The organism is Bacillus sp. ES1-5 (assembly GCF_022487605.1).
GTDB classification, from domain to species: domain Bacteria; phylum Bacillota; class Bacilli; order Bacillales; family Bacillaceae_G; genus Bacillus_A; species Bacillus_A wiedmannii.
The window spans coordinates 458,140-510,075 of sequence record NZ_JAKVPU010000002.1; the positions used below are offsets into that span (position 1 = coordinate 458,140).

Below are 51,936 nucleotides of genomic sequence, written 5' to 3' on the forward strand. Positions count from 1 at the left end.
GAATGATTTTTTAACTTTACTTTTATGCAATATTTCATATTGATGAAATATTATTTATTTTTTACTCAACAGATTATATTATATTCAATAAGTTTGATATAAAACGGAAAAAGGAGGAATAATAATGAGCAATAAGAAGTTTATTTTGAAATTATTCATATGTAGTATGATATTTATCACATCTGTATTTGCTTTACATGATAAGCAAGTCGTTGCAGCTAGCTCTGTTATTGAACTTGAAAATTGGTCAAAATGGATGCAGCCTATACCTGATAATGTCCCGTTAGCACGAATTTCAATTCCAGGAACACATGATAGTGGCACGTTCAAATTACAAAATCCAATAAAGCAAGTATGGGGAATGACGCAAGAGTATGATTTTCGTTATCAAATGGATCATGGAGCTCGCATTTTTGATATAAGAGGCCGTTTAACAGATGATAATACGATAGTTCTTCATCATGGGCCATTATATCTTTATGTAACACTGCATGAATTCATAAACGAAGCGAAACAATTTTTAAAAGATAACCCAAGTGAAACAATTATTATGTCTTTAAAAAAAGAGTATGAGGATATGAAAGGGGCAGAAGGTTCATTTAGTAATACGTTTGAAAAAAAATATTTTGTTGATCCTATCTTTTTAAAAACAGAAGGAAATATAAAACTTGGAGATGCTCGAGGGAAAATTGTACTACTAAAAAGATATAGTGGTAGTAATGAATCTGGAGGATATAATAATTTTTATTGGCCAGATAATGAGACGTTTACGACAACTGTAAATCAAAATGTAAATGTAACCGTACAAGATAAATATAAAGTGAGTTATGATGAGAAAGTAAAGTCTATTAAAGATACGATCAATGAAACGATGAACAATAGTGAGGATTTAAATCATCTATATGTTAATTTTACAAGCTTGTCTTCTGGTGGTACAGCGTGGAATAGTCCATATTATTATGCCTCTTATATAAATCCCGAAATTGCGGCATATATTAAACAAGAGGATCCAAAAAGAGTTGGTTGGGTGATCCAAGATTATGTTAGTGATAAGTGGTCACCGATTCTCTATCAAGAAGTTATAAGAACTAATAAGTCACTTTAAGTTTAACCATAACTTTATAGAAACAATGTAACGCTATAAAAGTCTTGTGGAATCCCCATAAGACTTTTTAGTATTTGATATTATAAGAATCAAAGTTCTTTGAATAGATTTATATAGTTAATTTAATAATTTAATAATTTAATGTAGTTATAAGATCGGTACGAAAAAAATGTCGATAAATGTCGATTATTATTGTAATATAAAACACATAAGTATAATATACAGATGAGGTGGATTTGTTGTTTTTTATTAAAAATAGTAAAATTGGAACGAAATTAAATGTGTTAGTCATTATATCGAGTTTGGCTTGTATTATGTTATCTTCTCTGGGGTTTTTAGGGCTTCAAAAAGGTGGAAATACATCTTCTAGTATGTATGACGAAAGGCTATTACCAATTGAATGGATAGGAACTGTAGAATCAAATTTTTACCATGTGAATATGAATTTTATGGAGATTATGATATCCAAAGATGAAAAAAGAATGAAAGAACTAATAACAGAAATGGATAAGACTAGGAAAGAAAATGATGAGTTATTAAAACAATTTGAAACTAGAATTAGTTCTCATAAAGAAAAGAGCTTGTATAATGCATTTCAAAGTCAATTCAAAGATTTAAGAATACAAATGAAGAAAGCACAGGACTTGGGACTGACTAATAATGAAGAAGCGTATAGCTATTATTTAAAAGAAATTGAGCCTAATATGGGAAAAACAATTCAGTCTATTCGTGAGCTTATTTTATATAATAATACCGCGGCTGAACAACTACAAAAAGAGAATATGAATAGTGTGAAAAATACAACAATAACATTTGTAATTATTTCATTTGTTGGAATTATAATAATCATTTTTATTGGTTTTATAATAAAAAATGCTATAAAAAAACCAATTGTATTATTACAAAAAGATATGGAACGAGTATCTGATGGAGATTTAACAATTCGAACTTCTTATAAATCCGAGAACGAATTAGGCCATATTGTACAATCCTTCAATAGTATGTTAGATAACTTGCAACAATTAGTCGGTCAGGTGAAGGTTACAGCGAAAGAAGTGATTATTTCAACTGAAAATATGCTACAAGAGACAAAAACGGCAGCACATATATCAAACGAGGTTGTTCGAACTACTTCTGAAATAAATAAAGAAATAGAGGGACAAGTGACTAGTATTCAAGAAAGTTCAACTGCGATGGAAGAAATTGCAACTGGAGTTCAAACAGTAGCTGAATCTTCAGCGATGGTTGCTGAAGTTGCTGTTGCAACAATCGACCAAGCAAATTCTGGTAGTGAAGTTATAAAACAATCTATTCGTCAAATGAATAGTGTGAATGAAGTTGTCGAAGAAACTTCTAAGGTCATTGATAGACTTGTTACACGTACACAACAAATTGAAGAAGCGCTAGATATTATTACTAATATTGCAGAACAAACGAATTTACTGGCCTTAAATGCTGCAATTGAGGCAGCACGCGCCGGAGAAAATGGAAAAGGATTTGCAGTAGTTGCAGCTGAAGTAAGAGGTCTGGCTGAGAAATCTAAAACGTCTGTAAATGATATAAATAATTTATTACGTTTTATACATAAAGATACACAGGATACAGTTCATGTAATGAAAAAAGGTCAACAACAGGCTAGTGGTGGTAAAGAAGCAGCATATAAGGCAGAACTCGCATTTTCATCTATTATGCAAGATATTAATAGAATAACGTCCCAAATTCAAGAAGTGTCTGCTGCCACAGAAGAAATGTCTGCTGGGACAGAAGAAGTGAATGCCTCTTTATCAATAGTTTCTGAAACTGCAACACAAGTCGCACAAGAAACGAATCAAACGGTACAATCAATTCAAGCACAAGCTACATTGATTCAAGAAATAACGACGAGATCTAATGAAATGAAAAAGAAAGTCGAAAATTTAGAAATGCTAATTTCACAATTCATTATTGAAGAATAAGTTTGTTAACATTTATCAGTAGTATAAACTTTAAGATACTCAATATAGTGCTGCGTTGCAAAATTTGAAAAAGGACCTTCAAATGAAACGAAAAAACTACCTACAGAAGAAGCGTTGATGAATCGATTTGAAGTAAGTTATTTTAAAAAGGATATTATTCTATATTTAAATATTCATTGAAGATTTACGATTAAATATCGGCTTTGCCGATAAAGTTATTAGTTGTGAAAAAGTAAAAAAAGAAAACGCGCAGCTGTTAGAATTAAATGAAGGTGATCCGGCGCTTATTATTGAAAATACAGTATGTCTTGTAAACGGGACAATTTTTGAGTTATCTCAATCGATGCTTCATTATGAAAAGACTAAACTTTTAAATCGAATTAATTTCAAATAAAAAAATAATTTATCGTGTGAAAAGCAACTGAGTCCAAAGTGATCAGTTGCTTTTTATTTTCAAAGTGGATGAGCAAAAAAATACAAAAGTGGTTGGTCCGTTTTTTGTAAACATCTATTATGATAAGAGAAGAAAGGTAGTATGTTATTAAAGGTTTAAAGAGGAAGTTCTTTATTAAAATAGATTGTCTTTAGAGAGGTGAAAATACAATGAGTTTTGCAATTTCACTAGTGGTTATTATTGTAATTGTATCGCTGTTTGGAACCGTGTTAGTTGCACGAAATGTGGAGGAGAATTACGGTAAGTCTACAAAGAAAAATGTGAAAAACTTATCAACTATTTATATTCTTCTTCTTTTCGTACTACTTGTTGGAGTAACGTGGTATGCGGTAGTGATTTAATAGTTTTGAAAGAAGAAGGTTAATATTGTGTATGATGGAGGAGTATGGTTTTGATAAAAAATGAACGCCACGTTTTAATTGTTTTTCCGCATCCAGATGATGAGTCATATTGCGTGGCAGGTACAATTTTAGCTTATGCGCAGCGAAATGTTCCTCTTACTTATGTTTGCTTAACGTTAGGTGAAATGGGGAGAACGATGGGAAACCCTCCTTTTGCAACACGTGAATCATTATATGTTATAAGAGAGAAGGAACTAAAGAGGGCTACAAATATTTTAGGGATTAAAGATGTACGTATGATGGGATATCGTGATAAAACCCTTGAATTTGAAACTCCCGGAGAGTTAAGACGTGTAATACAAAAATGTGTAGAAGAACTGAATCCTTCATTGGTCATTTCTTTTTATCCGGGATATGCAGTACACCCAGATCACGATGCAACAGGAGAAGCGGTGGCCGAGGCGTTGGCTAATATTCCGGAATATAAAAGGCCAACATTTTATGCGGTAGCTTTTTCGAAGAATCATGAAGCGGAAATAGGTCCTCCGCATTTTAAAAATGAAGTGAAAGAATATGTTCCAAAAAAGCTCGAGGCATTGCAAGCACATGCATCACAATTTGCGACGAAAGTAACGGAACTAAAAAGAGAGTATGAAGTAGGTGTACGGGAAACAGTAGAGTGGTTAGAAAAGGAACCATTTTGGATATATTCATTCAAAGATAAGAGTAAGTGACGTTATAGCTGAAGGTGATGAATATGTATTTTGAATATAAGAATCGAAAAATTTCTTACAATATAGAAGGGTCGGGCCCTGTTATATTGTTATTACACGGTCTTGGTGGGAACGCAAACAATTGGCTATATCAAAGACAATATTTCAAAGAGAATTGGACGGTGATTTCTCTTGATTTACCGGGGCATGGGAAATCTGAAGGGCTGGAAATTCCTTTTAAAGAATATACAAATGTTTTGTATGAGTTATGCAGTTATTTAAAGCTACAAAAAGTAGTTATGTGTGGTCTTTCAAAAGGAGCTAGAGTCGGTATCGATTTTGCTATTCAATATCCAGGCTTTGTTTCTAGCTTAATTGTTGTAAATGCATTTCCTTATTTGGAGCCTGAAGATCGAAAAGAACGAATTGAAGTATATGATTTACTTAGCTTGCACGATAACGGAAAAACATGGGCGGATACATTATTGAAGGCGATGGGAGTAGCAGATAATGAAGTAATTGTCAGGGGATTTTATCAATCTTTACAGTCTATTAATTCGGTGCATATTCAAAGCTTATTTGCTGAATTAGTGGACTATGATCAAAGACCGTTTCTTTCAAATATTTCATGTCCTACATTAATTATAAGAGGGGAAAATGATGATTTTGTCCCTGAGAAATATGTAAGAGAGTTTGAACGACATTTGAAAAATACAACTTTCATTGAGTTGAAAAGTAGTGGGCACTTACCTTATTTAGAACAGCCAACTAGCTTTAATATGACTGTAAAAATGTTTTTAAATCATGCACTTAATTAATACTATTATTACAGTCAATACTGTTATTAGGAAATCAAGTATATTTCGTTTTGAGAGGGGCAACAAGGTGGAATGGAAACCAAATCGTGCAGATAAGACGCCTGTATATAAACAAATAGCGGATTATATTGAAAGGGGCATTTCTTCAGGTGAGTTTCCTTCTGACAGCAAGTTACCTTCTGAGCGTATGTTAGCGAAAGAATTACAGGTGAACCGAAGTACGATAGTAGCTGCATATGAAGAATTAAAATCACTTGGAGTAGTAGAACGGCAAAAAGGAAGTGGGACACGGGTAAATACAGACATATGGGGTGTTTCACATAAACGAATACCGAACTGGGGTAGGTACGTTGAGGATGGATCATTCTTACCTAATGTACCACTCGTTCAACAAATTAGAACAGAAACACAAAAAGACGACTTAATTAATTTAGCGAGTGGTGAATTGTCACCAGAATTAATTCCGAGTGATAGATTCCGAACGATTTTGTCGGAAAAAACTTTTATGGAGAACCTCGGTTATGACCATCCACTTGGAAATGAAATGTTGAGAAAAACAATTGCAGCACATGTTCAGCAATATAAACAAATTGAAGCGGATTCGAATTCTATCCTTATTACATCCGGCGCACAACAGGCACTTAATCTTATCGTGCAATGCTTATTAAAACCTGGCGATGCGATTGCAATTGAGGACCCTTCGTATTGTTTTTCATTGCCGATGTTTAAATCCGCGGGGTTAAAAATATTCCATCTACCTGTTGATCAGCATGGAATGAATCCAGATGACTTAATTGATTTGCATAAAAAGCATCGTATTCGCATGGTATTTTTGAATCCAGATTATCAAAATCCAACGGGAACTGTGCTTTCATTAGCAAGACGTAAAAAGATTTTAGAACTGTCTTCTGAATTTGGGATACCGATTGTAGAAGATGATCCGTATAGCTTAACTTCATTTAATGGAGAAGTGAATCCAACATTAAAATCAATGGATCAAAACGGGAATGTTCTTTATATAAGTTCATTATCAAAAATTGTTGCATCAGGATTACGTATTGGTTGGGTAATTGGCCCAACGCGTGTAATTGAACGTTTAGCGGATGCGAAGCAGCAAGTTGATTTTGGCCATAGTGTATTTACGCAGTGGGTGGCAAATCAATTTTTAGAATCAGAAGATTTTCATGCACATATTACAATGCTTCGTGAACAATTGAAAGACAGAAGAGATGTGTTAATTAGAAAGCTTGAAGAAATATTAGGGGCCCAGGTTGAATTTTTTGTTCCAGAGGGTGGAATACATTTATGGTGCAAAGTGCAAGGAACGTTTGATGAATATCATTTACTAGGCGAATCTATACGAAATGGTGTAGCGTTTGTCCCAGGAAGTGTTTTAGGTACTAAAAGTGAATATATTCGTTTTACTTTTGGGAGAGTAAATGCCGAACAAATTCAGCTGGGAATTACGAGATTCGCGGAAACGTTAAATGAGATTTCATAATAGAGATGCGTAATATTGAAATGAGGGAAAGAAATGAAGTACGTGACGCTTTTACTTCAAGTAGGCGTGCTATATGTATTTAGTTTAGTTGGAACGTGGATTCAAGGAGTATTCCATTTATCAATGCCAGGAAGTTTAATAGGGATGTTAATGCTGTTTCTGATCCTTTCTACTCGTATTTTACCATTAAAGTGGTTTGAGGAAGGTGCGGAAAAGTTAATCTTATTTTTACCGTTATTTCTAATTCCTTCGACAACAGGGCTGATGGAATACGGGTCTTTTCTTTTCAGTAAGGGGAGTGTTACATTCCTTTTAGTAGTTGCAAGCACGGTGGTAACTTTGGTTGTTTCAGGGTATATAAGTCAATTATTAGTAACATCAAAAAAATAAAATAGACAAGGTGCACGATGCAAATGGTCTTAATTATTATTACTGTAGTAATGTATGTATTGGCGACAAAGTTATATAAAAAAATTCCGTTTCCATTTATGTTACCGGTGTTAACAGTTACAGCAAGTATGATTTGCTTATTTCTGATTTTTGGTATTTCTCATCATGAGTATAGAGCAAATGGGGGAGACATTCTTTCCGGCTTATTGAGTCCTGCAATTGTAGCGTTAGCGATACCTTTATTTAAAGAGCGAAATATACTTATGAAAAACTTTTTGTCGATACTTATCGGCGTAGCGGTAGGGATAGTGGCTTTAACGAGTATGAATGTAGTGATTGGCGGAATGTTAAATATAGATAAGGAACTCATATTAACAACAATGCCGCAATTAGCGACGATGCCTATCGCCATTTCATTAGCGGATCAAATTGGTGGTATTCCATCTATGACTTCTAGTTTTGTAGTTGTTGCAGGAATAACAGGTGCTATTATCGGACCAACAGTACTTAAGTTTTTCCGTATAACAAGTACGATTGGAAAAGGGGTGGGGATGGGCTGCGCATCACATATTATTGGTGTGAGCCGTCTCGTGAAGGAAGGCGAGAAAGAGGCGACGATTGGTTCAGTGACGATGATTGTAACCGGAATACTCATTAGTATATTTATACCTTATGGAACGAAATTTATATTTTAAAATGTAATGGAGATGATGAAAATGACAACATGGTTTATAGTGACATTATTTATTTTTGGCGCTCTTAAAGTACTAGTTTCTAGTATGCCAACTTCTGTTGTAGAATCAATTATTAGTAGATTTGAATTGCATCAAAAACTTGAAGAAGAGAATACCTCTATATCGATAGATGAAAAGAATATAGAGGGAGAAATGAAACTACAAGTTATTCATGAATTTAATGAGGCTTTATTTTTAGATAAACATTATTTCCCGCCGCACGGGGAAGGAACACCAATCGTTATTAACACGAAGAAAGGGAATAAAGAGATTAAGTTTTCTCTATATAGCCATGAGGAACATGTTGATGTAATCAAGCAATATAAGAAGAAAATCGTTGCCTACCGTTTACGTTCAAAAATTCTTCAAAATCCTGCATCATTAACAATAACCGAAGATTATGCTTAAGAAGAGATCGATTATGGTCTCTTCATTTTTGTATGAAATGATATACTTTCCAAATAAAAGAAAAGAAAATCATATAGCCAAATAAAGAATATGTATGATTCCAATCTACACTATGCATAAATAGCCCTAACTTTTCAGTAACCTGTTCAAAAATACTAGCACAAATACCGATTGAAACAATAAATAGAATTCTAGAAACTGTAGATAATGTTTTTGAAATTTGTATAAAAATCATTGTTAAAATTGGTAGTACAAACAAAGTAAAGCCAATGTTGATTGAAAATATGGATGAGAATGGTCTAACTGGAAAGGAATACATTTGTTTCGCAACAAAGAAAGCATCTAAGCAAGTTCCGATAATAGAAGAGAGTAAGGTTGTAACTGTTAATGCTAGAAAATCACTCTTCTTCTCGAAGGAGGACGTTTTTCTTTGCAAGAATTGCCAACTCAATTTTTTCGAGTGTTTTACAGTAGTCTTCTGTAATTTGTCCATTTATATTTTCCTCCTTATCTACTAAGTAATTTACAACTTGCCAGTCCGTAAACCAATCTTCACTGTCAACTTCTTCATGCCTCATATCTCGCCACGCATAGATGAGTGCAGGACTGTATATACGATAAGCGCCACTACGCAACTGGCATTTCTTTATTCGCCGCTTATAAAACTCACGGGAAAAAAATTCATTTACACTTGAAAATAAATGAGGCCAGTAATCTTTCCTTGATCCTGTATGCGGATGGTGCTGGGCCCAGCTTATTATTTGAGATAAAACATGTGTGTCTCGAAATAATAAGGAATACAACCTTTTTCCAATTAAGATTCGTTCGTGTAAGGAAGTGAAATGTTTCATTGTATCACCAAATAGTAATACTTTAAGTTTCTTATCATTTTCGTAGAATGGGAAAAGGATATGATTAAATTGAAAGAAATCAAAGAGTTTAAATCCAATACTATTAAGTACAGTCTTTTTAAATTGTATATTTTGAATCACTCTTTTTTCTAAGTAGTGTTGTTCATTAATAATAGTTGCAATGGCTAATGTTTTTTTGTTACCTGTTTTCCAAAAATCGTTCCACATCGTTTCCATAAATGTAGAAACATTTAGGTGTGGGAGAAGGTGAAATAGTTTTTGTGCTCTTTTTACGCTTTGTTCATAAAGCAGAAATTGAGGATATACATCTTGGAAAATAAGCCAATTCCCTCTTTCTAAAAAAGAAAAGAATGTAATTTGATCTTTCTCAGATAAAATTCTCGTATATAAATCGCCCTTTAAATCAGTCATATTCCAACCGCCGTTACGTGATACCATATGCCCAAGTAGTGCCCAATGTATTTCTGGATATTGAATGTAAAATTGGTAGTATGCGCGTGTTCTTGTCACATTATTTTTATTTAGCTGTTCTGTTTGTATTTTTATGTTGTTGATGATGAGTTGCTCTTCTTTCGTTAATTTATACATCGTGCCAGAATGTATGAGTTTGCTTTTTTGTTTTAATTCATTTTTTACATCAAATAGGGAGAGAGGCAGTGCTTTGGAAGGTCCGTTATATGTATGATTTGAATTGCTTCGGTACATTCCATTCCCTCCCTTTTTACATGATTATTGGATATGAATCATTCTATTTATTTTATTACGAGTATAAGAAATAAATGAGCGGTGTTTTTTACAAGGATTTAGTTATCATACAAAAAGCATAAAAAATCTTACTGTTGTGAGGTGAAATGAAAAACAGAAACTATGTTTAATAGTTTCTGTTTTTTATTTTTGTCAATTAAATGTAACAAACGACGATTATGATTTAAATCAATTGAAAATAATTCAATAAATTTTATAAATACAGTTTTAATTGAAATGTGTGGTAGGAGGAAAAGAAATGCTAAATAAAATAATTTTAATTACTGGTGGTACAGGTTCGTGGGGACATGAACTTATAAAACAACTATTAGAAAAATCACCGAAAGAAATTAGAGTTTTTTCAAGAAATGAAACGGTTCAGTTTGAAATGCAGCAACAGTTTATAAATGATGATAGATTAAAATTTATTATTGGAGATATTCGTGATAAAGGTCAACTAGCCTATGCTTGCCAAGGTGTCCATTATGTATTCCATCTTGCAGCTTTAAAACATGTTCCAGTATGTGAGTATTATCCTTATGAAGCTATAAAAACCAATATACACGGTACGCAAAATGTAATTGAAGCATCTATGCAGATGCAAGTTGAGAAAGTTATATATGTTTCAACGGATAAAGCAGCCGATCCATCAAATACGTATGGGATGACAAAAGCAATTGGTGAGAAGTTAATGGTTCATGCGAATATGCAAACGAAGAAAACAAAATTCATTTGTGTTCGTGGTGGAAATGTTTTGGGGACGAGCGGAAGTGTGGTACCACTTTTTAAAAAACAAATTAAAAAATCTTCACAAGTAGGGATTACCGATGCAAATATGACTAGATTTTTCTTAACGATTGAAGATGCTGTTGGATTGTTATTTAAAGCCGTATATCAAGGTAGAGGTGGGGAAATCTTTGTTATGAAAATGCCGGCATGTAAAATAACAGATTTAGCAGAAGTGTTAATTGAAGATTCGAAAAAGGAAAACGTGAAGGTAAAAGAAGTAGGGATAAGACCGGGTGAAAAATTAAGTGAAATGCTTTTATCTGAGGTAGAGAGTAAAACAAGTATAATTTTTGATCAAAATTATTTTGTGGTACTACCGACTATTCCTATAGAAGGGCTGCAAGAATATTATGCTAGCTATCCGCTTGTGGATGTGAAAAGTTTTAGTTCTCAACAAGACTTACTTGCAAAACACGAGGTGAAACAAATGTTATTAAAAGGAGGGTTTTTACGATGAAAAAAAATGCGAGTCTTTTAATAACTGGTGCAAATGGTTTCACAGGACGCCATGCTTGCCAATATTTTTTAGAGCAGGGCTTTCATGTATTTCCTATGTTTCAAAATCGTGCACATAGAGAAATAATTGGGAATGGTATTACTTGTAATTTAACTAATAAGAGCGAAGTAATGAAACAAATAAAGCCAGATTATGTATTGCATTTAGCAGGAAGGAATTCGGTTATAGAGTCTTGGACAGCTGCTCTTGAATATGTAGAGATTAATGTAATAGGGACATTATATTTATTAGAAGCAATTAAGCAGGAAGCACCTCACTGTAGAACGTTGGTTATAGGATCTGCTTTGCAAGCAGATAGTATGAATGAAATGAAAATTTCAAATCCATATAGTTTAAGTAAAACGATGCAAGTCATTATTGCAGAGGCGTGGAGTGAATTAATGAATTCAAATATTATCATTGCAAAGCCCTCGAATTTAATTGGTCCAGGAGTATCGAATGGTATTTGTTCTATTCTTGCAAAAAAAATGATAACTATAGAGTCGAATAAAAGTGAAGCAATTATTGAAGTAAACAGTTTGAAAGATAGTAGGGATTTTTTAGATGTACGTGATGCGGTTAAAGCGTATCATGTGTTATTACGCGATGGAACAAATGGAAAACAATATAATATTGGATCAGGGGTAAAACGGTCTTTATTAGATGTAATAGAACAATACAAAGAATTAACACAGCTGAATTTTTCCATAAAAGAAGCAGAGCATAGTGGGAGCGAATCAAATGAGAATTTAGTAATAGAGGATATAAAAAGGTTAGGTTGGGTCCCAGAAATTCAATTCCATCAATCATTAAAAGATGTACTCGAGTATGCGAAGCGTGGTGAAATCTGCATTCAATGAAAAATAAAAAGGGTGTAAGAAATATATGAATGGCTATAAAACAATAGATAATCAAAATACGCTATTTCTTTTAATTGTTGATACGTTGGACTGGAAAGATGAGGAAGAGCATGTTTTGTGTATCTATGAGGCGATAAATAAATGTCGAGCTTATGTGGAAAGTAAAAAGGATGATAGGAAAAATCCAGTAATAGGTACAGGAACTAGGCCTGTAATTCAAGTCTTTGCTCAGTATGAATGTAGTGAATATGGAAATGATTTTTATGATCTTATTAAAGATTTTTTGCAAGATATAGGATTTGAGCTAAATGTTTATATAAATAATAGTAAGTTTACTTACATTTAATAGATTAGTATAAAACAAGATTTTTAATGATAAAGGTGGATATAAATTATGAATAAAAAGATTCTCTTTACTGGGGGCGGTACAGCCGGACACGTAATGATTAATATGGTATTAATTCCTAAATTTATGGAAAAAGGATGGGGAGTTGAGTATATTGGATCTCAAAATGGAATTGAAAAACTATTAGTTCAAAATGTGAAATACAATAGTATTTCAACGGGAAAGCTTAGGAGATATTGGGATTGGGAAAACTTTAAAGATCCTTTTAAAATAATAAAAGGTTGCATACAAAGTTATAAACTGATGAAACGCATAAAACCAGATGTTATTTTTTCGGCAGGGGGATTTGTGTCCGTTCCTGTAGTAATAGGAGCGTGGATGAATAAAGTACCCGTAATAATACGTGAACCAGATAGTACGTTAGGATTAGCAAATAAAATAGCATTACCTTTTACTACAAAACTATGCACAACATTTCCTCAGACAGGAGCAAATGTAAGGAATGAGAAGAAGGTTTATGTAGGACCAATTGTAAGGGAGGAAATTGAGAGGGGCAACATATTGCGGGGAAGAAGCTATTGTAAATTTCAGCAAGATAAACCAGTATTATTAATTATGGGTGGGAGTCAAGGTGCTCAATGGATAAATGATATGGTAAGGAAAAGTTTGGAAACATTACTGCTAAATTTTAATATTGTTCATATGTGCGGTAAAGGGAAGGTAGATTCATCTATTGGTATGGAAGGTTATATGCAATTTGAGTATATAGGGGACGAGTTGCCGCATATACTAAATATGGCGAGTGTTGTAGTTTCTAGAGCGGGTTCTACTGCTATTTCTGAATTGCTATTTTTGAAGAAACCGATGTTGCTTATCCCGTTAACTAACAGTTCCAGTAGGGGAGATCAAGTTTTAAATGCTGAATATTTTTCTCGGCAAGGATATGCGGAAGTTTTACTCCAAGACAGAATAAGTACGAATGTATTCATACATGCAGTAAATAAGTTGCATACAAATAAGGAGAGATATATTCAAAACATGAATGGATATAAGAAAACAAATGATGAGGGGATTCATCAATTAATAGATATAATAAATGAAGTGGTGAAGTAATAGAAATTTAAATAAAAAACAAAAGGAAAGAAGGTATCTTCTTTCCTTTTTACTATAGTTGTTCAAATTCATTATTACTTATCCATATTAGCTATGTATTATGGTTGGATCCCACTTTCTAATAGCTGAGTAAATGCATGAGTATGGATAGGCTTACTATAATAGTAACCTTGAATAAACTGACATTTATTTTTTTGAAGGAAATTCACATGTTCTTTCGTTTCTACACCTTCAGCAATGACAGACATTTCTAATGTATGTGCTAATGTAATAATCGTTTTAATAATTTCCATTCCATCTTCACACGTTTCAGACATTGTAATAAATTCTCTTGGGATTTTTAACGTATCTATTGGATATAAAGGTAAATACGCTAGTGAAGAATAACCTGTACCAAAGTCGTCGATTGAAATGTGAACTCCTAAACCCTTTAGTGTGCGGAGCTTTATCAATGTTTCTCGCTCATCCATCATTGCAATGCGCTCTGTTAATTCAAGGTCGAGAGAACTTGCCGGTAAGCCTGCAGTTGCTAATGTAGAAGAAATAGACTTTACAAAATCTTCTTGTTCAAATTCTTTAGCAGATAAGTTTACACCAATTTTTAAATGAGAATATCCGAGTGTGTGCCAACGTTTCATTTGCTCACAAGCCTGCTGCAATGTCCATTTTCCTATTGGAATAATTTGTAGTGTTTCTTCTGCAATCGGAATAAACTCGTATGGAGAAATAATGCCTAATTCAGGATGATTCCACCTGATTAGAGCTTCTGCACCGATAATTTTATTAGATTCACTATCAACTTGAGGTTGATACAAAAGGAACAATTCTTCATTTTGTATTGCGCTGGGTAAATCTTTTTCTAATCGTAATCGTCTTTCAATTTTTTTAGCAATTACATCGTCATAAATAGAGACAGAGTTAAGTTCTTTTGCTTTTGCATCATACATGGCAACATTAGCATTTTTCAAAAGTGTAGCGGTATCGATTCCGGAATGTGGATAAATAGCGATGCCGATACTAAGTGATAAAGTTAATGTATGCTCATGTATGACAAACGGTTTTTCCATGCATTCAAATAACTGGTTGCATAAATCGAATAAGGAATCTTCGTCAGTATAGTTTTCAATTAAGATTGTAAATTCATCGCCACCGATTCTTGACAGATGAGTATGTGATGGAAGACATGATTGGAATCGCTTCGCTACTTCTTCTAATATGTGATCTCCTGCCGAATGTCCAAGTGTATCGTTAATTGCTTTAAAGCGATCTAAGTCTAAATATAATAATGCAAACTCGCTTTCTGTCGTTTTAGCATGTTTTATAACTCTTTTTAATTTCTTATGGAAAAAGGCGCGGTTCCCAATTTTTGTTACAGTATCATGGAATGCTAAATACTTTATTTCTTCTTGTTGCTTTTTTAGTGCGGTAATATCTTTTACCATAATATAGCTTCCTGAAATTTGTCCGTCTATTATAATAGGGACGATGGTAACGTATAAAAAATAAGTAAAACCATCTTTATATTTAGAACTTAGTTGTAAGTATGCCGATTCTTGTTGTTTCACTTTTTCTAATGCTGATGCTAGTTTATATTTGTCCTCATCTAAAATAATCGAAAAACAAGTTTCACCGAGTAACTCATCTGTTGGTGCTCCAAGTAGTATACTTCCGGCTTGATTTACATTTAAGAATACGCCATGTAAATCAATTGTAAAAATAGGATCAGGGTGATATTCATATAACGATTTAAACTTTTGTTGTTTTTGAGATAGAGCCTCGGATTTATGAACTAAATCAGAAGTCCGTAAAGTCACTTTTTCTTCTAGTTGCGCATTAAATGCTTGTAAACGTTTTGTTAGGGAATTGTTTTGCATACGTACAATAGAATGACGAATGAGTACGAAAATAAAAGTAATACAATTTCCTGTAATGAGAGTTGAAGATGATGTTTGTTCTTTTAATGTAAACCCGATTAGTATTGCAACAGCAAGATAGGGAAATACAACTAAAGCCTTTTTTCCTATTATAGGGTTCACAATGAAATAATTTTTATGGCTATTACGATCTGCTGAAATAGATCCAGCTATTGCAATAAATAATATAGGTATTCTATATAAAAGACGTAATAATGTTATCGTTTCAGTTGATAAATGGTTATTTAAGTAAAAATAAATATAGTTAAAAGTTGCAGAACTTATTAATACAAAAATAAAGATATAAATCTTCCGTTTAGAATTAAAAATTGTCGGACGGAAAAAGAGACTAACGCCTAGTAGAAGAAATAATAAATCTGCAATTGGATATAGAAATGAAAGGAAAACATCTCCCAGTGAAAGGGTAAATATATTTAAATCTGGCTGATTAAATAAATACCATTCTAATGTGAATATGGAAGTAAGTACTATACATATATCACAAATAAAGAACGCCTTTTCCCATTTATCGCATTCTTTTAAAATTTTATAACTGAAAGCGATAAGGCAAAAGAGTAGAAAAAACATGTAAAATACATCAGAAATAGTAAAACGATGTATTGGAATTTCGAAGAAGCTATCTTGATATGTATATACTATTTTTCCTAATAAAAAACTCCCAATTGCTATTGTGATACATACCCAAAATGGATTTGAACTGACTTTTTTAGAATATATAGAATAAATTAGTGATACAAATGTAATGGCTTCAACGATAAGTGAAGCGAAGCGTACATCCGAATTTGAAAAATGAGTAGGGAACAGATAAAAAAATATAAAATAGATTGAATAGCATATTAATGTTCCGATTAATATACATAGTTGTAAATTTTTATTTAATTTCAATAAAATCACCTTCTTTAATTATGCACTATATTCGTAATATCTATACATAATAATATTATTTAAGAATTGTATCAGATTTCCTTGTAAAAATCTTGTTTATAAGGAAAGTATTGAAGAGTTTAATACTTCTGAAAATTGAAAAAATATTGAGTTTGATAATATGTACTTCATCAGGATTTTAAATGGAAATTGTATATTTAGTCATCGTTTGAATTGTAAAGGTTTTTTAGTAATTTGTAAGTGGAGATGCACAATTGCATATAAAATGATGAGAATCCTCTTTCTAGCTGATCTTTTGATTGTTATAGGCTATTTTAAGTAAGGTTTTCATTTTTAATCTGAAAATTAACATTTGTAAAAATGTTACAAACGGATATAAAATAAGAACGTGTATTCTTACAGAGTGGATAGTATTTTCACTAAATAGGGAGGACTTTTTATGTTATTTCGAATGAAAGATGCAGAAGTATACTATGAAATTATGGGTGAGGGTAAACCAGTCATTATTATACATGGCTGTGCGCCGGATCATAGGTTAATGATGAAATGTATGGAATCAGTATTTCAAAAATATGAAGGTTATCAACGAATATATATTGATTTACCTGGAATGGGAAAGTCGAACGCTCCAGATTGGATAAATAGTTCAGATCATATATTAGAAGTGTTAACTATATTTATTGAAGAAATCATTCCAAAGGAAGATTTTTTACTAGTAGGAGAGTCTTTCGGCGGATATTTAGCTAGAGGGATACTTTCAAAAATGTTTGAGAGAGTCAATGGATTATTATTAATATGTCCTGTGGTTGTTGCGCTGCAAAAAGAAAGACGTTTACCGGATAAACAGATAATTGTACAAGATAAGGAGTTTTTAAATACGTTAACTTCTACCGAAAGAAAAGAATTTAGCGAGTTAGCAGTGGTAGCAAATGAATATACATATAAGCGATTTAAAGAAGAAATTAAGCCGGGGTTAGATGTTGCTAATTATGAATTTATTGAAAGGTTGCAAAAAAATTATTCTCTTACTATGGAGTTTCACCGAAAGAAATACGAGAAACCCGTTCTTTTATTAGCAGGAAGACAAGATATATCGGTAGGTTATCGAGATATTATAGAAATTATTGAAGATTATCCAAGAGCGACATTAGCGGTGCTTGATATGGCGGGACATAATTTGCAAATTGAACAGCCTGAACTATTCGAGAGTTTAGTAGGAGAATGGATTACACGAACAAATCAGCAAAGTTTATAAAAGACGAATGAATATTTTCAAGGAGGAAGTATGAGTACATATATTTATATGGTTAGGCATGGGGAATCACCAAAATTAGAAGGAAATGAAAGAACGCGTGGGTTAACTGAGAAGGGAAGTTTAGATGCTCATAGAGTAATTGACATATTAAAAACAGAGGGAATTGATACTTTCATTTCAAGTCCGTATAAGAGGGCTATGTTAACGATAGAAAAAGTAGCCGATTTCTATGAAAAAGAAATAGTAGTATATGAAAATCTCAAAGAGTGTATGTTTTTAAATGAGGATCAGATTATATCAGATAAAGAGGTGTATCCACTTGTAAAGAAGATGTTCTCTGATCCAGATTTTGCGCTAACAGAAGGAGAGTCATATAAGGATTGTCAGGCAAGGGTAGTGAAAGTGTTAAAGGAAATATTAATGGATTTTCAAGGGGGAAAAATTGTAATTGGCACACATGGGCTTGTAATGACACAAATGATGAATTATTTTGATGATCAATACGGGTTTGAATTTCTAATGCATACATCGAAGCCTGACATATATAAGTTGGAAGTTAAAGATGAGCAATTAATGAATGTAGAAAGATTATGGATAGGAGAATGAAACTGAATATATGGAGTGTGTTTTAATTCGTACTTATAAAATATATTTTTTTATAGAAAGCGTTTTATCAACTATTTTTAGAATGTTGAATTAATAAGTAATTATTCAATTTCTGAATAATATAAATGTAAGTTGGTTTAAGGAAAGAATTTTAAATTTGACGAAACTCCAAACGTTGGATTTATATTCAAACAGAGAAAAAGATGTAGAATTTTGTCTTACGGTCCCCGTTTACTTTTCATTTCGTTACATATAGGATTTGTGGTGTAAAGGGGAAAATCACCTTTATACAAAATTTATAAGGAGGACAATGTGATGAAAAAGATTAAAAAGTTTGCGGGAGTAGCTTTAGCAGGTACGATTGGATTAAGTGGACTACTGTTTTTAGAACAAAGTGTAAGCGCTGCGGAAACACAGCAGGTGAAAGAAGGAAACTTCAATGCAGTTGACGTCACGATGAATCAAAGTGAATTTTATGTATTGAGTGGTAGAAGTATTGATATTCTTTCTGGAGATAAAGAAGCCATTCAGCTAAATAAATACACAATTCGTTTTAGTAAACCAGGGAAGTATGTTATTAGAGTAAATGGTTGTACTTATGACGATATATATACATTTATTGTGAATAAATAGTATGTATTCTTAAATTGTGAGATAAAAAAAGAAACACCCTATTTGCGGTGAGCATCGTAAATAGGGTGAATTTATTTGTATTAAGCTGTATTTTAAATATGTTCACTAACTTTCTCTTTGTTATGTAAAGTGTGTAAGAGGGTTTGAAACATCTTAAATGATTGCTGAAAGATTGGACTTTGAATAAAGGTGTAAAGAAAAGTTACGATGAAAACAGGACCTCCTAGCATAAATCCAATAACTAGTACAACACATTCTACTATAATTCTAGCACGGCTAATAGATAGCCCTGTTTTGTCCGAAATAGTAAGCATGAATCCATCTCGAGGGCCAGCACCAATCCCAGCCGCAACATACATCCCTCCCCCAATACCTGTAATTGCAATACCAGCAAATAAAATGAGTAAGTTTATCCATAAATAATCACTAGCGTTTGGAAGGATATTTGATTGTAAGAAAAAGTCCATAATGGGACCGATAAGTAGTGCATTTAAAAATGTACCCACATTTATATATTTTCGATCTACTAGTAAAGAAATGAGAACGAGACATAATCCACATATGACACTCCACGTACCAATGGTCCATCCAAACCTTTGGTAGAGAGCCATATTTAAAACTTCCCAAGGATGTAAACCGAGAAATTTAACTTTGACTGCAAGAGCATTTCCAAGGCCGAAAAAAATTAATCCTAAGAAAAAAAGAAAATAGCGAAAGAGAGTTAGCCTCATCTTTAAAACCTCCCATATTTTATAATTATGTATATTACATGTAAGAGTTTTAATGTACAAATATTACGACTTTTTAGCTGTTATTTAAAATTGCTAAAATACAAATGAAATATATATTCACAGTCAAAAAAGTTAAAATATTTCGTTTTAAGGATTATAATAGAGAGAGAAACATAAAAGGGAGTGGATGAGTTTGAAACAAGAACTTATTGAAAGATTTACGAGATATGTAAAGATTGATACACAATCAAATGAAGAAAGTCATACAGTACCAACAACACCTGGACAAATTGAGTTTGGTAAGTTATTAGTGGAAGAGTTAAAAGAGATTGGCTTAACAGAAGTAACAATGGATGATAATGGGTATGTAATGGCAACGCTCCCTGCTAATACGGATAAGGATGTGCCAGTAATCGGCTTTTTAGCACATTTAGATACGGCAACAGACTTTACAGGTAAAAACGTAAAACCACAAATTCATGAAAATTTTGATGGCAATGCAATTACGTTAAATGAAGAGCTAAATGTTGTGTTAACGCCAGAACAGTTTCCGGAATTACCATCATATAAAGGACATACGATTATTACAACGGATGGTACAACACTTCTAGGAGCAGATGATAAAGCTGGTCTAACTGAAATTATGGTTGCAATGAACTATTTAATACATAATCCGCAAATTAAACATGGGAAAATAAGAGTAGCATTTACGCCGGATGAAGAAATTGGTCGTGGGCCAGCGCATTTTGATGTAGAAGCGTTTGGTGCATCATGTGCTTATACGATGGATGGAGGTCCATTAGGTGGTTTAGAGTATGAAAGCTTTAATGCTGCAGGTGCTAAGTTAACGTTTAACGGAACGAATACACACCCTGGAACAGCGAAAAATAAAATGCGTAACGCAACTAAACTTGCTATGGAGTTTAATGGGCACTTACCAGTAGAAGATGCACCAGAAAATACAGAAGGCTATGAAGGATTCTATCATTTACTTTCATTAAATGGTGATGTTGAGCAAAGTAAAGCGTATTATATTATTCGAGATTTTGATCGTGAAAATTTTGAGGCGCGTAAACATAACGTTGAAAATATTGTGAGGCAAATGCAAGAGAAGTATGGACAAAATGCAGTCGTTTTAGAAATGAATGATCAATACTATAACATGCTTGAAAAAATCGAACCAGTGAGAGAAATTGTTGATATTGCATATGAAGCGATGAAAAGTTTAAATATCGAACCAAACATTCATCCGATTCGTGGTGGAACAGATGGATCACAATTATCGTATATGGGATTACCAACGCCGAATATTTTCACAGGTGGTGAAAACTATCACGGTAAGTTTGAATATGTTTCGGTGGATACGATGGAAAAAGCTGTTCAAGTTATTGTGGAAATCGCAAGACGATTCGAAGAACAAGCTTAAAAAAGAACCAAGTAGTGCGGATGCGCTACTTGGTTCTTTAGTATAATACTCGCCACAAATAAAAAGTTGCGTAAGACTCCCAGTTGGTCCAATTTGCCGCAAAATCTTTTATTTCCTGTTTAGTCGGTTTACTTTCAGAACCTGTTATATATTTAATTGCATTGTGCAAGCCAACATCGTCAATGGGAAAAGCGGAAGGAAATCGTAAACAGCGCATTAAAACATAGTTGGCAGTCCAAGGTCCTATACCATGTATAGCAGTTAATTGTTTTTCAGCTTGTTGCACATCTTGTATTTGCAGTAAAGATTCTTTTGATAATTTTCCTTCTGTAATAAGCTTTGCAATACCGATTACATATTCACATTTTCTAGTCGTCATTTTTAAGTTTTTGAGATCCTCTACATGTAAATTGGCAATCCTTTCAGGAGAAGGGAATATCCAATGTTTTCTATCGTTCCATTCTACATAATTTCCAAAGTGTTCGACTAATCTTCTTTTTAGTGTATAAGCATATGTGAGATTAATTTGCTGACCGATAATTCCCCAGGAAAGTGCTTCAAATAAGTCTGGAATGCCTAAAGTACGAAGCCCATTATATTGTTCAATTGGTCCTTGAAGAAGTACATCATGTTTAGCTAATGTATAAAAGGGAGCTAAATCAGTAGTTAAATCAAACCACTCTTTTACATAGTGAGCTACAGCTTCGCATATCGATTCTTCGGATGTATATGATTCTTCTAAAAAACGTATTTGAATATTATCATCCGAGTTCATACTAATTTCAACTAAAGGATGTACATCCTGAACAGGGATAACTTTATAAATTTTGTTATCTTCAATGTGAAACATACATTCATTGTTAGAACGTGATAGATAGCGTAAATTTTCTTGGAAACTAAATTCTGTTGGAACTGCTAAAGTTAATGCGCTAGTATATTTTGCTGTCATATGCATTCTACCTGAGACTTTTCTAATGTAAGCAACACTTTCTTCATTTCTAATCCACCCCTAAAACCGGTTAGTTTACCATTCTTCCCAATAACACGATGGCAAGGAATTGTAATGAGGAGAGGGTTGGCGGCAATAGCAGTAGCAACGGCACGCACAGCAGTAGGTTTTTGCATTCTTTCGGCAATTTCTGAATAAGAATATGTCTTCCCATAAGGAATTTCACGTATCGTATTCCAAACAGATAATTGAAAATCAGTTCCGTAAGCATCGATAGGGAATGTAAAAGTTTCTCGTTTACTTTCTAAATACTCGATAACTTCTTTCGTATATGATTGTAGATAATCTGGATTACATGCCAATATATGTTGTGGCAATTTCTTTCTAGCCCATATATTTAGTTCTTCAAATTTTTCATCTTGTGATCCAATGAAGCATAGTCCATTTTCAGTTGTAGCAATATGAAACTGCCAATTTTCATGTGTAAGTAGCGTCCAATATATAAATTTATTTTTGGAGGAATTCATTATTATATCCTTCTTTCATTTCGTTCTTTTTTCGATATTCAGTAGGAGTAAATCCGGTTTTCTTTTTAAATAAAGTTGCGAAATACTCTGGGTTTTCTATCCCGACAGCAGTACTAATTTCTTTAATGGATTGATTTGTGTGTAAAAGGTGTTCTGCCGCTTTAACGATCCTAAACTGCTGTATATATTCTATTGGACTTATTCCTGTTACTTTTTTGAAAGTGCGTTGTAAATGAAATGGGCTACCATGACACATTTCCGCAAGTATATCGAGAGTTAATAATTCGTCGAAGTGCTTTTCGATATAATCTTTAATTTGTTCTACCCACTCTTCAGTAGGTAAAGTGAGCCCATTTGGTTTACAACGTTTGCAAGGGCGAAATTTTTCACTTAATGCTTGCTCTGCATGATGAAAAATTCGTACATTGTTTCTATTCGGTATTCTTGATTTGCATGACGGTCGGCAAAAGATTCCGGTTGATTTCACAGCATAAAAGAATTTACTATCATAGGAAGAATCATTATGAATAATTGCTTGCCAATGCTCATTTGTTAACGTAATCCCTTCATTGTGCAAAGAACATCACCTCTGAAATTAGTATAACCTGAATAAAGTGCGTATGTATGTATTCACAAATGTAAGAGCAAGATTACAAAGGTGAAAATATGATTGTTTTTCTATTTTGTGATAGCATGAAATTTGAAAGTGAACATCAAGAGGAGGACTATAGGTGAAGTTAATTTCGTGGAATGTAAATGGTTTGCGAGCAGTTATCGCAAAAGGTGGATTTTTAGAATATCTTGAGGAATCAAATGCTGATATATTTTGTTTACAAGAGATTAAATTACAAGATGGGCAAATTGATTTAAATCCAGAGGGATACTATACATACTGGAATTATGCTGTGAAAAAAGGTTATTCAGGAACGGCTATTTTTTCGAAAAAAGAACCGCTATCTGTAACATACGGTTTAGGAATTGAAGAGCATGATCAAGAAGGACGAGTTATTACTTTAGAATTCGAAGATTTTCACATGATAACGTTATATACACCAAACTCAAAACGAGGATTAGAACGATTAGATTACAGAATGAAATGGGAAGATGATTTCAGGGCTTATATTAAGCAATTAGATGAAAAAAAGCCCGTTGTTTTTTGCGGTGATTTAAACGTTGCTCATAAAGAAATCGATTTAAAAAATCCAAAAAATAATCGTAAAAACCCTGGATTCTCTGATGAGGAACGAGAGAAATTCACATGTATTTTAGAAGAAGGATTTATTGATACATATCGTTATCTGTATCCTAATCAGGAAGGTGTATATTCGTGGTGGTCGTATCGTATGGGAGCGAGAGCAAAAAATATTGGATGGCGTTTAGATTATTTTGTTGTTTCCGAAAGAATGAAAGACAAAATAACAGAGGCGAAAATAAATAGTGAAGTGATGGGATCAGACCATTGCCCAGTTGAATTACATATAAATTTCTAAAAAAAGAAGTATCTACCTAGGATTAGGCGGATACTTCTTTTTTTATTCAGTTTGTTAAAATTTTTCAAATCTTTCTTGAAATAATTGCATATTAAATATATACTTAGTAACGATAATCATTATCAATGAAAGTGTTATCAATGGATGAGGTGTAAAAGAATTATAGTTTAGGGGAAGGGAACGAGAATGAGTTCTGGATAGAATTATTAATCTAATGAAATATATATATGAGACAAGTTTCATATAGTTAAATTTTATTGAGAATATAGTTTGAAAATTCGAGAGGAGTTATATAAAGATGAACAAGAAGTTATTTACTTTAGGGATGGTTACAGTTTTAAGTGTAGGACTAGCAGCATGCAATAGTACGGATAAAACTTCAGGAGAACAAAAGCAACAGACAAAAGCTACGGAAACGAAAAAAGACGAAAAAAGAAAAATTACATATTTAGGTAAAGAATATACAGTGCCAGCAAAAGTAGATAAAATTGCGACAGCTAGTTTAGAGTCAATGGAAGATGCGGCGGTACTTGGCATTAAGCCGGTAGGTGCTATTACTGTTGGTGGTAAATTACCAAAGTATCTTGAAAAAGATTTAGAAGGTGCAAAATCTGTTGGTGAGAAGATGGAACCAAATTTTGAAACATTACTACAATTAAAACCAGATGTTATTACATCAAGTACGAAATTCCCAGCAGAAACAGCTGAAAAGTTCACGAAAGTAGCTCCGACATTCCCGGTATCGCACGTTTCAACAAATTGGGAAGATAATTTAAAATTAATGGGAGAATTAACTGGTAAAAAAGATAAAGCAGAAAAGATTATTAAAGATTACAATACGGATGCTGAAAAAGCAAAAGCAAAATTAGGAGATAAGTTAAAAGACAAAAAAGTACTTGTCATTAGACTTAGAGCAAACGATTTATTCCTATATCCAGAAGGAGTATACTTTAATCCTGTAATTTATAAAGATCTTGGACTAACTGCTCCAGAACAACTTAAAACGGTAAAAGCACAAGAAAAGATTTCTTTAGAAAAATTAGCTGAAGTTAATCCTGATTATATCTTCTTACAATACGAGGTAAGTGAAAATAATAAACCGAAAGTGTTAGAAGACATTGAAAATAATCCAATTTGGCAAAGTATGAATGCTGCGAAAGAAAAGAAAGTATTTGTAAACGTTGTAGATCCAATGGCACAAGGTGGTACAGCTTGGAGTAAAACAGTATTCTTAAAAGAAGCAGTGAAAAATTTATCTAAATAATACAATAAGTAAGGTGCGTTGAATGATATGCAGAAAACGAATGCGGTACCAGTAACCATTTTATGTATAGCACCCATATTGATTTTATTTACGGTTATACTTTCTATTTTATATGGTGCTAAAAACATTGATGCTCAAACAGTGTGGAATGCATTATTTCATTTTGATTCAAGCAATGTAAATCATAATATTATTATTACTTCACGTTTACCAAGGGTAGTTGCAGCTCTTTTAGTCGGAGCATTTCTAGCCATATCAGGAGCACTTATGCAGGGGATGACAAGAAACTATCTTGCATCCCCTTCTATTATGGGTGTGACGGATGGTGCAGCTTTTGTTATTACACTTTGTATGATTTTTCTTCCGGGGATGTCATCAATCGGTATGGTTTTATGTTCAATGATTGGTTCTGCATTAGGAGCGGGTATCGTGTTTGGTTTTGGTTCGCTCCTTCAAAATGGTTTATCCCCTGTTAGGTTAGCAATTATCGGAACAGTTATTGGAACATTTTTAAGTAGTGTATCTGCTGCGATGGCTTCGTATTTCCAAATTTCTCAAAATGTTAGTTTTTGGTTTAATGCAAAGTTAGATCAAGTGGACCCTACTGTAATTAAAATCACGATACCTTTTGGGATAATTGGGATAGCTTTAGCATTATTAATATCAAAATCTATTACAATTCTTTCTTTAGGAGAAGAGGTATCTATTAATCTAGGACAACGTACAAAACTAGTTAAAGCGATGGCGATTTTATCCGTTATTCTTTTAACAGGAACAGCAGTTGCTTTAGTCGGGAAAGTTGGTTTTGTAGGTTTAATTATTCCGCATATTACTCGCTTTATAATTGGGGTAGATTATAAGTGGATTGTACCTTGTGCAGGCGTTATTGGTGGAGTGTTCTTAGCGTTATGTGACGTTTTGAGTAGATTTGTAAACTATCCATTTGAAACACCAATTGGCGTCGTTACTTCCTTAATTGGAATTCCTTTCTTCCTTTATTTAATCCGTACAAGAGGGGGAGAGAGACATGCCTAAAAGTTCAAGTCAACGTTTCGGAATGACAATGGGGATTATTATATTTTTAATTTTGGGTGCTGTTTATATTAGTTTAACGAACGGTACGTTTGATATTACGATTACGGATGTATTTAAAACACTTTTTAGAATTGATCCAGTACCAGAACATGATCTAGTTATCTTTGATTTTCGTCTTCCACGCATCGTAATTGCTGGGTTAGTAGGATTAGGCCTCGGCGTTGCAGGTGCTGTTATTCAAGGGATTACGAGAAATGGATTGGCAGACCCAGGTATTTTAGGAGTGAATGCTGGGGCCGGCACAGCCATCGTTATTTTTATGTTTTTCTTTCAAGGGCAATTAAAGAGCACAGACTGGATGTCTATTATGATGATGCCAATGTTTGGTTTAGTCGGCGGATTAGGTGCAGCTATCATCATTTATCTGTTTTCATGGAAAAACGGTAAGCTAGACTCGCAACGTCTTTTATTAACAGGGATTGCAATTGGATCAGGATTTGGAGCATTTTCTATGTACTTATCACTCAAAATGAAGTCAACTGATTTCGAAATGGCTGCAGTTTGGGTGTCTGGAAGCATATATAGCGCAAACTGGAAGTATATTGTTGCTATGTTGCCGTGGCTTATCATATTAATTCCGCTTATACAAAAAAAAGCTTATTTATTAGATTTATTTCAATTGGAAGAAACGAGTATTACAAGTTTAGGCGTTTCAGTAGAAAGAGAGAAATCTATTTTACTACTAAGTAGTATCGGACTTGTGAGCGCATGTGTTGCTGTTTCAGGAAGTATTGGTTTCATTGGACTAATGGCACCGCATATAGCGAAAAGGCTTGTTGGTATTCAGCATAAGTACATCATTCCTACGTGCGGAGTAATCGGAATGTTTCTTGTAATTGCTTCAGACTTTATTGCAAAAACAGTTTTCACACCTGTAGAGTTACCTGTTGGGATCGTTATTTCTATTGTCGGTGTACCGTATTTCTTATATTTACTTTATAAGGCGAAAGCGTAAGAGGAGGAATAAAAGTGAGTATTTTAAGTGCAAAAAATTTAGAAACGAGTTATGAAAAGCTTACAGTGTTTCGCGATTTAAATGTGGAAATACAAGAAGGAAAAGTAACGACAATTATAGGGCCAAACGGGTGCGGTAAATCGACATTGTTAAAAACAATGGGAAGAATCTTAAAGCAAAAGAGCGGTAAAGTATATTTGCAAGGACAGGATTTAAATACAATTCCAACGAAAGAAATTGCGAAGCAGTTAGCTTTACTTCCGCAAACTCCAATTGCGCCAGGAGAGCTTAAAGTAGAAGAGTTAATTTCTTATGGACGCTATCCACATCGAAATAACGTAAATAAGTTAACTTCAAAAGATAAAGAAATGATTGATTGGGCATTAGAAATAACGAAAACTTCTGAATTTAGAACGAGACAAATTGCAAATTTATCAGGTGGTCAACGACAGAAGGTATGGCTAGCGATGGCTTTAGCACAAGAGACAGAAGTGTTACTACTAGATGAACCGACGACATATCTTGATATGTCTCATCAATTAGATGTATTACAAATTGTGGATAAGTTAAATAAAGAACATAATTGTACGATCGTAATGGTACTACATGATATTAACCATGCAGCAAGGTTTTCAGATGAAATTATTGCAATGAAGGAAGGGGAAATCGTTACAACTGGTAGCCCAGAAGAAATCATTACAAATGAAGTGTTAAAAGAAGTATTTCATATTGATGCGCGTGTCATGATTGACCCGTATAACGGGTCTCCTGTTTGTTTTGGATACGATAGCGTTGTAACTCAAGAAGAAAAAGTAGAAATATATGTAACGAGTTAAAAGGGGGGAATATAAGATGAATACTACTATTGAAAAACAGCAGATTATTACATTTAATACAGAACAGTGGAAAATGTATTCGAAATTAGAAGGTAAGGAATATCAAATTCATATTTCAAAGCCGAGGCAACCAGCACCGGATTCAGGATATCCTGTTATATACGTATTAGATGGCAATGCCTTTTTTCAAACATTCCATGAAGCGGTTAAAATACAATCAGTTAGAGCAGAAAAAACAGGTGTTTCACCAGCCATTATAGTAGGTATTGGTTATCCAATTGAAGGGGCATTTTCAGGTGAAGAAAGATGCTATGATTTTACGCCTAGTGTAATTTCAAAAGATGCGCCTTTAAAACCAGATGGCAAACCGTGGCCAAAAACAGGAGGAGCACATAACTTATTTACTTTTATAGAAGAAGAACTGAAGCCACAAATCGAAAATGATTTTGAGATTGATAAAGGAAAACAAACGTTATTTGGGCATTCGCTAGGTGGTTTATTTGCTTTACATATACTATTTACAAACGTAAATGCCTTTCAAAATTATTTTATTAGTAGTCCATCTATTTGGTGGAATAACCAATCTGTGCTTGAAAAAGAAGAGAATCTTATAAGTGAATTAAATAGTGCCAAGTTTGAAACGGGAGTGTTCCTTACAGTTGGGGCATTAGAACGAGAGCATATGGTTGTAGGGGCAAACGAATTGTCAGAGCGCCTTCTCCAAGTAAAACACGATCAGTTTAGATTTACGTTTTATGAAGCTGAAGGGGAAAATCATGCGTCAGTTGTGCCGACTTCTTTAAGTAAAGGGTTAAGGTTTATTAGTCACCTATAGAAGAGGGAAAAGGTAAGCAATTGCTTACCTTTTTTCATTATTGTTTAAAGGCAACGTATCCATCAATTAAAAAACTAGTAAAAAAGCGAGTGATGTGAGTAAAGCCACATTCCTTCATGATAGTTAGTAGATTTGTTTCGGAAATAGGAAATATTTCTGTTTCAAAAGAATTTTCAAATCGGTCCCAATCTTTTAATGGAATTTGATTTTGCATCATATGGTTGCGCCAAGCATTTAATTGTGCAGAAAACATACTTGTATGGGGTATACCATTTATTGAAGAGAGAAAGAGTGGAGCACCAGGCTTTAAGCGAATACTAATTTCATTAAGTAACTCTTTTTTCTCCTTCATAGTTGGGATGAAGTGAAGAACAAGCATACAAGTAGCAGCGTCAAATAATGGATTGGTTAATAATGAATGAACAGTTCCATGTACAAAGTGAATTTGATTTTGCAAGTCTTCGTTTTTAATTCTTTTTTTAGCTAACTGTAGCATGCTTTTAGATGGATCAACACCTGTAAAAGATAAGTTGCTATGTTGTTTACCTATAGAGAGAATTTCTTGTCCACCACCAGCACCTATAACTAGTAAATTTGGATTCATATTTTCTTTAGGGAGTGTCGTAAATAAAAAATGGTTCACCATTTCATATAGGTTATAGTAGCCTGGGATTTTACATGGAATCCTTTGTTCATATGAATTTACGGTAGTATCATTCCAATTCATTTTTAACCTCCTAAGTATGTGTATTATAGGTTTATTATGGAATGAAATTATGAAGGGAAACAATCCCGTAAATCTGGGGGGAGAAGAGGATGTATGAAAAAACAACGAAAGAAATTACACTGGTAGCGAATCGTTTAAGTTCTATAAGGACATTTCAAGAGTCATTTCTCCACTTAATACGTAAAGTCATTGATTTTGACGCCGCTTGTTTTACAGCTATAGACCCAATTTCTTTTTTATCTACTGGGGCATTTACGGATGCAAGTGTTGAAAAGATTCATCCACAATTGTTTATGAATGAGTTTCTAGAAGATGATTTTAATAAATTTAAATATTTATCAGAACACTCTCCTCATGTTGCTTCTCTTAGTATAGCGACAAATGGTGAACAAAAGAAAAGCTCTAGATACCGAAATATTTTAAAACCAGCAAGTTTTGGAGATGAATTAAGGGGCGTTTGTATGAGTAAGGGGAACTGCTTTGGGCATCTTAGTTTATTTCGAGGGAGTACAAGTCCCACTTTTTATATTGATGATTGTAAGTACTTAGCAACGGTAGTCCCAATTGCTGGAGAGGCCTTAAAAAAGGCATTTCCTAAACCTTTTTCAGAAGAGAAGGTAATAGGAACAGGCACGATTATATTAAGTGATGATTTTAATTTATTATATTGGAATCAAGATGGCAGCGATTGGCTCTCAAATCTTAGAAGGTATGAACAGTTAAATATAAAAGAAATACCAAGGCCAATACGTGCAGTTTGTTCGAAAGTAAAGGCTAACGAATATAATGTAGGTTGTATGAATAGAGAAGAAAAAGTTTGTATACCTTTAGCCTATGGACATTTTTTAATCATTCGGGCCAGTAAGTTAGAACGTACAAGTAGTTTTCAGGATGGTTATGTTGTTTTATTCGAAAGAGCAAGACCGGAAGAAGTCTTTCCGCTTATTATGGAAGCGTATAGTTTTACAACACGTGAGAAGCAAGTAATACGTAAAATTCTTACAGGTATGTCGACAAAGGAATTAGCTCATGAACTTTGTATATCTATATACACGGTACAAGATCATTTAAAATCCATTTTTGAAAAGACTGGGGTAAGTAGTAGAAATGAACTCGTGTGGGAAGTTTTTTCAAGATTTTGTTTTGATGTTGATGAATAAAAATAAAATAATTCTACAAAAATCACATGAAGTACGGTAGATGAGTTGTAGAATAGAGCTGAAAAAAGGTTATGGATGAAACATTCCATAACCTTTTTTCATAAGTAGAATTGTCCTTTTTGAAAGTTTTGTTTCAACTTTTCGTCTAAAGAGACAAAAAGTTGTCACAACTCGGTCACAATTAGCATAAACATAAAATAGACGAAATGAACTTATTTCCAAAAAGGCTTGATTCATTCCATTCATGATTAGTAGAGCTGAAAAAGCATGGATTAAAAGTTCACTATATTCTCAAGGAGGTAGATCGTATGAAAACTATTCTTGCTATCGCTGGGCTTATTTGGGTTTTATCACATGGCATTCCAATTTATGAAGGAGAACAAATTCGCAGTGCTCTGAATAAAAATTTTAATGAATATCATATCATTGATCGGCAAGATAATGTCGTGACAGTTCGTGTAAATGACTGTTTTCATACGGTAACCGTTGAAGGAACTTCAGTAGTGAATGACACAAAAGTATGTGATCAGCAATAATTATATATAGGAAGAAAAAAGTCTCAATTTACACGTGTGAAAATTGAGACTTTTATATTTGTGGATGAATAATAAGCGGGGATGGATAATCCCTGCTTATTATTGTTTTTTGAAAAAAAGGCAAGGGTATCATAATAATTGAGTCTGAGAAGCTAATAAGTTGTTAAGAATAAGCATAGAGCGGAAATATACTCATATGGGGTATCATACGTAGATATTTAATGCTATAATTGGTATACTCGTAAAAGCAATTGTTTTATTGGATGAAGAGAAATTTTAAGAAGGTGATAATATGGATCATAAAGAGCATGAAGCAGTGACACATAGATCAGAAAAAGAAAAAGAACAAATTATAAATAGATTAAAGAGAATTGAAGGGCAAGTCCGTGGTATTCAAAATATGATTGAAAATGATCGTTATTGCGTGGATATTTTAGTGCAAATTTCAGCGATTAATGCAGCTATGAAAAAAGTAGGAATGGGTGTATTAAAAAACCATACAAGTCATTGTGTTTCAGGTGCTATTAAAGATGGTAATGGTGATGAAGCAATTGAAGAATTAATGACAGTATTTGAACGTTTTTCAAAAGCGTAAAAACAAGCTAGTATGTAACTGGCTTGTTTTTTGTTTACCTCTATATAGGATTTCGAGGTATTGATGTGTAAAATAAACTTTTAGAAAATAATTGAAAAATCATGATACAAAACCATTGATTACCTTAGGGGGGTATGGTAAGATGTAGTTGTGATTAACAAACAATGAAGAAACAAGAGGAGGATTTTAAATGGAACAGTTAACATTACAAGTTGAAGGTATGTCTTGTGGACATTGTGTCAATTCAATTGAAAGTAGCGTGAAAGAACTAAACGGTGTTGAACAAGTGAAAGTTCAATTAGCAGAAGGAACTGTTGAAGTTACGATCGACTCATCAGTTGTAACGTTAAAAGATATCGTTGCTGTAATTGAAGATCAAGGATACGATGTTCAATAATTATTTTTAGATATGGGAATAAATCGTACTTTATAGGAAGTACGATTTATTTTGTTAATAATTATACCTTATGAGGGTATATAGAGGTGAGAGACATGAATGAAAAAAAAGAGGCCAATCTTCAAATATCAGGAATGACATGTGCGGCATGTGCGAATAGAATTGAAAAAGGTCTGAAAAAAGTAGAAGGTGTTCATGATGCAAATGTAAATTTTGCACTTGAAAAAACAAAAATAATGTATGATCCCCAAAAAACAAATCCGCAACAATTTAAGCAAAAAGTTGAATCGTTAGGATATGGAATTGTAAGTGATAAAGCTGAGTTTACTGTTTCAGGGATGACATGCGCGGCATGTGCGAATAGAGTAGAAAAGCGTTTAAATAAGTTAGAAGGTGTGAACGGAGCGACAGTAAATTTCGCTTTGGAATCAGCTACAGTAGATTTTAATCCTGATGAAATTCATGTAAATGAAATGAAGAGTGCGATTACGAAATTAGGATATAAATTAGAAGTGAAATCAGATGAGCAAAATGGATCAACTGATCATCGCATACAAGAAATTGAGCGACAAAAGAAGAAATTTATGATTTCGTTTATATTATCATTCCCGTTACTGTGGGCAATGGTAAGCCATTTCTCATTTACATCGTTTATTTATTTACCTGATATGCTTATGAATCCTTGGGTGCAGCTAGCTCTTGCAACTCCAGTTCAGTTTATCATTGGTGGGCAGTTTTATGTGGGGGCCTATAAAGCATTACGTAATAAAAGCGCCAATATGGATGTTCTCGTGGCACTTGGAACGTCTGCAGCGTATTTCTACAGTGTGTATTTAAGTATTAGGTCGATTGGTTCTTCGGAACATATGACAGACTTGTATTTTGAAACGAGTGCAGTACTTATTACATTAATTATTTTAGGTAAATTATTTGAGGCGAAAGCTAAAGGACGCTCGTCAGAAGCAATTAAAAAATTAATGGGATTACAGGCGAAAACCGCTACTGTTGTACGAGATGGAACAGAAATAAAAATTTTAATCGAAGAAGTGGTAGCCGGTGATATCGTTTATGTAAAACCCGGTGAAAAAATCCCAGTAGATGGGGAAATTGTAGAAGGAAAGTCAGCAATAGATGAATCGATGTTAACGGGCGAGAGTATTCCGGTTGATAAAACAATTGGGGATGTAGTAATCGGTTCTACAATAAATAAAAATGGCTTTTTAAAAGTGAAAGCGACTAAGGTAGGAAGAGATACTGCATTAGCTCAAATTATTAAAGTAGTAGAAGAGGCCCAAGGTTCAAAGGCTCCTATTCAAAGGGTAGCAGATCAAATTTCAGGTATTTTCGTACCCGTTGTAGTTGTGATTGCTATTATCACATTTGCAGTGTGGATGCTATTTGTTACACCTGGTGATTTTGGCGGAGCACTTGAGAAAATGATAGCCGTACTTGTTATCGCTTGTCCGTGTGCATTAGGTCTTGCAACGCCTACATCTATTATGGCGGGATCAGGAAGATCGGCTGAGTATGGCATTTTATTTAAAGGCGGGGAGCATTTAGAAGCAACCCACCGACTAGATACAGTTATTCTAGATAAAACAGGTACTGTGACAAATGGGAAGCCGGTGTTAACAGATGTAATTGTAGCAGATGGATTCCATGAAGAAGAAATACTACGTTTAGTAGGTGCGGCAGAAAAAAATTCTGAACACCCACTTGCAGAAGCGATTGTAGAAGGAATTAAAGAAAAGAAAATTGTTATCCCAAGTTCAGAAACGTTTGAAGCGATTCCAGGATTCGGTATCGAATCAGTCGTAGAAGGGAAACAATTATTAATTGGTACACGTCGATTAATGAAGAAATTCGATATTGATATTGAAGAAGTTTCTAAATCGATGGAAGAGCTAGAACGAGAAGGAAAAACAGCAATGCTTATTGCGATCAATAAAGAATATGCTGGTATAGTGGCTGTTGCGGATACTGTAAAAGATACTTCAAAAGCAGCTATTGCGAGACTTAAGAAAATGGGTCTAGACGTTGTTATGATCACAGGAGATAATACACAAACTGCTCAGGCAATCGCTAAGCAAGTTGGTATTGATCACGTAATTGCAGAAGTATTACCAGAAGGAAAAGCAGAAGAAGTGAAAAAACTGCAAGCACAAGGTAAGAAAGTAGCAATGGTTGGAGATGGAATAAATGATGCTCCTGCACTGGCTACGGCGGATATCGGTATGGCAATTGGAACCGGAACAGATGTAGCGATGGAAGCGGCAGATATTACGTTAATCCGTGGTGATTTAAATAGTATTGCTGATGCAATCTTTATGAGTAAGATGACGATAAGAAATATTAAGCAAAATTTATTCTGGGCACTAGCTTATAACGGCTTAGGAATCCCGATTGCGGCGTTCGGTTTCTTAGCACCTTGGGTTGCTGGAGCCGCGATGGCATTTAGTTCTGTATCCGTTGTATTAAATGCATTACGACTGCAAAGAGTGAAATTAAAAAAATAAAAATTTATAGAGAATTGCATATGCTTTTAAACAAAAAAACAATACTTTGAAATAAGTATTGTTTTTTTTTTATATAGAAAGAAAAAAGATATAATAAAGCAGAAATATTGAATACTAGATGGTAGAAAAGTTAAATGATAGTTTAGTAAGGAGGTTCATATATGTTAAAAGATATGATCATTAGAACATTCCATCAAGAGGATTTAGAACAAGTATTACAGTTATTCTATGAAACAGTTCATACAATTAATGCAAAAGATTATAACGTGTTACAGCTACAGGCATGGGCACCAGATCGACTAGAGAGAGAAAGCTGGTTACAGTCTTTAGAGAAGAATATTAGTTATGTAGCGGATTATAACGGTGTGATAGTGGGGTTTGGTGATTATAATGATGAGCATTACATAGATCGTTTATTTACACATAAAGATTATCAAGGAAAAGGGATAGCTTCCTACATACTACAGAAGTTAGAAAAAGAAGCAGTAAGCTTAGGGCATAGGGAGATATATACAGAGGCGAGTATTACAGCAAAACCTTTCTTTGAAAGTAGCGGTTTTATTTGCATAAAGGAACAAAAAAAACAGCATAATGGTCAGATTTTTATTAATTATGTAATGAAAAAATAGCCCTCTCATAAATGAGAAGGCTATTTTTTCATTATTTTACAGCTTCTTTTAGTTCTTTACCAGCTTTGAAAGCAGGTACTTTAGAAGCTGCGATTTGCATTTCTTCACCAGTTTGTGGGTTACGGCCTGTACGAGCAGCTCTTTCGCGAACTTCGAATGTACCGAATCCGATAAGTTGTACTTTTTCACCAGCAGCTAAAGTGTTAGTGATTGATTCTACTACAGTTTGTAAAACTACAGTAGCTTCTTTTTGAGAAATCTCAGCATTTTGTGCTACGTTTTTGATTAATTCTGTTTTGTTCATGTTTTTCACCTCATATGTAAATAATGCTATTTAAGTTGTTATTATAACGTATAAAACATTCGAGAACAAGTGTACGCACATATATTCGTAAAAAAAATGAAATTTGTAATATTTTTTAGAGCCAGTGTATAGACAGTTCATTTAAGCGGATACAGATTTTTTCTTTAATTCGGCTTGCTCTTTATTGGAAGGGAGTTTCTTATGATATGATATGAAATAAGGTAATGCTACAAACAACATACCTCCTACTAAGTTTCCAAAGAAAACAAAAATGAAGTTTGGAAAATATTCAATCCAAGTTAAATGACCAGAAAAAATTGCAGCTGGGATAACAAACATATTGGCTACAACGTGTTGAAATCCAATCGCAACAAAAGTCATAACTGGGAACCAAATACCGATAATCTTCCCGATAAATTCTTTACTTCCCATACTGAGCCAAACGGCTAAACAAACGAGCCAATTACATCCGATTGCAGAAATGAAGGTTTGTAGTGGTGTATCTTGAAGTTTAGCTTGCGCAATAGAAACTGTTTTCGCTAAAAAAGCTCCCTCTGTTAATCCGACGATATGACCGAAAAAATAAGCAACGAATACAGCACCTATGAAGTTGCTAAACGTAACAATAACTAAATTTCGTATGAAATGAAATAAAGTAATTTTTTTTTGAAGCCAAGCCATAGAAACTGTCATCATGTTACCAGTTACTAGTTCACCGCCTGCAAGAATAACGAGTATAAGACCGATAGGGAATACAGCAGCGCCTAGAAAACTAGTAAATGATCCCCAAGATTTTGGCATTGTTCCGATAACATGGATATCGAGTAAATATCCTAATGCTATGAAAGCACCACCAAAAAAACTGAGAATTAGCATAGGGAGTAATGATAAATGAGCTTTTTTTCTTCCGGAATTAGCAGCAAGTTCCGGAATTTCTTCTGGTGTAAATACAGACATGAATAATCTCTCCTTAATAAAATAATGAAAATAAATGGAACATTTTTAAGAATCTATGTATTATAAAAATATGTTATGACTTCTGTATAAATTTGTCAAAGTGAATAGGGATGGAATTGGATATAACTAACATTTTTCATGTTGTCACATTAATGTAACAATAAGGCTGTAAAGTACTTTTAGAGGTGAGAACATGAATACGCATCATGTAAAAAAAGAACAAAAAAAATCAATCATAAAAATATTCATACTCAGTTTTATAAGTATAGTAATGATTTCAGTAAGTTTGTATTTCTATGCGACAGAAATAGAACGAAAACTAGTAACAGTTACGTGGAATGAAATAGAAGCATCTACAATTCCTAAAGAATTTAATAATAAAAAAATATTACAATTTTCAGATGTACATTTAGGGCCAGAATTTACACTGAAACAACTAGAAAATTTGGTGGAGAAGATGAATGAGTTACATCCAGATGTAGTAGTTTTTACAGGGGATTTAATAGATAAGTTTGGATCGTATAAGGCGGAAAGAGAAGAAGCGAAAGGTATTTTACAAAAAATACATGCGCCCTTAGGGAAATATGCAGTGTTTGGGAATCATGATAGGGGCGGAGGAGGTAGTTTATTTTATAAAAAGTATATGGAGGAAGCTGGTTTCTCTGTGTTAGTAAATGAAGTGCAAAAAATTAAAATGGAAAACGGTAAGTATATTACAATATCAGGTTTGGATGATTTTTTATTAGGGAAGCCGCAAATAGAATCGACTTTAAAACATGTAAGGCAACAAGATTTCAATATGCTATTAGTACATGAGCCGGATGTTGTAGATAAAGTAGCTCGTTACCCAGTTGATTTTCAAATGTCAGGCCATAGTCACGGAGGGCAAGTTCAAATTCCTTTTATAGGTCCATTAATTACTACAAAATTAGCTGAGAGCTATGTGGAAGGTATGTATGAATTAGAAGGGAAGAATAAGCCGTTACATTTATACGTAAATCGTGGTATTGGGACAACCCGGATGCCTGTTAGATTTTGGAGTGTACCTGAACTTTCAGTATTTGTGTTAAAGCAAAATAGCAACTAGACTATTTTAGAGTAGTAACAGGACTTTCAGAGAAAGTTCTCTTTTTTTATTGGGTAAATACAGAATGTTATGTGATTTTTATTTAAAGTGTTAAAAAGGAAAGGGGAATTTCTATGGTAGAAACATGGCATAAAGAATTGGAAAGTTTATATAACGAAATAGTTTCGTGGCAAATTCCTTTTAAGTATTGTAAATAGTTATGTAGAGATGGAAAAGAATCTTTTCATCATGTAGAAGTGAAAAAGTAATTTACATAAATAAAAACAACAATAGGTTAAATAACCTATTGTTGTTTTTATTATTTTTGCAAGGGAATAGCATCAAAATATGTTCTATAGTTATTAGAGAATTCAAAGTTGTTTTTTGCATCCCAATTAATAGACCAAGACATTAGGCCGCGGAATGCAGGGTAGCCACTCTGATTTGAAAGTTTATACTTTCCTCCAAAAGGAATTCCTTTAATGATATAATCTAAAGCTTTTTTCATTTCAGTTGGAGAAATATATCCGCCACTTGGAGCGGCCGCTGGTGCTGCAGGAAGTCCAATCATGACTTGATCCGAACGAAGAGCTGGGAAAATGTTATTTGTATTACCACCTACAGGAAAACCATGTAAGAGCATATCTGCCATAGCGACTTCGTAGTCTGCAGTACCTTGATTGTAGTTATTACCGTCCATTCCAATGCCACTGCCAGCGTTGTAGTGTTGAACGTGAATGTATGTTAGTTTGTCTTTTACTCCGTAAATAATCGGTAAATAAGCACCCCAGATGCTTCCGTATGCGCTATAACCACCTTGAACATAAGCTGTTTCAGGAGCCATGCTTAATAGAAAATCTGGACCGTAATGATCTGAGATTGTTCGAATAGCTGAGATAAGATTTACGATTTGAGGAGTAGTTGGGTTTTTAAAATTAGTGTCATTTCCGTTTAAGTAAATACCTGATTCAAGGTCAATATCTATTCCATCAAAACCGTATTTATCGATCAGAGATTTTAGGGAATTAATAAAACGTTGCTTAGCGGCATTATCAGGAAGTAAAACGACCCCATTTTGTCCACCTATTGAAAGAACCACTTTCTTTCCTTTACTTTTTAAATAAGTAATATCTGATTTGAATTCTGCATCCGTACCATACACAGGAGAAAATTCAACAGTGGAACGATCACCACCAGTTTCACCGAAAGATACATTGATTACATCCCATTTTGGTGAAACGTCTCTTAATTTAATAATGCCAGTACCGTTATCAAAGTTATGCCAGTATCCAACAAGTAATTTTGATCCTAAATTGTTTGCCGCTTGTGCTTGAAAGGGAGCTAGCGGTAGCAGTAAGAAAATTACTAAAGTACAACAAATGAATTTGAACTTGTTTAACATATCAACACTCCTATACAAAAAGTTGTCTAGATGTATAATCTTGTTTATTTAATAATATCTGAAAATTCATTCTTTTGTAAGGTGACTATAATTTTCTCAACAATTTTATATGGAAAATTATTAAACCTAATGTAATAATTTCTGAAGGAGATCGAATTACGATTGTTAAATTCAGAATATTTTGATATATTTTGAAGTATAGGACAAGATTTTTCGCATAATACTCTTACATAAATTTCAAAATTAAGTTTGGAAGGGGATGTACAAGAGTTGGATAAAAATCTTAAGAAAGACCTCAAAATACGCCACATTACAATGATTTCCATTGGTGGCGTAATAGGAGCTGGTTTGTTTGTTGGAAGTGGTGCGGTTGTGAATTCAGCAGGTCCAGGTTCTATCGTTTCATATGCATTAGCAGGACTTCTAGTTATTTTCGTTATGAGAATGTTAGGAGAAATGGCAGCTATTAATCCGACAAGTGGTTCATTTGCAACATATGCAAGAGAGGCAATTGGTCCATGGGCAGGTTATACAATTGGGTGGCTATATTGGTTTTTCTGGGTAATTGTTATTGCAATAGAAGCTACAGCAGGTGCTGGTATTATTCAATACTGGATTCCAGAAATCCCACTCTGGTTATTAAGCTTAATATTAACGATTTTATTAACGTTGACGAATGTTTTCTCGGTGAAATCATTTGGAGAGTTTGAATATTGGTTTTCTTTTATTAAAGTAATAAGTATTGTTTTGTTCCTTTGTCTTGGACTAGCTGTTATTTTAGGATTTGTACCAGGAACGGAAGCACCTGGCACTTCGAATTTAGTAGGGCAAGGAGGATTTATGCCAAATGGTATAAGTTCGGTGTTACTTGGAATTACCGTCGTTATATTTTCATTTATGGGATCTGAGATTGTTGCAGTGGCCGCTGGAGAGTCTGCCGAACCTGTAAAGGCAGTAAAAACAGCGACTAATAGTGTAATTTGGCGTATTCTCGTATTTTTCATTGGATCGATCGCTGTAGTTGTTACACTCCTTCCGTGGAATTCAGCGAACATACTAAAAAGCCCGTTTGTGGCGGTACTGGAACATATAGGGATACCAGCGGCAGCACAAATTATGAATTTTATCGTTTTAACAGCTGTACTTTCTTGTTTAAATTCGGGTTTATATACGAACTCAAGAATGCTTTTTTCAATGGCAGAAAGAGGAGATGCGCCAAAGGCATTTTTGAAATTGAATAGTAGTGGTGTTCCAGTTCGGGCGGTTTTATTTGGAACTTTCTTTGCTTACATTGGAGTTGTTTTTAGTTACATATCTCCAGATAAAGTATTTTTATTTTTAGTGAATGCATCTGGCGGGATTGCGTTACTCGTTTATCTCGTTATAGCAGTTTCACATTTCAAGATACGTAAAAAAATGGGGAAAGCGGAACAACAAAATTTGAAAGTGAAAATGTGGCTTTTTCCATATGTAACATATGTTACAATTGCTGCGATTATAGCAGTTTTAGTTGCCATGCTTGCAATTGAATCTTTACGTTCACAAGCGCTTTTAACAATGCTTGTTACTGTTCTTATAATAATTTCTTATTATATTTTTAATAGAAATAAAAATAGTACATTGTTGAATCCTAAAAGTAAGAATGAGGAATCTGTTCGATTCTAATTTCTTGTTTTAGAAGAGAGTTACACCCAATCATTGCTATAAAAGAATCATATATAATCATAGAAACAAGTAATTACTATTGTCATAGTGAATATAAACTTTTTTCTTGACTTTTTATACGAAGGCGAGCAAAATGGTAAAAAAGGAAGGGAGGATGACGATGGAAGAGTACGTATTAGAGCTGTATAACTTGTTATATACGACAGAATGGCAAGATATTGTTTCGTTTCTAGGAATAATGTTTTGTATGAAAATTGTAATTGTATATATGGAAGAGCAAGGTATGTTCTATTCCTTCTCATCTCCGTTCGATGTGCAACGCGAGCCGTTGCCAAACTATGCCAAGGTAAATTACGAACAATTTCCTTTTGTGATTTTCTTTATGATTCGATTTATAACAGCAATTGTAAAGAAGAAGGAAAGTGACGATGAAGAGTGCCACTCAACTTGTAATATAGCGACTGCTTTTTAAGCTAAATACAAGGAGGAGATTTATATGTGGTTTCGATTTCTTATGATTGGTTTCTTTTCATTAACAGCAATTTCTTTAATGGGATATCAAGTGTCTGAAATTTATCAAGCATATAGCAATACGTTTTTTAACAAAAACTAATTACATTGCTATTTAAATAATAAAGCGATAAAATCCTTCTTAAGAAGTTTTATTAAGAAGGATTTTTTTCTTTGCGCTGTCTTACTGTGTCAAACTATTGTCACATTTACACTGTGAATAATATGTTAAAATAGTGAGGTTACGTATACATATTTGAAGGAAGAGGAGTGACCATTTTGGTGGATCAATCAACTAATCAGAAAAGCTATGCTCCTATTGTGATAACGCTTTCTGTAATTGTAAATGCGATTATTTTATTTTTGTTCTTTGGACCTGTTGGCTATGAAGGAGAAGTACATTTTGATGTAACAATTTTACCAATGTTAAATGCAATTTTTAATAGCTTTACGTTCGTATTCTTATTAGCAGCTTTATACTCTATTATTAAGAAGAATGTGAAAATGCACCGTGGTTTCATCCTAGCAGCATTTACAACGACGTTGCTATTTTGTGTTTCTTATTTATCGTATCATTACTTGGCGCCAGCAACACATTTTGGTGGAGAAGGATTTATTAAATATGTGTATTTCATCATTTTAATTACACATATTATCCTGGCAGCAATTATTGTACCACTTGCATTGTTTGCACTTGTATTTGGTTTTACAAATCAATTAACACGTCATCGTAAAATTGTACGTTGGACGATGCCGATTTGGTTATATGTAAGTTTATCTGGTGTTATTGTTTACTTAATGATTTCACCTTATTACCAATAAAAAAATCTCAGCCTGTAGGCTGAGATTTTTTTGTTAGGCAAATATTTTTGTGAAATGAAAAAAATATGGTATACAAAAGTATAGTTGCTTTTCATATAGAAGGGATGGTAAAGGGATATGCAAAATTTTGTATTTCGTAATCCAACGAAACTTATTTTCGGTAAAGGTCAATTAGAACAGTTAAAAACTGAAATTCCACAGTTCGGTAAAAAAGTTCTTCTCGTATACGGGGGAGGCAGCATTAAAAGAAATGGTATTTATGATAATGTAATTTCTATTTTAAAAGATATAAATGCAGAAATATTTGAATTGACAGGTGTTGAACCGAATCCGCGTGTATCAACTGTAAAGAAAGGGATTCAAATTTGTAAAGATAATGGCGTCGAATTCATATTGGCGGTTGGCGGCGGAAGTGTAATCGACTGTACGAAGGCGATTGCTGCTGGTAGCAAATATGATGGAGATGTATGGGATATTGTAACGAAAAAAGCATTTGCTAGTGAGGCGTTACCATTTGGTACGGTACTTACGCTTGCGGCAACAGGATCTGAAATGAATGCTGGTTCTGTCATTACAAACTGGGAAACGAATGAAAAATATGGTTGGGGTAGCCCAGTTACTTTCCCGCAGTTTTCGATTTTAGATCCAGTTCATACTGCCTCTGTACCGAAAGATCAAACAATTTACGGTATGGTAGATATTATGTCGCACGTATTAGAGCAATATTTCCATCATGGAACAAATACAGAACTACAAGATCGTTATTGTGAATCTGTTTTAAAAACAGTAATTGTAACAGCTCCTAAGCTTTTAAGTGATTTAGAAAATTATGAGCATAGGGAAACCATTTTATATTGCGGTACTATGGCGTTAAACGGCATTTTAGCGATGGGAGTAAAAGGAGACTGGGCAACTCACAATATTGAGCACGCAGTTTCTGCGATTCATGATATACCACACGGGGGTGGCCTTGCGATTTTATTCCCGAACTGGATGAAGCATGTTGTAGATGAAAATGTAAGTCGTTTTAAACAGTTCGCTATTCGTGTATTCGATGTAGAAACAGATGGAAAGACTGATCGAGAAATTGCGTTAGAAGGAATTGAGGCGTTACGTCAATTTTGGACTTCAATTGAAGCGCCGGTAACATTAGGTGATTACGCTATTGGGGAAAATGAAATTGATTTAATGGCAGATAAAGCGATGGCTTACGGTGAATTTGGTAACTTTAAAAAATTAAATAAAGACGATGTTTTAAGTATATATAAAGCTTCTTTATAAGTGAATCGAGAAAAGAAACCCATTTGATTGTTATATTAAATGGGTTTCTTTTTTTGTTGTCTATAACTGTTTGTGATTGGTTTTGGTTATTTGTGAATGTTTATGGTTGATTTTTGTGGTCATTTTCATTATACTGTAATCAAAGAAGAGGTGAATAAAATGTTAACTCCTGAACGTCATCAAATGATATTGCAACTTGTAAAAGAGCAGAAGGTTGTTAAATTACAGCAATTAGTGGAAAGAACAGAAAGCTCTGAATCAACAATTCGTCGTGATTTAGCGCAATTGGAAAAGCAAAGGTTATTAAAAAGAGTTCATGGTGGTGCTGCTGTTTTAACAGGAAAAGGACAAGAGCCAACGATGGTTGAAAAATCATCCAAAAACATTCAAATAAAACAACAAATTGCTAACTATGCGGCTAGCATTGTTGAACAAGGTGATTGCATTTATTTAGATGCAGGAAGTACAACATTTGAAATGATTCCATTTTTAATAAATAAAGATGTTACTGTAGTTACGAATGGACTTATGCATATTGAAGCTTTAGTTGAAAATAATATTCGTGCATATTTACTAGGCGGGATGATGAAAAGTAGGACGAAAGCTTTAATTGGTGCTATGGCACAGGAAAGCATGCAGAAGTACCGTTTTGATAGATGTTTCTTAGGAGCGAATGGTGTGCATGAACAACTTGGTTTTACAACACCGGATCCAGAAGAGGCGCTTTTAAAACAAATGGCATTAACATTAGCAAACGAAGGATATTTCTTAATTGATGAAAGTAAGTTTTCAGAAGTTGCGTTTGCGAAAATTGCCAATGTTGAAGAGGCGAATATTATTACAAACCATTTAGAAATTGATTTAGAAAAATATAAAAGACAAACCAATGTAATTGAGGCTGATAAACAATGATCTATACAGTTACTTTAAACCCATCTATTGATTATGTAGTACAAGTTAATTCCTTCGATTTAGGCGCAGTAAATCGAGCAGAGAAAGATATGAAATTTCCTGGAGGGAAAGGCATTAACGTTTCTCGTGTTCTTCATCGTTTAGGTGTTGAAAATGTAGCGCTTGGATTTACTGGTGGATTTACCGGTCGATTTATTAAAGATGTATTACAGGCGGAAGGTGTAACAACAAACTTCGTCCAAGTAGACGGAGATTCTCGAATTAATGTGAAAATAAAAGGGCAGGAAGAGACAGAATTAAATGGACAAGGTCCTGGTGTGACAAATGAGCAATTTGAACAATTAATGAAACAAATTGAAAGTATGAAGCAGGGAGATTGCGTTGTACTAGCTGGAAGTATACCTGCGTCTATTTCAAGTACCTTTTATGAATCAATCGCAGCGCTCGGAGCAGAAAAAGGTATTCGCGTAGTAGTAGATGCAAGTGGAAGTGCACTACAGCATGTAATTAAAAATAAGCCATTTTTAATAAAGCCTAATCATCATGAGCTTGGTGAGTTATTCGGAGTAGAGATTTCAACAGTGGAAGATGTTCTACCGTATGGAAGGCAATTAATTGAACAAGGTGTAGAGCACGTTATCGTATCAATGGCCGGAGATGGTGCTTTATTATTTACGGCGGAAGGTATATATGAAGCAACTGTTCCAAAAGGTGTTGTAATTAATTCGGTTGGGGCCGGAGATTCTCTCGTTGCAGGATTTATAGGTAAATATGAACAGACAAAAGATATTGAAAAGGCATTTCAATATGGTGTTGCAACAGGGAGTGCAACAGCATTTTCAGCTGATTTATGTGAAAAAGAAAAAGTAGAAGAATTATTGTCGCAAGTAATTGTAACTAAGCGATAGGGGGAAGCAACATATGAAAATTACAGAACTATTAAAAAGGGATACAGTTATTATGAATTTGACAGCTTCAAATAAAGAAGCTGTCATAGATGAATTAGTTGAGAAATTAGACGGAGCAAATCGTTTAAATAGTAAATCTGAATTTAAAGAAGCTATTTTAAAGCGGGAATCACAAAGTACGACAGGAATAGGAGAAGGGATTGCAATACCTCATGCGAAAACAAAAGCTGTTAAGCAACCAGCGATTTGTTTTGGTAGAAGTGTAAGCGGTATCAACTATGAATCGCTTGACGGACAGCCAGCGCATGTATTCTTTATGATTGCTGCGAGCGAAGGGGCGAATAATACTCATTTAGAAACGTTATCGCGCCTATCTACATTATTAATGGATGAAGGATTTCGTAAGCAATTGTTAGAAGCAAAGGATGAAGAGGAACTTCTTCGTTTATTTGATGAAAAAGAGAATGAAAAAGAAGAAGAAGACATTGAAGTTGCAAAACCAGAAGGAAATGAACCGTACGTACTAGCAGTTACGGCTTGCCCAACTGGAATCGCTCACACCTATATGGCAGCGGATAGCTTGAAAGCAAAAGCAGCAGAGCTAGGTATAGCAATTAAAGTTGAGACGAACGGATCAACAGGTGTAAAAAACGGTTTAACGAAAGAGGACATTGAACGCGCAACGGCTATAATTGTTGCGGCAGATAAACAAGTAGAAATGAACCGTTTTGCTGGGAAACATGTCATTCAAGTGCCAGTCGCTGATGGGATTAGAAAAACGGAAGCGCTTCTTAATCGAGCTGTAAAACAAGATGCGCCAATTTTTAAAGGCATAAAGGAAGATGGGAAGGCAGAAAGTACAGAGAAAGAAAAAGGATTAGGAATTTATAAGCACTTAATGAGTGGTGTAAGTAATATGCTTCCATTCGTTGTTGGTGGAGGAATTTTAATTGCACTAGCATTTTGGATTGGTGGTATAAAAGCAGAAGGACCATTGGCTGAATTGTTAATGTCTATTGGTGGAGGCAAAACAGGTGCGTTTTTATTCCTCGTACCAATTTTAGCTGGATTTATTGCGAGTTCTATTGCTGATCGTCCAGGATTTATGCCTGGTGTTGTCGGTGGGTTTTTAGCAGCGCATGCGAATGCGGGATTTTTAGGGGGATTAATTGCTGGTTTCTTAGCTGGGTATGTTGTTTTAGGATTGAAAAGATTGTTTTCAGGATTACCAGCACAGTTAGAAGGAATTAAACCTGTATTGTTATATCCGGTCTTTGGATTGTTGATTACAGGAGTTGTTATGCAAAAAGTAGTAATTCCGCCTGTGGTAGCATTGAATGAAATGTTAACAGGCTGGTTAAATGGTTTGAACGGTACGAATGCTATATTACTAGGTCTTATATTAGGTGGTATGATGGCAATTGATATGGGTGGTCCAATTAACAAAGCTGCATTTACATTTGGTATTGCTGCAATAGAAGCGCAGAACTTTGGCGTGCACTCTGCTGTTATGGCCGGTGGCATGGTACCACCGTTAGCGATTGCATTCGCAACTACTTTCTTTAAATCAAAATTTACTGAAGCAGAACGTAAATCTGGTTTAACAAATTATATTATGGGAGCATCGTTTATTACAGAAGGTGCGATTCCATTTGCAGCTGCAGATCCGATTCGAGTAATAGTAAGTTGTGTTGTTGGTTCAAGTATTGCGGGTGCATTATCTATGTTATTCCAAATTACATTACCAGCACCGCATGGTGGATTGTTTGTTATCGCATTAGTAAATAAACCGGTGCTATATATTTTCTCGATATTCATAGGGACAGTTATTTCAGCTCTTATGATGGGGATTTGGAAAAAGAAAGTTAAATAACACATGAAAATGGAGTAGCTTTTATTAGCTGCTCTTTTTTATTACAAAAAAGGAGATTAATAATTGGAGAATGATGAATTTTGGTAAAAGATGTAATGGAATATGGTTTTTTTGTAACAAAAAAGTAATACTGTAATTTTTTTTGGAAAAAAATTCTGGGCTGATATGTGGAAAATGTATGAAAACTATTGAGGATTCTATTAAAAATGGAATTCATTAATATGGAAATTTATGTTACAACTCATTAATCGTGTATTACGAATGGTTTGTAATTGTGTGATTTCTAAAAATCCTAAAAATCTGTTGCTATAATGAAAATACGAAAACAAAGCAAATGGAGGCTATTCATGAAAAAATTATTAGGTATAGCAACGGCGGCAGTTTTTGGTCTTGGGATTTTTGCAGGTTCTGCGAAAGCAGAAACGATTGTAACAACAGATGTATTAAATGTTAGAGAAAACCCAACTGTAGAGTCAAAGCTTGTAGGTAAAATGTTAAGTGGAAATAAATTAGATGTTATAAATACAGAAAACGGATGGGCAAAAATTAAATTAAATGGTAAAGAAGCGTTTGTAAGTGCTGAATTTACAAAAAGTACATATTATGTAACGGCGGGCGTGTTAAATGTTCGTGCTGGAGCGAATACGGACTCTGAAATTCTTGGTAAACTGAATAAAAATGATGTAATTGAAACGACAAATCAAGTTCAAAATGAATGGTTACAATTTGACTATAATGGAAAAACAGGATATGTTCACGTGCCATTTTTAACAGGGACGGCACCTGTGATTGAAAAGAAAGAAGTTGTAACGCAAGAAGAAGCGCCGGAAAAAGTAAATACGCCGGTTAAAAATAATAAAGTAGTTAAGAGCAAAGAGTCGGTTAAGAATGTAGAATCAAGTAAACCTGTGGCAAAAGAGAAGCCAACTGCGAAACCAGTTGCGAAATCTACTGAAACAAGTGCTCCTGCTGGTGGACGTGAAATCACAGTAGAAGCGACAGCGTATACAGCACATCCAAGTGAGAATGGTACGTATGGTGGCCGTGTATTAACTGCAATGGGGCATGATTTAACAGCAAATCCAAATATGAAAGTCATTGCTGTTGATCCTAAAGTAATTCCACTTGGATCAAAAGTATGGGTAGAAGGATATGGAGAAGCGATTGCTGGAGATACTGGTGGTGCGATTAAAGGAAATCGTATTGATGTTTTAGTTGGTTCAGATGGTAGTGCTGATAACTGGGGGCGCAAATCTGTAAAAGTGAAAGTTATAGAGTAGTATATATGTATTAATATGAAAGGCGGTTGCTTGAAAGTGTGTAAGCAACCGCCTTTTTTGGATTATTGAAAAGGATAAATAGTTTTACCTGTAATAATTTTATAGGCACTGCAAAATTGATTTTGAATATATTCTGTATTTTTATTTTCTGGATGTAATGTTGTTTCTTGGAGAGTAGAATGAAAAGAACGTAGCAAACAATTTAAGGCGAAATATAATTCTTCTTGTGAACAATTTTGTTCTTTTGTAGCAGTAGCTAAAATAAGGTCTTTTGTTAAAGATGAAAAATTGATGGTGGATTGTTTCATAGTCAACTCATCCTCTCGAAGGTATTTTTAATCATGTATATGCGGAATTGGACAAACTATGTTCTTTTTTATTTATAATTTCATGTACCGCAATGAAAGAACTTGCAATCATGCCGTTAAAATTGGTAAGATTGGATATAATCAATAGATGGAGTACATTACATAAAGAGAGTTGAATGATATGGGAGAAGTGCAACGTGAAAAAGTTGCTGTCATCATTGGACCAACTGCTGTTGGAAAGACGAAGTTAAGTATTGATCTTGCCAAAGCGTTGAATGGTGAAATTATAAGTGGAGATTCCATGCAGATTTATCGTACGATGGATATTGGAACTGCAAAGGTGACAAAAGAAGAGATGGATGGAATTCCGCATTATATGGTCGATATAAAAAATCCGGAAGAATCATTTTCTGTTGCCGAATTTCAAGAACGTGTTCGTAAGCATATTCGAGAGATTACAGAGCGTGGTAAATTGCCAATTATCGTTGGTGGAACTGGTCTGTATATACAATCTGTTTTATTCGATTATCAGTTTACGGATGATGCTGGCGATACTATATACCGAGAACAAATGGAAAAGTTAGCATTAGAACGTGGTGTGGAATATGTACATAAGAAATTACAAGAAGTAGACCCAGAAAGTGCTGAGCGTATTCATGCAAATAATGTACGTCGTGTCATTAGAGCGTTAGAAATTTTTCACACGACGGGTGAAAAAATGAGTGATCAACTTGAAAAACAAGAAAACGAGTTATTATACGATGTTTCCTTGATTGGCTTGACAATGGATCGAGAAATGCTATACGATCGCATTAACTTACGAGTTGATATAATGATGGACCAAGGGTTATTAGAAGAAGTAGAAGGATTGTATAATAGAGAGATACGAGATTGTCAATCTATTCAAGCGATTGGGTATAAAGAGATATATGATTATTTTGAGGATCGTGTCTCTTTAGAAGAAGCGGTATCACAATTAAAGACGAATTCACGTCGTTATGCAAAGCGTCAATTAACGTGGTTCCGTAATAAGATGGATGTCACGTGGTTTGATGTTACAGGCGGTGAAAAAACGTCAGAAATTTTACGATACATAGAAGGAAAGTTACAACTAAAGTCGAATAATAGTAAGTAGAGAAAAAGAGGAGGATTCGACATGAAGCAATCAATCAATATTCAAGATCAGTTTTTAAATCAACTCCGTAAAGAAAATACGTTTGTTACGCTGTACTTATTAAATGGTTTCCAGCTTCGTGGATTAATTAAAGGATTTGATAATTTTACAGTCCTACTGGAAACAGAAGGTAAGCAACAGCTTATTTATAAACATGCAATTTCTACATTTGTACCACAAAAAAATGTTTCAATTGAATTAGAGTAGTAATGAATTATTGTACATAACAAAAAAAGAGCGAGTTTCTCGCTCTTTTTTTTATTTGTCATAAACAATAAATAGTGAAATTTAAGCAATTCTAAATACAGTAAGTCGGATGTTAGTGTTTCCTGTTGCAGGGATCGTAATCTCGTTAAGAGTAGATTGGACAGAAATGTTTGCGCCAGCTCTTAACGTTTCGATTGTAGTAAATGCAAGTGAGTCGCCTATTAAATTTGAAGAGAAGTTATCAGTTGCGACTGCTCCATTAATCGAAATGCCTACTCCAAGAGGAGCGCATCCTGGCGCAGTTGTAGAAATAGATACGCTAATTACATAAATACCACCGTTGATAACTGTAACTGTATCTGTGCCATTAAAGATAATATTGTTTACGTTAATTGCAGTACTGAAAATAAAGTTATTAAATTGTAGTACTGTTTGTTGAATGTTGTTTGTTACAACAATTGTTGCTACAGGGAAGCTAGGTCCAGTAGGCCCGGTAGGTCCAGTAGCTCCTATACCAGTGGCGCCGGTAGCACCTGTTGGTCCTTGAACGCCCTGAGGTCCAGTGGCACCAGTAGCACCCGTGTTACCTTGAACGCCTTGAGGTCCAGTAGCGCCCGTGTTACCTTGAGCACCTTGAGGTCCAGTGGCACCAGTAGCGCCCGTGTTACCTTGAGCACCTTGAGGTCCAGTGGCACCAGTAGCGCCCGTGTTACCTTGAACGCCTTGAGGTCCAGTAGCGCCCGTGTTACCTTGAACACCTTGAGGCCCGGTAGCACCCGTGTTACCTTGAGGTCCCTGAGGTCCAGTAGGTCCAGGAGGCCCACCAGAAGGTCCGGTAGGTCCGGTAACTCCTATGCCAGTAGCACCAGTAGCGCCCGTGTTACCTTGAACACCTTGAGGTCCAGTAGCACCCGTGTTACCTTGAACACCCTGAGGTCCGGTAGCACCAGTAGCACCTGTATTACCTTGAACACCTTGAGGTCCAGTAGCACCCGTGTTACCTTGAACACCCTGAGGTCCGGTAGCACCAGTAGCACCTGTATTACCTTGAACACCTTGAGGTCCAGTAGCACCTGTATTACCTTGAACACCCTGAGGTCCAGTGGCACCAGTAGCGCCCGTGTTACCTTGAGGTCCAGTGGTACCAGTAGCACCTGTGTTACCTTGAACGCCTTGAGGTCCAGTAGCGCCAGTAGCGCCCGTGTTACCTTGAACACCTTGAGGTCCAGTGGCACCAGTAGCACCCGTGTTACCTTGAACGCCTTGAGGACCAGTAGCACCCGTGTTACCTTGAGCACCCTGAGGACCAGTAGCACCCGTGTTACCTTGAGCACCTTGAGGTCCGGTAGCGCCAGTAGCACCCGTGTTACCTTGAACACCCTGAGGACCAGTAGCACCTGTGTTACCTTGAGCACCTTGAGGTCCGGTAGCGCCAGTAGCGCCCGTGTTACCTTGAACACCCTGAGGTCCGGTAGCGCCAGTAGCACCCGTGTTACCTTGAACACCCTGAGGTCCGGTAGCGCCAGTAGCACCCGTGTTACCTTGAGGACCAGTGGCACCAGTAGCACCTGTGTTACCTTGAGCACCTTGAGGTCCGGTAGCGCCAGTAGCGCCCGTGTTACCTTGAACACCCTGAGGTCCGGTAGC

Annotated in this window: 53 protein-coding genes and 1 pseudogene; 41 read left to right on the forward strand and 13 right to left on the reverse strand. The window is 34.5% G+C overall.

Going from position 1 to position 51,936, the window contains the following annotated elements; genetic code table 11:
• Positions 1–124 precede the first annotated feature (124 nt).
• The 10 genes and pseudogenes from MKO96_RS12075 to MKO96_RS12120 all read left to right on the forward strand — a co-directional run bounded on the left by MKO96_RS12075 (position 125) and on the right by MKO96_RS12120 (position 8,419).
• On the forward strand, positions 125–1,105 hold the full coding sequence (locus tag MKO96_RS12075; protein WP_240587539.1) for a phosphatidylinositol-specific phospholipase C: 981 nt from the start codon (positions 125–127) through the stop codon (positions 1,103–1,105).
• Between the two features lie 239 nt (positions 1,106–1,344).
• Positions 1,345–3,060 (forward strand): methyl-accepting chemotaxis protein, encoded by a 1,716-nt coding sequence (locus MKO96_RS12080; protein WP_240587540.1) that lies wholly within the window; start codon positions 1,345–1,347, stop codon positions 3,058–3,060.
• Between the two features lie 126 nt (positions 3,061–3,186).
• A pseudogene (locus MKO96_RS12085) lies at positions 3,187–3,454 on the forward strand (UTRA domain-containing protein); the annotation flags it as partial.
• Between the two features lie 209 nt (positions 3,455–3,663).
• A complete protein-coding gene (locus MKO96_RS12090; RefSeq protein WP_087981623.1) occupies positions 3,664–3,855 on the forward strand; it encodes a hypothetical protein in 192 nt (63 codons plus the stop codon).
• Positions 3,856–3,908: 53 nt separating this feature from the next.
• Positions 3,909–4,589, forward strand: a complete 681-nt coding sequence (gene bshB2, locus MKO96_RS12095; RefSeq protein WP_240587582.1) for a bacillithiol biosynthesis deacetylase BshB2 — start codon at positions 3,909–3,911, stop codon at positions 4,587–4,589.
• 23 nt (positions 4,590–4,612) lie between these two features.
• Positions 4,613–5,386 (forward strand): alpha/beta fold hydrolase, encoded by a 774-nt coding sequence (locus MKO96_RS12100; protein ID WP_240587541.1) that lies wholly within the window; start codon positions 4,613–4,615, stop codon positions 5,384–5,386.
• A gap of 67 nt (positions 5,387–5,453) precedes the next feature.
• Positions 5,454–6,887, forward strand: coding sequence for a MocR-like pyridoxine biosynthesis transcription factor PdxR (pdxR, locus tag MKO96_RS12105; RefSeq protein WP_087981621.1), 1,434 nt, complete (start codon positions 5,454–5,456; stop codon positions 6,885–6,887).
• 33 nt (positions 6,888–6,920) lie between these two features.
• Positions 6,921–7,277 carry a CidA/LrgA family holin-like protein gene (locus MKO96_RS12110; protein WP_087981620.1) on the forward strand — a complete coding sequence of 119 codons (357 nt, stop codon included), beginning with the start codon at positions 6,921–6,923 and terminating at the stop codon, positions 7,275–7,277.
• Between the two features lie 23 nt (positions 7,278–7,300).
• Positions 7,301–7,972 carry an LrgB family protein gene (locus MKO96_RS12115; RefSeq protein ID WP_087981619.1) on the forward strand — a complete coding sequence of 224 codons (672 nt, stop codon included), beginning with the start codon at positions 7,301–7,303 and terminating at the stop codon, positions 7,970–7,972.
• Between the two features lie 21 nt (positions 7,973–7,993).
• Positions 7,994–8,419, forward strand: coding sequence for a YfmQ family protein (locus MKO96_RS12120; RefSeq protein ID WP_240587542.1), 426 nt, complete (start codon positions 7,994–7,996; stop codon positions 8,417–8,419).
• A gap of 22 nt (positions 8,420–8,441) precedes the next feature.
• On the opposite strand, the gene MKO96_RS12125 is transcribed toward MKO96_RS12120, so the two are convergent.
• Together MKO96_RS12125 and MKO96_RS12130 are read right to left on the reverse strand one after the other, a co-directional pair.
• Complete coding sequence (locus tag MKO96_RS12125) at positions 8,442–8,855, reverse strand: CBO0543 family protein (RefSeq protein ID WP_240587543.1); 414 nt, start codon at positions 8,853–8,855, stop codon at positions 8,442–8,444.
• Positions 8,818–9,996 carry a DUF2515 domain-containing protein gene (locus MKO96_RS12130; RefSeq protein ID WP_240587544.1) on the reverse strand — a complete coding sequence of 393 codons (1,179 nt, stop codon included), beginning with the start codon at positions 9,994–9,996 and terminating at the stop codon, positions 8,818–8,820. Before MKO96_RS12130 ends, MKO96_RS12125 begins: the two co-directional genes overlap by 38 nt.
• Before the next feature lie 298 nt (positions 9,997–10,294).
• Between MKO96_RS12130 and MKO96_RS12135 the strand changes: the two genes are divergently transcribed.
• From MKO96_RS12135 to MKO96_RS12150, 4 genes are read left to right on the forward strand one after another with little or no spacing between them, the layout of a single operon-like run.
• Positions 10,295–11,281, forward strand: coding sequence for a UDP-N-acetylglucosamine 4,6-dehydratase family protein (locus MKO96_RS12135; RefSeq protein WP_087981616.1), 987 nt, complete (start codon positions 10,295–10,297; stop codon positions 11,279–11,281).
• A complete protein-coding gene (locus tag MKO96_RS12140; RefSeq protein WP_240587545.1) occupies positions 11,278–12,180 on the forward strand; it encodes an SDR family oxidoreductase in 903 nt (300 codons plus the stop codon). Before MKO96_RS12135 ends, MKO96_RS12140 begins: the two co-directional genes overlap by 4 nt.
• Positions 12,181–12,205: 25 nt before the next feature.
• Positions 12,206–12,526: a DUF6572 domain-containing protein gene (locus tag MKO96_RS12145; protein ID WP_240587546.1), complete on the forward strand. Its 321-nt coding sequence runs from the start codon at positions 12,206–12,208 to the stop codon at positions 12,524–12,526.
• A gap of 48 nt (positions 12,527–12,574) precedes the next feature.
• Complete coding sequence (locus MKO96_RS12150; RefSeq protein WP_240587547.1) at positions 12,575–13,639, forward strand: undecaprenyldiphospho-muramoylpentapeptide beta-N-acetylglucosaminyltransferase; 1,065 nt, start codon at positions 12,575–12,577, stop codon at positions 13,637–13,639.
• A gap of 98 nt (positions 13,640–13,737) precedes the next feature.
• Here MKO96_RS12150 and MKO96_RS12155 read toward each other — a convergent pair whose 3' ends face one another.
• Entirely contained in the window at positions 13,738–16,458 is a 2,721-nt protein-coding gene (locus tag MKO96_RS12155; protein ID WP_240587548.1) for an EAL domain-containing protein, read from the reverse strand.
• A gap of 439 nt (positions 16,459–16,897) precedes the next feature.
• Here MKO96_RS12155 and MKO96_RS12160 point away from each other — a divergent pair, with 439 nt between their 5' ends.
• The 3 genes from MKO96_RS12160 to MKO96_RS12170 all read left to right on the forward strand — a co-directional run bounded on the left by MKO96_RS12160 (position 16,898) and on the right by MKO96_RS12170 (position 18,952).
• Positions 16,898–17,713: an alpha/beta fold hydrolase gene (locus MKO96_RS12160; RefSeq protein ID WP_240587549.1), complete on the forward strand. Its 816-nt coding sequence runs from the start codon at positions 16,898–16,900 to the stop codon at positions 17,711–17,713.
• 30 nt (positions 17,714–17,743) lie between these two features.
• Entirely contained in the window at positions 17,744–18,319 is a 576-nt protein-coding gene (locus MKO96_RS12165) for a histidine phosphatase family protein (RefSeq protein WP_240587550.1), read from the forward strand.
• A 315-nt stretch (positions 18,320–18,634) separates the two neighbouring features.
• Positions 18,635–18,952, forward strand: a complete 318-nt coding sequence (locus tag MKO96_RS12170) for a hypothetical protein (protein ID WP_240587551.1) — start codon at positions 18,635–18,637, stop codon at positions 18,950–18,952.
• Between the two features lie 92 nt (positions 18,953–19,044).
• Here MKO96_RS12170 and MKO96_RS12175 read toward each other — a convergent pair whose 3' ends face one another.
• Entirely contained in the window at positions 19,045–19,683 is a 639-nt protein-coding gene (locus MKO96_RS12175; protein WP_001241260.1) for a YczE/YyaS/YitT family protein, read from the reverse strand.
• Positions 19,684–19,876: 193 nt separating this feature from the next.
• Here MKO96_RS12175 and pepT point away from each other — a divergent pair, with 193 nt between their 5' ends.
• A complete protein-coding gene (gene pepT, locus MKO96_RS12180) occupies positions 19,877–21,109 on the forward strand; it encodes a peptidase T (protein WP_240587552.1) in 1,233 nt (410 codons plus the stop codon).
• A 37-nt stretch (positions 21,110–21,146) separates the two neighbouring features.
• On the opposite strand, the gene MKO96_RS12185 is transcribed toward pepT, so the two are convergent.
• From MKO96_RS12185 to adaA, 3 genes are read right to left on the reverse strand one after another with little or no spacing between them, the layout of a single operon-like run.
• On the reverse strand, positions 21,147–22,058 hold the full coding sequence (locus tag MKO96_RS12185) for a DNA-3-methyladenine glycosylase family protein (protein WP_240587553.1): 912 nt from the start codon (positions 22,056–22,058) through the stop codon (positions 21,147–21,149).
• Positions 22,055–22,585 carry a methylated-DNA--[protein]-cysteine S-methyltransferase gene (locus MKO96_RS12190; RefSeq protein WP_240587554.1) on the reverse strand — a complete coding sequence of 177 codons (531 nt, stop codon included), beginning with the start codon at positions 22,583–22,585 and terminating at the stop codon, positions 22,055–22,057. Before MKO96_RS12190 ends, MKO96_RS12185 begins: the two co-directional genes overlap by 4 nt.
• Positions 22,566–23,162, reverse strand: a complete 597-nt coding sequence (adaA, locus tag MKO96_RS12195) for a bifunctional transcriptional activator/DNA repair enzyme AdaA (protein WP_240587555.1) — start codon at positions 23,160–23,162, stop codon at positions 22,566–22,568. Before adaA ends, MKO96_RS12190 begins: the two co-directional genes overlap by 20 nt.
• Positions 23,163–23,316: 154 nt before the next feature.
• On the opposite strand from adaA, the gene MKO96_RS12200 reads away from it, so the two are divergent.
• From MKO96_RS12200 to MKO96_RS12225, 6 genes are all read left to right on the forward strand, one after another.
• On the forward strand, positions 23,317–24,075 hold the full coding sequence (locus MKO96_RS12200) for an exodeoxyribonuclease III (protein ID WP_240587556.1): 759 nt from the start codon (positions 23,317–23,319) through the stop codon (positions 24,073–24,075).
• 298 nt (positions 24,076–24,373) lie between these two features.
• Positions 24,374–25,339, forward strand: a complete 966-nt coding sequence (locus MKO96_RS12205) for an iron-hydroxamate ABC transporter substrate-binding protein (protein WP_240587557.1) — start codon at positions 24,374–24,376, stop codon at positions 25,337–25,339.
• A gap of 27 nt (positions 25,340–25,366) precedes the next feature.
• Positions 25,367–26,374, forward strand: coding sequence for a FecCD family ABC transporter permease (locus MKO96_RS12210; RefSeq protein WP_098274723.1), 1,008 nt, complete (start codon positions 25,367–25,369; stop codon positions 26,372–26,374).
• Entirely contained in the window at positions 26,367–27,389 is a 1,023-nt protein-coding gene (locus MKO96_RS12215; protein ID WP_240587558.1) for a FecCD family ABC transporter permease, read from the forward strand. Before MKO96_RS12210 ends, MKO96_RS12215 begins: the two co-directional genes overlap by 8 nt.
• A gap of 14 nt (positions 27,390–27,403) precedes the next feature.
• Positions 27,404–28,225 carry an ABC transporter ATP-binding protein gene (locus MKO96_RS12220; RefSeq protein WP_240587559.1) on the forward strand — a complete coding sequence of 274 codons (822 nt, stop codon included), beginning with the start codon at positions 27,404–27,406 and terminating at the stop codon, positions 28,223–28,225.
• 16 nt (positions 28,226–28,241) lie between these two features.
• A complete protein-coding gene (locus MKO96_RS12225; RefSeq protein ID WP_240587560.1) occupies positions 28,242–29,060 on the forward strand; it encodes an alpha/beta hydrolase in 819 nt (272 codons plus the stop codon).
• Between the two features lie 37 nt (positions 29,061–29,097).
• Here the strand turns inward: MKO96_RS12225 and MKO96_RS12230 are convergent, their stop codons facing one another.
• Positions 29,098–29,787, reverse strand: a complete 690-nt coding sequence (locus tag MKO96_RS12230; RefSeq protein ID WP_240587561.1) for a class I SAM-dependent methyltransferase — start codon at positions 29,785–29,787, stop codon at positions 29,098–29,100.
• An 89-nt stretch (positions 29,788–29,876) separates the two neighbouring features.
• Between MKO96_RS12230 and MKO96_RS12235 the strand changes: the two genes are divergently transcribed.
• The 6 genes from MKO96_RS12235 to MKO96_RS12260 all read left to right on the forward strand — a co-directional run bounded on the left by MKO96_RS12235 (position 29,877) and on the right by MKO96_RS12260 (position 35,620).
• A complete protein-coding gene (locus tag MKO96_RS12235; RefSeq protein ID WP_240587562.1) occupies positions 29,877–30,947 on the forward strand; it encodes a helix-turn-helix transcriptional regulator in 1,071 nt (356 codons plus the stop codon).
• Between the two features lie 308 nt (positions 30,948–31,255).
• Entirely contained in the window at positions 31,256–31,483 is a 228-nt protein-coding gene (locus tag MKO96_RS12240; RefSeq protein ID WP_000849103.1) for a hypothetical protein, read from the forward strand.
• 292 nt (positions 31,484–31,775) lie between these two features.
• Positions 31,776–32,078 (forward strand): metal-sensing transcriptional repressor, encoded by a 303-nt coding sequence (locus tag MKO96_RS12245; protein ID WP_000349636.1) that lies wholly within the window; start codon positions 31,776–31,778, stop codon positions 32,076–32,078.
• Between the two features lie 190 nt (positions 32,079–32,268).
• On the forward strand, positions 32,269–32,475 hold the full coding sequence (copZ, locus tag MKO96_RS12250; protein WP_000436980.1) for a copper chaperone CopZ: 207 nt from the start codon (positions 32,269–32,271) through the stop codon (positions 32,473–32,475).
• Between the two features lie 95 nt (positions 32,476–32,570).
• Positions 32,571–34,991 carry a heavy metal translocating P-type ATPase gene (locus tag MKO96_RS12255; protein WP_240587563.1) on the forward strand — a complete coding sequence of 807 codons (2,421 nt, stop codon included), beginning with the start codon at positions 32,571–32,573 and terminating at the stop codon, positions 34,989–34,991.
• Between the two features lie 161 nt (positions 34,992–35,152).
• Positions 35,153–35,620 (forward strand): GNAT family N-acetyltransferase, encoded by a 468-nt coding sequence (locus MKO96_RS12260; RefSeq protein WP_240587564.1) that lies wholly within the window; start codon positions 35,153–35,155, stop codon positions 35,618–35,620.
• Positions 35,621–35,651: 31 nt separating this feature from the next.
• Here the strand turns inward: MKO96_RS12260 and MKO96_RS12265 are convergent, their stop codons facing one another.
• Both MKO96_RS12265 and MKO96_RS12270 read right to left on the reverse strand, forming a co-directional pair.
• Complete coding sequence (locus tag MKO96_RS12265; protein WP_001043902.1) at positions 35,652–35,924, reverse strand: HU family DNA-binding protein; 273 nt, start codon at positions 35,922–35,924, stop codon at positions 35,652–35,654.
• 141 nt (positions 35,925–36,065) lie between these two features.
• Positions 36,066–36,881, reverse strand: coding sequence for a formate/nitrite transporter family protein (locus tag MKO96_RS12270; RefSeq protein WP_240587565.1), 816 nt, complete (start codon positions 36,879–36,881; stop codon positions 36,066–36,068).
• A 193-nt stretch (positions 36,882–37,074) separates the two neighbouring features.
• On the opposite strand from MKO96_RS12270, the gene MKO96_RS12275 reads away from it, so the two are divergent.
• The gene (locus MKO96_RS12275) at positions 37,075–37,968 is read left to right on the forward strand and encodes a metallophosphoesterase (RefSeq protein WP_240587566.1); all 894 of its coding nucleotides are present in this window, start codon (positions 37,075–37,077) and stop codon (positions 37,966–37,968) included.
• Positions 37,969–38,266: 298 nt separating this feature from the next.
• On the opposite strand, the gene MKO96_RS12280 is transcribed toward MKO96_RS12275, so the two are convergent.
• Positions 38,267–39,349, reverse strand: coding sequence for a chitinase (locus MKO96_RS12280; RefSeq protein WP_240587567.1), 1,083 nt, complete (start codon positions 39,347–39,349; stop codon positions 38,267–38,269).
• A gap of 270 nt (positions 39,350–39,619) precedes the next feature.
• Here MKO96_RS12280 and gabP point away from each other — a divergent pair, with 270 nt between their 5' ends.
• The 8 genes from gabP to entD all read left to right on the forward strand — a co-directional run bounded on the left by gabP (position 39,620) and on the right by entD (position 48,600).
• Positions 39,620–41,014, forward strand: coding sequence for a GABA permease (gene gabP / locus MKO96_RS12285; RefSeq protein WP_240587568.1), 1,395 nt, complete (start codon positions 39,620–39,622; stop codon positions 41,012–41,014).
• Positions 41,015–41,147: 133 nt separating this feature from the next.
• The gene (locus MKO96_RS12290; RefSeq protein ID WP_240587569.1) at positions 41,148–41,486 is read left to right on the forward strand and encodes a hypothetical protein; all 339 of its coding nucleotides are present in this window, start codon (positions 41,148–41,150) and stop codon (positions 41,484–41,486) included.
• Between the two features lie 317 nt (positions 41,487–41,803).
• Positions 41,804–42,346, forward strand: coding sequence for a DUF420 domain-containing protein (locus tag MKO96_RS12295; protein WP_000228316.1), 543 nt, complete (start codon positions 41,804–41,806; stop codon positions 42,344–42,346).
• Positions 42,347–42,463: 117 nt separating this feature from the next.
• Positions 42,464–43,627: an iron-containing alcohol dehydrogenase gene (locus tag MKO96_RS12300; RefSeq protein ID WP_087981589.1), complete on the forward strand. Its 1,164-nt coding sequence runs from the start codon at positions 42,464–42,466 to the stop codon at positions 43,625–43,627.
• A 159-nt stretch (positions 43,628–43,786) separates the two neighbouring features.
• Positions 43,787–44,539: a DeoR/GlpR family DNA-binding transcription regulator gene (locus MKO96_RS12305; protein ID WP_087981588.1), complete on the forward strand. Its 753-nt coding sequence runs from the start codon at positions 43,787–43,789 to the stop codon at positions 44,537–44,539.
• On the forward strand, positions 44,536–45,447 hold the full coding sequence (gene pfkB, locus MKO96_RS12310) for a 1-phosphofructokinase (RefSeq protein WP_240587570.1): 912 nt from the start codon (positions 44,536–44,538) through the stop codon (positions 45,445–45,447). The genes MKO96_RS12305 and pfkB overlap by 4 nt, the downstream gene beginning before the upstream one ends.
• A gap of 13 nt (positions 45,448–45,460) precedes the next feature.
• Positions 45,461–47,320, forward strand: a complete 1,860-nt coding sequence (locus tag MKO96_RS12315; protein ID WP_240587571.1) for a PTS fructose transporter subunit IIABC — start codon at positions 45,461–45,463, stop codon at positions 47,318–47,320.
• 347 nt (positions 47,321–47,667) lie between these two features.
• The gene (gene entD, locus MKO96_RS12320) at positions 47,668–48,600 is read left to right on the forward strand and encodes a cell wall-binding protein EntD (protein WP_240587572.1); all 933 of its coding nucleotides are present in this window, start codon (positions 47,668–47,670) and stop codon (positions 48,598–48,600) included.
• A gap of 62 nt (positions 48,601–48,662) precedes the next feature.
• On the opposite strand, the gene MKO96_RS12325 is transcribed toward entD, so the two are convergent.
• Positions 48,663–48,908 (reverse strand): hypothetical protein, encoded by a 246-nt coding sequence (locus MKO96_RS12325; protein ID WP_000814419.1) that lies wholly within the window; start codon positions 48,906–48,908, stop codon positions 48,663–48,665.
• A gap of 181 nt (positions 48,909–49,089) precedes the next feature.
• Between MKO96_RS12325 and miaA the strand changes: the two genes are divergently transcribed.
• A complete protein-coding gene (gene miaA / locus MKO96_RS12330; protein WP_240587573.1) occupies positions 49,090–50,043 on the forward strand; it encodes a tRNA (adenosine(37)-N6)-dimethylallyltransferase MiaA in 954 nt (317 codons plus the stop codon).
• 21 nt (positions 50,044–50,064) lie between these two features.
• The gene (gene hfq, locus MKO96_RS12335; protein ID WP_000813896.1) at positions 50,065–50,289 is read left to right on the forward strand and encodes an RNA chaperone Hfq; all 225 of its coding nucleotides are present in this window, start codon (positions 50,065–50,067) and stop codon (positions 50,287–50,289) included.
• An 81-nt stretch (positions 50,290–50,370) separates the two neighbouring features.
• On the opposite strand, the gene MKO96_RS12340 is transcribed toward hfq, so the two are convergent.
• Positions 50,371–51,936: Gly-Xaa-Xaa repeat protein (locus MKO96_RS12340; RefSeq protein ID WP_240587574.1), on the reverse strand; the 1,566-nt coding region annotated here is incomplete at its 5' end.

Excerpts from the sequence above, each read along its gene's own strand:
- entD (WP_240587572.1), top strand. The coding sequence starts at position 47,668 with ATGAAAAAATTATTAGGTATAGCAACGGCGGCAGTTTTTGGTCTTGGG.
- MKO96_RS12230 (WP_240587561.1), bottom strand. The coding sequence starts at position 29,787 with ATGAATTGGAATGATACTACCGTAAATTCATATGAACAAAGGATTCCA.
- MKO96_RS12275 (WP_240587566.1), top strand. The coding sequence starts at position 37,075 with ATGAATACGCATCATGTAAAAAAAGAACAAAAAAAATCAATCATAAAA.
- MKO96_RS12305 (WP_087981588.1), top strand. The coding sequence starts at position 43,787 with ATGTTAACTCCTGAACGTCATCAAATGATATTGCAACTTGTAAAAGAG.
- MKO96_RS12280 (WP_240587567.1), bottom strand. The coding sequence starts at position 39,349 with ATGTTAAACAAGTTCAAATTCATTTGTTGTACTTTAGTAATTTTCTTA.
- MKO96_RS12090 (WP_087981623.1), top strand. The coding sequence starts at position 3,664 with ATGAGTTTTGCAATTTCACTAGTGGTTATTATTGTAATTGTATCGCTG.
- MKO96_RS12245 (WP_000349636.1), top strand. The coding sequence starts at position 31,776 with ATGGATCATAAAGAGCATGAAGCAGTGACACATAGATCAGAAAAAGAA.
- MKO96_RS12140 (WP_240587545.1), top strand. The coding sequence starts at position 11,278 with ATGAAAAAAAATGCGAGTCTTTTAATAACTGGTGCAAATGGTTTCACA.
- MKO96_RS12265 (WP_001043902.1), bottom strand. The coding sequence starts at position 35,924 with ATGAACAAAACAGAATTAATCAAAAACGTAGCACAAAATGCTGAGATT.
- MKO96_RS12190 (WP_240587554.1), bottom strand. The coding sequence starts at position 22,585 with ATGAATTCCTCCAAAAATAAATTTATATATTGGACGCTACTTACACAT.
- MKO96_RS12175 (WP_001241260.1), bottom strand. The coding sequence starts at position 19,683 with ATGAGGCTAACTCTCTTTCGCTATTTTCTTTTTTTCTTAGGATTAATT.
- MKO96_RS12300 (WP_087981589.1), top strand. The coding sequence starts at position 42,464 with ATGCAAAATTTTGTATTTCGTAATCCAACGAAACTTATTTTCGGTAAA.
- MKO96_RS12290 (WP_240587569.1), top strand. The coding sequence starts at position 41,148 with ATGGTAAAAAAGGAAGGGAGGATGACGATGGAAGAGTACGTATTAGAG.
- MKO96_RS12235 (WP_240587562.1), top strand. The coding sequence starts at position 29,877 with ATGTATGAAAAAACAACGAAAGAAATTACACTGGTAGCGAATCGTTTA.
- MKO96_RS12075 (WP_240587539.1), top strand. The coding sequence starts at position 125 with ATGAGCAATAAGAAGTTTATTTTGAAATTATTCATATGTAGTATGATA.
- MKO96_RS12225 (WP_240587560.1), top strand. The coding sequence starts at position 28,242 with ATGAATACTACTATTGAAAAACAGCAGATTATTACATTTAATACAGAA.
- MKO96_RS12160 (WP_240587549.1), top strand. The coding sequence starts at position 16,898 with ATGTTATTTCGAATGAAAGATGCAGAAGTATACTATGAAATTATGGGT.
- MKO96_RS12100 (WP_240587541.1), top strand. The coding sequence starts at position 4,613 with ATGTATTTTGAATATAAGAATCGAAAAATTTCTTACAATATAGAAGGG.
- MKO96_RS12240 (WP_000849103.1), top strand. The coding sequence starts at position 31,256 with ATGAAAACTATTCTTGCTATCGCTGGGCTTATTTGGGTTTTATCACAT.
- MKO96_RS12120 (WP_240587542.1), top strand. The coding sequence starts at position 7,994 with ATGACAACATGGTTTATAGTGACATTATTTATTTTTGGCGCTCTTAAA.
- MKO96_RS12135 (WP_087981616.1), top strand. The coding sequence starts at position 10,295 with ATGCTAAATAAAATAATTTTAATTACTGGTGGTACAGGTTCGTGGGGA.
- MKO96_RS12215 (WP_240587558.1), top strand. The coding sequence starts at position 26,367 with ATGCCTAAAAGTTCAAGTCAACGTTTCGGAATGACAATGGGGATTATT.
- MKO96_RS12185 (WP_240587553.1), bottom strand. The coding sequence starts at position 22,058 with ATGACAGCAAAATATACTAGCGCATTAACTTTAGCAGTTCCAACAGAA.
- pfkB (WP_240587570.1), top strand. The coding sequence starts at position 44,536 with ATGATCTATACAGTTACTTTAAACCCATCTATTGATTATGTAGTACAA.
- MKO96_RS12270 (WP_240587565.1), bottom strand. The coding sequence starts at position 36,881 with ATGTCTGTATTTACACCAGAAGAAATTCCGGAACTTGCTGCTAATTCC.
- MKO96_RS12110 (WP_087981620.1), top strand. The coding sequence starts at position 6,921 with ATGAAGTACGTGACGCTTTTACTTCAAGTAGGCGTGCTATATGTATTT.
- MKO96_RS12150 (WP_240587547.1), top strand. The coding sequence starts at position 12,575 with ATGAATAAAAAGATTCTCTTTACTGGGGGCGGTACAGCCGGACACGTA.
- MKO96_RS12165 (WP_240587550.1), top strand. The coding sequence starts at position 17,744 with ATGAGTACATATATTTATATGGTTAGGCATGGGGAATCACCAAAATTA.
- MKO96_RS12145 (WP_240587546.1), top strand. The coding sequence starts at position 12,206 with ATGAATGGCTATAAAACAATAGATAATCAAAATACGCTATTTCTTTTA.
- MKO96_RS12260 (WP_240587564.1), top strand. The coding sequence starts at position 35,153 with ATGTTAAAAGATATGATCATTAGAACATTCCATCAAGAGGATTTAGAA.
- MKO96_RS12325 (WP_000814419.1), bottom strand. The coding sequence starts at position 48,908 with ATGAAACAATCCACCATCAATTTTTCATCTTTAACAAAAGACCTTATT.
- hfq (WP_000813896.1), top strand. The coding sequence starts at position 50,065 with ATGAAGCAATCAATCAATATTCAAGATCAGTTTTTAAATCAACTCCGT.
- MKO96_RS12130 (WP_240587544.1), bottom strand. The coding sequence starts at position 9,996 with ATGTACCGAAGCAATTCAAATCATACATATAACGGACCTTCCAAAGCA.
- MKO96_RS12205 (WP_240587557.1), top strand. The coding sequence starts at position 24,374 with ATGAACAAGAAGTTATTTACTTTAGGGATGGTTACAGTTTTAAGTGTA.
- miaA (WP_240587573.1), top strand. The coding sequence starts at position 49,090 with ATGGGAGAAGTGCAACGTGAAAAAGTTGCTGTCATCATTGGACCAACT.
- MKO96_RS12255 (WP_240587563.1), top strand. The coding sequence starts at position 32,571 with ATGAATGAAAAAAAAGAGGCCAATCTTCAAATATCAGGAATGACATGT.
- MKO96_RS12170 (WP_240587551.1), top strand. The coding sequence starts at position 18,635 with ATGAAAAAGATTAAAAAGTTTGCGGGAGTAGCTTTAGCAGGTACGATT.
- copZ (WP_000436980.1), top strand. The coding sequence starts at position 32,269 with ATGGAACAGTTAACATTACAAGTTGAAGGTATGTCTTGTGGACATTGT.
- MKO96_RS12115 (WP_087981619.1), top strand. The coding sequence starts at position 7,301 with ATGGTCTTAATTATTATTACTGTAGTAATGTATGTATTGGCGACAAAG.
- MKO96_RS12315 (WP_240587571.1), top strand. The coding sequence starts at position 45,461 with ATGAAAATTACAGAACTATTAAAAAGGGATACAGTTATTATGAATTTG.
- MKO96_RS12210 (WP_098274723.1), top strand. The coding sequence starts at position 25,367 with ATGCAGAAAACGAATGCGGTACCAGTAACCATTTTATGTATAGCACCC.